Here is a 44653-nt window from a genome sequence, read left to right on the forward strand (position 1 = left end):
GCGCGAGCGCGTTCGTGAACCCGATGACCGCGCTCGGCTTTGCCGAAAACGCCAAAATGGACAAGCAGGACGCCATTCTGCACACGGTGGGGGCCTCCAACCTCGGGCAGATGCTGACGCGCATTTGCAACGAAGACGGCCTCGCGCTCGTGAACATTGTGCGCAAGGATGCGCAGGTCGAGCTGCTGAAAAAACTCGGCTCCAGCCATGTGGTGAACTCATCGGACGATGATTTCATGAACCAGCTCCGCACCGCGATTGACGAGACGGATGCGTTCTACGGCTTTGACCCCATCGGCGGCGGCAAGGTGGTTGATACCGTCTTCAAGGCGATGGAGCAGGTCGCGGTCAAGAAAATGACCGAATATTCGCGTTATGGCTCCAACCAGCCAAAGCGCATGTTCATATACGGGCGGCTGGATGTTGGCGCGACGATATTGTCGCCGAGTTATGGTTTCGGCTGGACCTTGTCCGGCTGGCTTTTGTTCCCGTTCCTGCAATCGGTGGGTATGGAGGTGGTGGCACGCATGCGCCAGCGGGTGCTTGAAAACCTCACCACCACGTTTGCGAGCAGCTACAAGAAACATGTAAACCTTGAAGAAATGCTGACGAAAGACGCGGTGACAGACTACCGCGCGATGCGCACGGGCGAGAAGTATCTGGTGACGCCCTGGTCCTAAGCCGGAGGCTTGCACCCCCGAGGCAGGATCATGAGGCAGGGTCATGAGGCAGGGCCGCGGCCCTGCCCCACGCGCTATGCTTCTAGAATTTCACCGCAAGGCGGGCAACCACGGTGCGGTCCTTGCCAACAAAACAGTCACCGCGCGCGATACACGTCGCCCAATATTGTTTATTGGTCAGGTTGTGGGCGTTGAGGCTGATGTCGAAGCGCTCGGTCTCATAACCGACCATGGCATCGGCCAACGTGTAGGACGGGGTCTTGAGGCCGTCCGCGCCGTCCCAGCTTGCGCCGACATACCGCACGCCAAGCCCGGCCTTGAAACCCACCATCACCTCGCTTGGGCGCCATGTGATCCAGCTTGAGGCCTGATGCGCCGGGATGCTGGGCAGGCGGAAACCATCCGACGTTTCGGTGTCGAGATAGCTGTAGTTGCCTTCAAGGTAAAAGTCCCCGACGTTGCCGACAGCTTCAAACTCAAAGCCTTTGATGCTGACATCGCCTTCCTGCACGGAGAAGCCCGGATGGCTGGGGTCTGCGGTCAGAAGGTTGGTCTGGTCGATATCGAAGTAGCTCACGGTGATGAGCGCCGTGGTGCCTTCGGGCTGGTATTTGATGCCCACTTCATATTGCTTGCCTTTTTGCGGGGCATAGGCGCTGCCGTCAAAGGTGGTGCCCACGACCGGCTCAAACGATTCTGAATAGCTGGCGTAGGGCGAGAAGCCGCCCGGCAGTTGGTACATCACACCCACATTGGTGCTGAGTTCCTTGTCTAGCTGTGTGACATAGCCCGTGTCGCTGTCCACCTTGTCGCCGCGCAGGCCAAGGGTCAGCAGAAGCTGGCCGATGCGCACCTGATCCTGAATGGAAAAACCGATCTGCTTGTTCTTGTTTTCAGGGTTATCGAAATATGGCCCCAGTTCGGCGTCGGTTGGCACATTGCCGTACACAGGGTTGAATATATTGATGCCGTATCCTGCGGGTGCGAAGGCATAATAATAGTCGCTGTTGGTGGTTACGTCCTGATAGTCGACGCCGACAAGCAGGTTATGCTCAAGGCTGCCGGTGGAGAACTCGCCACGCGCCCGCACATCAACGGCAAACTGTTTGCTGTCTGCCTCGTTTTTATAGAAGGTGCGGGCCACATTACCCTCATCGTCAAGATAGCGGTTGCCGCCAATAAACGCGGGCCACGCCTGATTATATTTGGCTTCACCCTTGGTGTAACGCGCCGTGGCTTCCATGCCCCAGCTTGCGTTAAAGTCATGGTCCGCCAGCACGGTGACAGATTTGGTTTTGGTGTCGTAACGGTCGAACTCAGGCTCGCCCAGAAAGACATTCGGGTCAAAATACTCGCCGTTTGGTGCTGGCAGGAACGAGCCCTGGATCGGCACAAACTGCGCCGCCGCCTGACCGTTATAATCCTGATAGTTGCCAAGGATGGTGACATTAGTGCGCTCATTCGGCCGCCATGTGACCGATGGCGCGATTACCACTGCGTCATCCTCGACATAATCAATCTGGGTATCGGCATCGCGGTACACCGCGATCATGCGGTAGAGAAACTTGCCGTCCGCGTCCAGCGGGCCGGTCAGGTCTGCGGCGATCTGCTTGCGGTCAAAGTTACCATATTCGGCAACAATTTCGTTCGACGCTTCCTGCTGCGGCCTCTTGGAGACAACGTTGACCAGACCGCCCGGAGAGCCCTGACCATAGAGCACAGACGATGGGCCTTTGAGAATTTCCACCTGCTCAAGTGTATACACGTGGCTGCGCGTGTTGTTGTAGTTGCCAAACAGCGCCTGCAAGCTATCGCGGTATTCCGGGGCATCAAGGCCTCGCACCTTGAGCCAGTCACCGCGGGTGGCGAAGCCGTAGGTTTGCCCATTCACACCCGGCGCGTAGACATAAGCATCCGCCAGCTCAAGCACACCCTTGTCCAGCATCTGCCGCTGGTCCTCGATCGAGACAGACCGCGCCGTCTCAAAGATGGGCGTGTCCATCTTGGTGGCCGAATAGCGACTTAGCCGCCCTTCAACGATAATTTCTTCAATATTTTCATCATCCGCAGCGCTGGACGCATCCTGTGCATTTGCGCTGGTGGCCATAGCGATAGCCGCAACACCGAAGGAAAGTTGATGGGAAAGGCGACGCGCACGTGCGAAGGGGGGAAGTGCAAACATGATACCCTGAATCCTGTGTTTATTCTTGAATGGCGCGGACGTTATTAATAATGACTCTCAAAGTCAATATTAATTGAGGCGAAACAAGACACCCGCATTGCAGGAAAAAATTGCCCAAACTTTTTTGCAGGAACCCTCATTTTTGCGATTGATTATTAATATCAAACATGACATACAATGGTTATCGGGTTGATTTTGGATGCCTCAACCTGACGCGCCGGTCCTGACAGCGGCGCACTTCTCTGGCGGGTGGTCCCATATTGGCCCGGGGCTGCCCGCCCCTATTTTCTACTTTCCTGACTTTCCTAAGAAAAAGGCCGTCGCTCCCTAACAGCGACGGCCTTTTATCCATCATATTTGTCTACCTGATATATCTGCCGGATTTACCGGCCAGACAGAACCACAAGCCCCGGTGCGTCATAGTCCGGGTACAGGGTCTCCAGCACCTTTTCGGTAAACTCGGCCGCGACGGGACCAACGCGGGTATCAACCGCAGGGCCAGTGTAGGCATAACCCGGACCGGTATAATTATTGGATGCGCTGTATTCCGGCACAATAGCCGCCCAGATGTCATGCTCGGCCGTCACATTACCCGCAGCGTCCAGCACCTTGACGGTGCCCGACATCTGCGTGGTAGAGGCCGATATCACGGCAAGGGAAAAATTCTTGATGCGCAACTTGTCGATCGTGACCTCAATGGTGCCAGCGAAGTTTGCATCGGCTTCGCGCAGGCCGCGTTCCAGCATGCCTTTGATCAGGCCCGGCACGCTATAGTCATCAATATTGGGGATAACGCGTTCGTTGCCCCATTCTGTGCCGGCAAAATAACTGACATTCAGCGCGTCGCGCGGCTTCACCTGCGTGCGGGAGCCTTCGGTGCGGAACTGACGAAAAACTTCTTCACGGTTTTTATCGATACCGGTGATACGGTCCATACGGTCCGCGACGTAGCCGTCAAACTTTACGGTGACATCAGCCTGCGCAGCCGTGGCTGCCATCATGAGGCCACTTGCGGCCAGCAAGGCGCGCCCCATTGTCCTGAGCCTGTGTTGTCCAGTGGTCATCTCGCCCTCCGTCTATGCTGTTGGCATCAGTATGGCACCATAAACCGTTCTGTCTGAACGCAAACTGAACAGTTTGTGAGCCCATACCAAAACACCCCGGAGCAGGCTCCGGGGTGTTTATCGTCATTGGAATGCAAAGGCTTCTAGTGGAAGCTTTTGACGATCTCTTCGACCATTTTTTTAGCGTCCGAGAACAGCATCATGGTGTTGTCGCGGAAGAACAGCTCGTTCTCCACGCCCGCATAACCACTGCCCATGGAGCGTTTGATGAAGAGAACGGTTTTGGCCTTCTCAACATCCAGCACCGGCATGCCGAAAATCGGGCTTTGCGGGTCAGTCTTGGCAGACGGGTTGGTGACATCATTCGCGCCGATCACGAAAGCCACATCGGCCTGCGAGAACTCGCTGTTGATATCCTCAAGCTCGAACACCTCATCATAAGGCACGTTGGCTTCCGCCAGCAGCACGTTCATGTGCCCCGGCATGCGGCCCGCCACCGGGTGAATCGCGTATTTGACCTCGACACCCTCTTTTTTGAGCATGTCGGCCATTTCCTTGAGCGCGTGCTGTGCCTGCGCCACCGCCATACCGTAGCCGGGCACAATGATCACCTTCGACGCGTTTTTCATAATGAAAGCCGCATCCTCGGCAGACCCCTGTTTTACCGGGCGTGTCTCTGTCGCGCCACCAGCCGCAGCGGCACTGTCGCCGCCAAAGCCGCCAAGGATCACGCTGATGAAACTGCGGTTCATGCCCTTACACATGATATAGCTGAGGATCGCGCCCGATGAGCCCACGAGCGCACCGGTCACGATCAACGCCGTATTGGCAAGCGTAAAGCCGATGCCCGCAGCCGCCCAGCCGGAATAGCTGTTCAGCATGGAGACAACCACCGGCATATCGGCCCCGCCAATAGGGATGATGAGCAGGAAGCCGACGATGAAACTCAGCGCTGTCACGACCCAGAAGATATGCACACCGGCGATGGCCGCGTCATTATCGACCACAAACCAGCCGATACCGCCAAAAATGCCCGCCGCCAGCAGGATGTTGATCAGGTGCCGTGCAGGCAGCATGATCGGCGTGCCGGACATGTTGCCATTCAGCTTGGCAAAGGCGATGAGCGAGCCCGAAAAAGTGATGGCACCAATGGCGATGCCAAGGCTCATTTCGATTTTGGAAGCGGTGTGGATATGGCCCATGGCATCCGCAATGCCGAACGATGCCGGGTTGAGAAACGCCGAAGCCGCCACAAACACAGCCGCGAGGCCCACGAGGCTGTGGAACGCCGCCACAAGCTGCGGCATGGCCGTCATCGCGATCTTGCGGGCGGTGATAAAGCCGATGGCGCCGCCAATGACGATGGCCCCGATGATCCACTCGTAGGAGACAATCTCCGGGTTCATGATGGTCGTCAGTACTGCGATGGTCATGCCGACCATGCCAAAGATATTACCCTTGCGGCTGGTCTCAGGGCTGGAAAGCCCCCTGAGCGACAGGATGAAAAGGACAGCGGCCACCAGATAGGCGATCGCCGTGAGGTCCACGTGCATTTGTGTCATGGTCGCGTCCCCCTATTTCTTTTTCTTGTACATGGCAAGCATGCGTGAGGTGACGGCAAAACCACCGAAGATATTCACCGCAGCAAGCCCGATGGCAATCGCGCCCAGCACTTTTGACAGGCTCATGCCGTCCGGCCCGGCGGCGATGAGCGCGCCCACGATGATCACGGATGAGATGGCGTTGGTCACGCTCATCAGCGGCGTGTGCAGTGCCGGCGTCACCGACCACACGACATAATAGCCGATGAAGATAGCCAGCAGGAAAACCGAGAATTGCTGGATGAACGGATTAACGATGATCTGTTCCATATTATTTCTCCCCCACTAGGCGTTCATTGACGATAGCGCCGTCTTTGGTGATGAGCGATTCCTTGATGATCTGATCTTCAAAATCAAAGGCCAGTGCGCCTTCCTTGACCATGGGCGTGATAAAATGCACCAGATTGCGGGCGAAAAGAGCGGAGGCATCCGCCGCCAGCCGTGACGGCACATTTTTATGCCCCACGATCTTGACGCCGTGGGCTTCTACCACTTTGCCGGGCTCCGAAAGCGCGCAGTTGCCGCCAGCCTCAACCGCAAGGTCAACAATCACGCTACCTGGCTTCATGGATTTGATCATGTCTTCCGTGATCAGCTTCGGCGCGGGGCGGCCCGGAATAAGCGCCGTTGTGATGGCGATATCCTGCTTGGCCAACGTTTCGGCGATCAGTGCAGCCTGCTTGGTTTTATAGTCGTCCGACATTTCCTTGGCATAACCGCCCGAGGTTTCGGCCGCCGCCGTTTCCTCGTCCTCGACCATGACAAATTTGCCGCCGAGGCTTTCCACCTGCTCCTTCGCCGCCGCGCGCACATCCGTGGCGCTGACGATGGCACCAAGGCGCTTGGCGGTCGCAATAGCCTGAAGGCCAGCCACGCCCGCGCCCATCACCATAACACGCGCCGGTGCAATGGTGCCCGCAGCTGTCATCATCATTGGCAGTGCACGGCCATATTCGGCGGTCGCATCAAGCACAGCCTTATACCCCGCGAGGTTGGACTGGCTTGAGAGCACATCCATCGACTGCGCGCGGGTGATGCGCGGTACAAATTCCATGGCAAAAGCCATCAGCCCCGCATCTGCGTAAGCCTGCAGGCGCTCGCCCTCTGTGAAGGGGTTGAGCACAGAAAGCTGGGCCGCGCCCTTTTTCGCGAGTTTGGCATCAGCGCCTTCAAGCCCCTGAACCGAGAAAATGACATCGGCGTCCTTGAGGGTAGCCTTGAGGTCTTTTCCGGTGGTAGCCCCGGCGTCGGTGTAAAGGCTGTCGGGCACAGACGCTGCGTCCCCTGCCCCTTTTTCCACACTGACGGCAAAACCAAGTGCAATGAGTTTTTTAACTGTTTCGGGGGTAGCTGCAACACGCTTCTCCGCGTCTCGCCTCTCCCGAAGTACGGCTAGTTTCATGAGTAATCTCCCTGAAACGATTAAAGGCAATTAAGAAAAGGCTGCAGGCACCAAACTCTGTAGTGTTTTGATTTATTGCCCCCGTGCGCCGCACGCCTGAGGGGGAAAGGTAGCGTAAAACTGCTTTCAAGCAACATTCTTTCTCTTAATTACTGAAATGGAAAATATTATCATTTGTTTTTTGTTGTTACCTGTCCTGAAATGATACAGGTATAAGGTGTTGATTCGGGGGGATGGGGCATGGTGCACGAACGCGTTCTTATTGTTGAAGATGAACTGACACAGATTACCCTTCTTGAGGGGATTGTTTCACGCGCGGGTTTTGCCGTTGAAAAAGCCATGTCCGGCGCGGAGGCCGTCAGGCGCCTGCTGGACCAGACCGGGTCGAAAATCGACGTTGTGCTGCTTGACCTCATGATGCCCGGCATGGACGGTATTGAGGTTCTGGAAGCCATCCGGCCCAGACACCCCAACTTGCCTGTGGTGATGTTGACCGCTCACTCCTCAATTAACACCGTGGTTGACGCCATGCGTGCCGGTGCCAACGACTTTATTGTCAAACCCGCCAGCGCGGAACGCATTCGCTCCGCCATAGAGGCATCGCTCAAGACCAACGCGTTCGTCGGCGAGATCGCGCCTGTCAGTGGCCAAATGACCAGCGGGATGGGCGGCCAGGGTCTCAGCAGCCTTGTGGGCACCAGCCCGGCGATGCAGAAGGCCGTCAAACTGGCACGCAAAGCGGCGGGGGCGAATATCCCTGTCCTGATTGAAGGCGAAAGCGGCGTCGGTAAAGAGGTCTTCGCCCATGCGATCCATGCGGCCAGCGAACGCGGCAGCACAACGTTTGTGGCCGTCAACTGCGGTGCCATCCCGGAGAACCTTGTCGAAAGCATTCTGTTCGGTCACGAAAAAGGCGCCTTCACCGGCGCTACCGAACGCCGGGTGGGCAAGTTTCAAGAAGCCGACGGCGGCACGCTGTTTCTGGATGAAGTCAGCGAATTGCCGCTTGACGTGCAGGTCAAACTTTTGCGTGCCATCCAGGAAAAGGAAATCGATCCCGTCGGCGGCAAACAAAGCGTCCGTGTGGACATCAGGATCATTTCGGCAACGAACCGAAATTTATCAGCACGTGTGGCAGAAGGCGCTTTCCGGGAAGACCTGTATTACCGATTAAATGTATTTCCCGTCCTGCTGCCCCCCCTGCGGGAGCGGCGCAGCGACATCCCGGCCCTGACCGAACATTTCCTGACACAAATTTCCGAGATGGAAGGTGTACCCCGCCGCAGGATATCTGCCGATGTGCTATCCCTGCTCGAAAGCTATGATTGGCCGGGCAATATCCGGCAACTGCAGAATGCGCTGTTCCGCGCCGTGATCCTGTCCGAGGGTGAAACGCTGACCCAGGCGGACTTTCCGCACCTTATGGGCCAGCCCCTCCCGATGCCCGCGCGCCCGACAGAGAACCACTACAGCGCCATGAACACCAGCGTCGAAGTTATGCCACAAGGCGGCGCTATTCTCATCCTGCATGGGCCCGACGGCCATGTGAAGTCGCTATCGGAACTGGAGGCAGAGATCATTCGCCTGACGCTGCTGAAGTATGATGGCCGCATGGCGGAAGTCGCCCGGCGCCTTGGTATCGGCCGGTCAACGCTGTACCGCAAAGTGGCGGAATACGGGCTGGACCAACCGTCGCCTTAGAAGGAACCCAATACATTGATCGGCGTTTTTGACTCAGGCTCTGGTGGCCTTACCATTCTGGACGCACTGCACCGACACATGCCCGAGCAGGATTTTCTGTATCTTGGCGATCACGCCAACGCGCCTTACGGTCATCGGTCCAACGAGCAGATCGTGGAGATGACCCGCACCAACATCCGCACCTTGTTTGAAGCAGGATGCAGCCTTGTAGTTCTGGCCTGCAACACCGCCGCGGCAGTAGCGCTCAGGACATTGCAACAGCAGTGGCTACCCGAAGCATACCCCGACCGACGCATCCTTGGTGTACTGGTACCCATGGTGGAAGCCATAACCGGCGTGCCGTGGTCACAGCAACATCCGGGCGAAGTGATCTCTCAAACGCCCCGAAAAACCATTCTTCTGTTTGCTACCCAGAAAACCGTCAGCAGCGGCGCCTATCTGGAGGAAGTTGCCAAGCGCGCGCCAAATATCCGTCTGGTGCAGAAAGCCTGCCCCGGCTTGGTTGATGCCATTGAGGGGGCTTCAGGCCCTCGTCCGCTGGCAGGGTTAATCGAAGGATATGTCGCGGAAGCGCTCGAAGATGCGGGCACACGGCCCGATGCTGCTCTTCTTGGCTGCACCCACTTCCCCTTGGTGCGCTCCTATTTCGAACAGGCGTTACCCCAAGGCATGGAACTGCTATCCCAGCCATATGTCGTCGCAAACTCACTGGCGGATTATCTGCGCCGACATCCGGAACTGCGCGCCCACGCCGATAGGGAGGACGTCCGGAAAGGCATCGGCAAAGTTCGCTTGCTGACCAGTGGCAGGCCCGGAGACGTCAACCTGAGCGGCCGTTATCTGCCCCCTCACCTGTGTGAATTTGAGGGCATAGAAGCCTGACCAAGCTAGGCCGCAAGCCACGCATAACGCCAGCACCGGCAATCCAGCACCTGTAAGATTACAACGCAATGTGAGTAGGGCGCTGTTCCCCGTAATGCCATATCAGCCCCTGGATGCACTTGCCCCGCGTCCGGGGCGCCGATAGAATGCCGTGAGGTCATGTCTGAAAACCATTGAAATGTGCAAACGCATCAATCGCCTGGATGCCAGCCGGAGGCTAATCTCTATATGACATCCCTTGCTGTCTTTCGGAAAAGCCCGAAAAATGCCGACCGCTTGTGCCATTTCCTGAAACCGCGCGCCGCACACTATCAGCAGTGTGACGTGCCGGGCTTCCCCGAACTGACACTTGTCGTCTGGGCCGCAGAGCGCACCAGCACCGCGCTATTCCTCAAACTTGCCGGTGATGATTTTATCGCTGTCACCGGCACGCTGTTCTTTGGCGATAAAACCGGGCCAGATGCCGCTCGTGCCCTATACGACAGCTTTGACATAAAGCGGTTTGACTGGACGGACTGCTCTGGCCAGTTTGTTGTGCTGATCGGGAAAGCAGGCCAATTGCATATGGCGAATGACGGCCTTGGCGGATGGAAGTTCTATAGTGATACCGAGGGTTCCTTTGCTTCTTCCGGTTTTCTTGAAGCGTTACTGCTGAAAGACAGGCTGAGCTTTAATTCCCAAGGTGTATATGAATATGTGTTCACTGGTTTCGTACTCGGGGAAGCAACGTTCCTGAATGAGATCACTGCGGTGATGCCGCACCACCTGCTAACTTGGCAGGACGGCGCCTTCAGGCCAGTTGAAAAGCCAACGCCCCTTAAAGCCACCGAGCGAAATAGCGCGACCTTTGACGACATGCTAGAGCTGCAACTTTCCGCTCTCCGCAACCGCTTTTCCAAATTTGCACGGCTACAACCAGACGCAGTGACGTCTTCAGTCTCCGGTGGTTTCGACTCACGTCTGATGATCGCTCTGTTCAAGGAAACGCGGCTCAGGCCGAACCTTTTTGTCTATGGTCCGGATGATGACGAAGACGTCCCCCCTTCAAAGGCACTGGCGGCCTACTTTGGCTTGGCCCTCAATCATATTGACCGTCGCACTTTTACCACCCCGGAAACCCTGCCAACCGTCGCCGATGCGCTATACTATTTTGACGGCTGGAAGGACGACGGGCTCAATGGTTTTGAGCATGATATCAGCGACCGTCAGAACCGTGTCAAGGGCGCAACCTATATGGCTAACGGCAAGTGCGGCGAGATTTACCGGCACTATTATTACCAGCATGTGGGCAGCCGCGGCATTAACCTGGATGCCTTTGTTCGCAGCACATTCGGCAGGCACATACCCCAGATGGTAACATCACGTTTCGACCGACATGTTTTCGATGAGGGGGTGACAGCTGCATTCAGGGCACTGACAGGTTTTGCTGGCAAGCGTCTGAGCCAGAGCGATCTTGACTTCCTGTATCCTAAAGTGCGCATCTGCCACGATGCGGGCCGCGACGTTGCCGTCAATCATCGCTTCTCGCACGCATTATACCCCTTCGTGGAGCCTGAACTAAGCGGGCCAGCCCTCGCACTCAATTATGATGAACGCCTATATGGCAAGCTGGAGGCGCATATTATTGCGGCAATTGATCCCGGTCTCGTCAATGTTCCCAGCGCTTATGGATACGACCTGCTGAAAGGTCCCGGCCTCGCCTACAGGCTCAAGATGGCGGCCTCCTACCATCGGCCTTCGTGGCTCCGCACCGCTGTACCCGCCCTCAAGACCATGGTCGGGCGGGCGAGTGCGATTGATATGGACACCCTGCCGGAAGCTCAATTGATTGAGGATAAAACCCTGCCGGTGATGCGGCACTATTTCAACATGGACAGCATCTGTGACAGGCAGACAGCCTCCCGACTTTATGCTCTTGAGATGCTGGCACAATATTTTGGTGTCATGAAAGACTAGAGGGCTGGAATAAGCCGACAAGATGCCCGTTTCTGGGCTGCGGGAATGTGCCCATGTTCTGCTGGTCATCCGCAATTTGGGCTGCATGCAGGCATGTTGGCGGCCCGGCACCCTTCACTGCGCATAATAGAAGCTGGCCTTTCCGAACCTCGGGTCAATGCGACCGGACACGGTAATCAGGAAATCGGCGCTGAGGAGAAAGCCGCCCTGCTTGAGCAGGACCGACTGCTTGAGCAGATAGAACCCCGGCTTGGCTTAAAGCCTTACCCAGCGAGGAAAATCACGATAACATTTTCCAAACCCAACGACGATATCGGCTTTCTGATCAAGGACAGAGGCAAGGGTTTTGGCTCGCAGCATTATTTTAGCAGCGAACCTGCCACGCGCAACCAACCGTTGGGGCGGCGCATTCTGCTTGCGCGAAAAATCTCCTTTGATCACCTTATGTATACCTTCATGCCTCAAGCAAGCATCTCACGCCTGACTTCATCCAGGAAGATCGTCGTGACGCTGCGCATGCGCTCGTTGGAATCCTGAATGGTTCGCGACGCGCCTGCCATTTGGCTCGACGCGGCGCGCGTCTGGCGCGCGCCTTCAGCCGCACCGGCCACGTGACGACTGACGTCCTGGGTGCCGGTTGCTGCCTCCTGCACGTTACGGGCGATCTCATCCGTAGCCGCGCGTTGTTCCTCCACCGCGGAGGCAACCCCCGACGCCATTTCAGCAATGGTTTTGATCCCGCGCCTGATGGATTGCATTGCCTCGCTGGCGCGGCCCGTCTGAGACTGCACTGTCCCGATCTGGGCACTGATCTGCTCTGTCGCCTTGCTGGTCTGGGTTGCCAGACTTTTAACCTCGCTGGCGACGACAGCAAAGCCCTTGCCTGCCTCACCAGCACGCGCAGCTTCAATAGTTGCATTCAGCGCCAGCAAATTGGTCTGTTCGGCAATGTCGTTGATCAGCTTGATGATTTCCCCAATGGCACTTGAGGAATTGGTCAACTCGCTCATGATTTCCTCGGACTGGCCCGCCGCAGCAGCCGTATCCTGCGACTGCCGTGAGGACATATCCATTTGTCGCGCAATCTCGGATACCGATTGCCCAAGCTCTTCTGTAGCGGCTGCCACTGTCTGCACGTTCGAGCTGGATTCCTCCGCCGACGCGGCTGCCGCTGCCGACTGGTCGCCGGTCTGGTCCGCCGTCACGACCAACTGATCTGAGATTGTCATCAAGTTTTCAAGCTCCGCCGCGACATCTGTCATGCTTTGCTGAATTTTGCTGTCAAAATCAGTGATCAGCGCCGTGATGGCCTCTGCCTTCCGTTCACGAGCTTCCATTTCTTCCCGCTGGCGCGTCATCTCATTTTCCTGAGCAACGCGTTCCGCTTCCTGACGTTCCAGCTTCGCCTGTTCCTCACGCTGCTTGGCCTGTTCGCTTTCCTGCCTCAGCCGTTCGCGCTCGATGGCGTTTTCCTTGAAGGTATTCACCGCCCCCGCCATATCGCCGATTTCGTCTTTAAAGTGTAGACAGGGAATCTCGATCGAACTATCGCCATCGGCCAGTGTCAGCATGGTCTTGGTCATTCGCCGGATCGGCACAGCTATCTGCCGCACAAAAAACAAAGCCGCAATGATAGCAAGCAGGATCATCAGCAAACCGGACGCGGCGGTTGCGGTATCGACAAGTGAAATAGCTTGATCGGCGGCTTGGCGCGCCTCATCACTCATCGCTTTTTCATAAGCATTGACCCTGGTTTCCAGTTGCCGAATTTCATCAAATAATATGCCGGGGCCGCCCGTAGCTTCGATGGCACGCGCCTGATTGACCGTAAGATATTGTGACGTCAGCGCGATCTGCTCATCAGCATACTCTTTTTGCCACCGCCGAGCCTTTTCTATAATGTCAGCGATCGGGCCTTCCAGTTCGGTGTGTTGGTTCGCGAATTCGACGACCGAGCCAGCCATGGCTTCGAACTGGCGCCCCCCTTCCTCATATTGCTCAAGGACAGATCTATCACTGGCCACAAGAAGATAAAGCATTGCCTGTCGTTGCTGGCCTAGCCCGCCTATCATCGTGCTGTAGGTTGTCCGAAAATCCTGCACCCTGGATGCATTCCCCAACGCCTTGTCAAGCTGGGACATATTGGTGAAGGTGATCACCGCTGCCATAAGCATGATCGCGATCAGGACAGTAAAGGCGCCGATAACCTTGGTCGGGATTGAGAGCTTTCTGATAAAGTTCAACATCAGTTTGCTCCTTTATTTTGTGATTGGCGCCGCGCCATTTCTGTCAGGTTCACTTCAACTGTCGCCGCACCAATGGGGCTGCCGCTGCTGCTTTGCAGCGTCAAGTTAACTTGAGTGCGCCATGTCTGGGTTGGCTCATGCAGTTCGGGCTCGTCAATAAAAACAGCGCCTGCACCAATATCGAAGGTCTTCTGGAACTTGGCCTCATCTCCCTGCCAGAAGTCAGATGTAATGGCGCTTTGTCCGGCATTGAGCCCTCTGGCCCCGGTGACAAAAATCTCGGTGAATAAGCCGGCGGATGCCGCCTGCACCTGTGTCAGATATGTAGAGAGAGGGTTATTCAGCGTGGAGGCGATAAGCGGCTGCTCATTGGCCTCACGCTCAGCGCGCCAGCGCTTGTCCAGCGTATCAATATCACCGGCTTTTAGATCCCGGTAGCGTATATTTTGTGCCTCCAACGTGATAAAAACCACAGGCACAAGCAACCATTCACGGATCTCTGTCAGGGTGCCTTCGTTGATCAATTCGGCCTTCGGTTGTTGCGCATTCACCGTAAATCCACCGATAATCATAGTCAGTAGGGCGCCAATAGTTCCTGCCTTGCGAACCATTTCATTTCCTTCTTCCCCAGCCCGGTCGAGGGCTGAAAATATCTGCATTACCGGGAGCCACGTTCAAGGGCATGGCGCCTTTCAGCCAGCCAGTGATACAACCGTACCAGCGCTCGATTGTGTAAATCACATCCCATGCAGGCGACCTCAATGCTTCCGCGACCCCCGACGCAGATCCAAGAATGCCGCACTAGTCTTAAATTCCGGTTAAGCCTCAACAGGCTGGGGCCTGCAAAGCCACCTCACGCGTGCAGTGGTTGTGCAGATTGCAGACTTTCCCAAGCCCATGGAGTAAACGCAGAGTTGCGGAAAGAGCTGTGCCCCGCCGTTGAGGCGCGGTACTGGTTCCGACTTTTTTTGGCTCACGCACCTACCTGGAGACAGGCGCAATCTGGACAATACGAAAAACCGATATGATCGCCACGTCGGATTAATCTCTGGCCAAGCGTGCGTTTTAGAAGGTTCAGGTAAGACCTGTGTCTTTGAAACGGAAAAAAAGAGGGGCGAGCACCAGTGCTCCCCCCAACAAACCCCAAGTTGGGCCCTAAATCTTATTTCAGAAGTGAGCCCATGACGCCATAAGCGGAGCCCCTACTCGTTCTCGGCCAACACTTCCTCAGTCGGGCGAATGCGCTCACCACCCTCAATTGCATGAAGGTAAACATCCAGAAGGCTTTCCTGTTCCTGCCGCTCAGCCTGATCCATCTTGCGCACAGCAATTACCTTGCGCATGATCTTGGTATCGAAACCTACCGCCTTGGCACCGGCATAAACTTCCTTGATATCTTCGGCGATACCCTTCTTTTCTTCCTCGAGACGCTCGATGCGCTCAATGAAGGAACGGAGCTGCTCACCCGCTACACCACCGGCCTGTACTTGTACCATGCTATACTCCCTGTCTTGTCGGCACCCATGCAGGGCCAAAAATCTTGCTTGCCCGCGCGGCAATTCCGTTACGAGTCTTCGGGCGCGCACTCTAACGGTGGCATCCACGCCATTCAATCCCGTTTTAATGGCAGAGGTGTTTTAACTCTACTCAGCGTCAGACATCGGACTTGGCGATTTTGTTTTTTGCCACACTGATCTCCATGCGGCGCACTTGTTCATCTGTCGCGGGCAGTTGGTGTTTTTCCTTATATTCATCATAGGGCATGCCATAGATACGCTCGCGTGCCTCATCTTTGCTGAGGCTAAGCCCTTGTTCTTCAGCGGCTTCCCGGTACCAGTCCGACAGGCAGTTGCGGCAAAATCCGCCATAGCCCATGAGGTCGATGTTCTGGATATCCGCGCGCACAGCCAGATGCTTCAGCAGACGCCGCAAAACCGCAGCTTCGATTGTTTCTTCTGGTTTATCCCCGGGTGTCGACATGGTCTTCTCCTTTACTCAGTAATAGCGAATCGCCGCTATGTCAGCGCGATTCATGCATTCGTCCAAAATGTCGGCCAAGAGCGCAGCCCATTCGGTTGTCATGGCCGCGGTCGCCAGAAGGTCCTGCCGCACCTCAATGGTGGTTTGCGGCAAGCCATGGTCCGCACCATGGCGCTGCATTGTATAGTAAAGATCGCGGCCCGAATATGGCAGGTTGTCCCCCACCACCAGGTCGGTCTCGCGCTCCAGCATACCAATCATTGCTTGCGCCAGGCGCGGGTCCTTGTTCCACAGGAAACCGGCGTGCCAAGGCCTTGGCTCGTCGCCCATCTTCGGCGTGAAACTGTGCATGCCGACAATAAGTGGTACCTTGCCAGCCTTCAGGTGCGCCTCCCCCAATCGCGCACAGGCGTCATGGAACGGCGTATAATAAGCGGCCTTGCGCGCCGCCACGGCCCTTGGCCCCACTTCCCTGTTGGCCGGAATGTCGACGCCGTCGCTTGAGGGCGGGATCAGGGTCTTGTGATCAGGCTCGCGGTTGCAGTCGATGAGCAGGCGCGACACCGGCGCCAGCACCCCGGCGACACCCATCATGTCGCATATCTTGCGCGTCACATCCGCCGCGCCGATGTCCCACGCGATATGTTTTTCAAACTCAGACTTGTCAAGGCCCAGATCGGCATAGGCGGCGGGCACATGGTTACTGGCATGGTCGCACAGCACAATTACTCCGCCAAGCGCGTCAGCATTGAGGATCCCAGGTTTCAGGATTTGGCTCTGGACAGCAGAATCATTCATAGAGTACACCGATAACGCACGTGAAGCTTTGGTTTCAAAGCGAAAAATGCTGGACCTGAGGCGAGCGATCAAGCAGCATGTGCCCTGAATACGAACGGCCCGACCCTAATGGTCTCCCCCGTCAAGTCAACATTTCATCCACCCCGCTCCATATTGTTCAGGAGGCATCCATGACGACCGAGATCGTTTCACCCGGACGGCGCCGCAAAACCCGCATCGTCGCAACCCTTGGTCCAGCCAGCTCAAGCTATGAGCGCATCAAGGAACTATTCAACGCCGGGGTTGATGTCTTTCGCCTGAATATGAGCCACGGTGAACATAAGGACAAAGAGGCCCTGGTGCACACCATTCGCGCCATTGAACGCGAGTGTGGCCGTCCGATCGCCATCCTCGCCGACCTGCAAGGCCCGAAACTACGGATCGGGCTTTTCGAAGATGGCAAAGTAGTCCTGAAGGAAGGCCAGCCCTTCAAGCTGGACCTGCTGGACCAACCGGGCAACGACGAACGGGTCCACCTGCCACACAAGGAAATTTTCGACGCACTCGATGTGGGTACCAACATCCTGCTGGATGACGGTAAAATCCGTCTTGAAGTCGAGCATGTGGAGCCCTCCAAGGCACGCTGTCGGGTTATCGTGGGCGGTATCCTGTCGGACCGCAAGGGCGTAAACGTTCCCAACGCCGTGTTGCCACTGGCTGCGCTCACACCAAAAGATCGCAAGGACCTGACATTCGCACTGCAATGCGGCTGTGACTGGATCGCCCTTTCGTTTGTGCAGCGCGCGGCAGATGTAGCCGAAGCCAAAAAACTGGTCGGAAAAAAGGCCGCCGTGATGGCCAAGATTGAAAAACCGGCTGCTGTCGTCGCCCTTGATGAGATCATTGAACTGGCGGACGGCGTTATGGTGGCGCGTGGTGATTTGGGTGTCGAAGAACCCGTTGAGAATGTGCCCGGCATCCAGAAACAGATCGTCCGTGCCGCCCGTCAGGCCGGTAAACCCGTGGTCGTCGCCACACAGATGCTTGAGTCCATGATCAAGTCACCCGTTCCGACACGCGCGGAGGTTTCAGACGTTGCCACCGCGGTGATGGACGGTGCCGACGCCGTGATGCTATCTGCCGAGTCCGCCGTGGGCGACTACCCGATTGAAGCTGTGCAGGTGATGGACCGCGTGGCGTACAGGGTGGAGAATGAACCCGGGTATCACATGGCAGGCAGTGACGACCGCGCCAACGCCAATTCCACCACCGAAGACGCCATTACCGCCGCCGCGCGGCAGGTGGCGCGCACAGTGGGCGCCAAGGCGATTGTTACCTTTACAACCTCAGGTGCCACGGCGCTCAGGGCTGCCCGTGAGCGGCCTGAGGCCGAAATCCTGACCCTTACCCCAAGGCTTGCTGTTGCGCGCCGCCTCGCCATTGTGTGGGGCATGCGCACCGTCAAGACAAAGGACGTGACCAGCTTCGAGGAAATGGTGGGCAAATCCAAGCGTATGGCCTTGCGCGCCGGGCTGGTGAAAGCCGGCGACCGCCTTGTGGTCACCGCAGGCGTACCATTTGGCACCCCAGGCGCCACAAATGTGCTTCATATCGCCTGGATCAGCGGGAACGAACTGGCGTGAGGTGCGGGCATACCACCTAATACAAAAAACCTTTTGCGCGCAACTCATGGGCCAGCTTGTCAGCCCCGGTGAAGTGATGGCCAATCATGCCGAGTTGCCGGGCGGCATGCACATTGTCCAAGCGGTCATCGATATAGACGGTGCGCTCCGGGTCAAGATTGAAGCGTTCAATGGCCACTTGGTAAATGCGGGGGTCAGGTTTAACGAGTTTCTCTTCACCCGAGACCACCACGCCATCAAAAAGGTCTGTGAAGGCATGCTGACGGCAAAAGGTTGGCCACTTTTCGGCTGAAAAGTTAGTCAGCCCATAGGCGCGGGTACCCTGCTCCGACAACTGCTCAAGAATGGAAACAGTTTCTGTAAACACCGGGCCGATTGTCTCGTTCCAGCGTTCGTCAAAGGCGCGGATCAAGTCCTCATATTCAGGGAAGCGATCCGCGAGCAGGCGCACACCTTCTGCGAAGGAACGGCCCCGATCATGCTCTGTGTGCCACTCAAGCGTGACCACGTCGGTCAGGAAAACTTCCAGTTCCCGCGCATCGTCAATCAACTTGCTATACAGATTACGTGGGTCCCATTCGACGAACACGTTACCGATATCAAACAAAACCGCTTCTGTTTGGTCAACCATATATCCCCCACATGATTTAGCCGCGCCACTCTACAAGAGTGCGCGGCTAAAACAACATCCATCAAACCGGTTAAGCGAGTAGCTTAACCCTGGCGCGCTTTAAAGCGACGCTGAGTTTTGTTGATAACGTAGATGCGGCCTTTGCGGCGAATCACGCGACAATCGCGGTGACGGTTTTTCAAAGACTTCAAGCTGTTACGAATTTTCATGGCTCGTCTCACTACAAACCGGCTCAAAACTTTACCCCTGCCACGCCAGCCGGCGACTTGGCACACAGGGTGAGAACGACGAATCCGTCATTCCTCGAATCCATTGGCGGCGGAACATACTGGTGAGGGGGGTATGTGTCAAGGGCAAGAGACGGTTTTCACTGCCTTTTTGCGCGCTTTGGTGCCACCAGAAAAATGGAGGCGTCCCCCATGCCCGGTGGGACGCCCCAAATTTCCCCCGTTAGATAGCGGGGGTGGTCCGCTCACGCCTACGCGTCAGTGCAGGCATGATACCAAAACGAGACTATCTTGTCATGGGAATAAAGCGTCAAAAAGGCTGACCTATTGATATTTTTCGTTTGCCAACATCAACGATCGGCATTGACCACCGCCCCCGCCACAGGCTAGGCAGTCACTCAGCAAATATACCGCGACACGAGGGAGTACCAAGGTCATGCTTATTTCCAGCCAATTTGATAGCGGCAACATTGAGGTTGTCAAGGCAGACAACCCACGCGACATCCGCCTCAATATCCGCAAGGACAGCAATTCCGATTTTTATCAGTGGTTCCACTTTCGCCTCTCGGGCGTAGAGGATATTCCCTGCAAACTGACAATCGAGAACGCGGGTGGATCGGCCTACGTCCCGGGGTGGGAAAACTACAAGGTTTGTGTCTCCTATGACCGTGAAACGTGGTTCCGCGTTGATACGACCTTTGATGGCCAGATGGTTAGCTGGGAAATCCAACCTGAGCAGGACAGCCTGTATTTTGCCTATTTTGCGCCCTACTCGATGGACCGCCACGCGGACCTCATCGCTGAAGTTGCCGGTTCGCCGCTGGTACGCACCAGCGTGCTGGGCCACACTCTGGACGGTCAGGATATGGACCTTGTAGAGGTTGGCCTGGGACCGGAAGGCCGCAAGAAAATCTGGATGTGTGCCCGCCAACACCCCGGCGAGACCATGGCCGAATGGTGGATGGAAGGCGCGCTTGACTGCCTACTGGATGAAGATAACCCGGTTGCCCGCGCACTGCTGGAAAAAGCACACTTCTATATCGTGCCTAACATGAATCCCGATGGCTCGCGCCGGGGCAATCTGCGCACCAACGCAGCTGGTGCGAACCTGAACCGCGAATGGAACTGCGCCACCATGGAACGTAGTCCTGAGGTCTATCTGGTGCGCGAGAAGATGCACGAAACGGGCGTAGACTTCCACCTTGATGTGCATGGTGACGAGAACCTGCCCTACAATTTCATCGCCGGCTTTGAAGGTATACCGTCGCTCACGGAAAAGCAGAGCGCAAACTACACCCTGTTTCAGGATTTGCTGTGCGTTATCTCGCCTGATTTCCAGAAAGAACACGGTTATGAAACCGACAAGCCGGGGGAAGCCAACCTTGCCATGTGCACAAATTACATGGCCGAAACATTCGGCTGCGTCGCCATGACCCTTGAAATGCCGTTCAAGGATAATGACGACCTGCCGGACTCGCTTTACGGTTGGTCGCCTGAGCGCTGTCGCCACCTTGGCCGCGCCTGTATCGACACACTCGCGCAGATCATCGACGAGCTATAGGCAAGCCTTCAAGGCCATGGCAATAGTAAAAAGGGCTCCCTGCGGGAGCCCTTTTCAATTTCAGTCTTTAAAAGTACAAAGGCTGACCACACGCTCACAACGCGCCTGCAGGCGGCCTGGCCCGCCCAATTGGGGCAACTCTACGATAAAGCCGCACCCCACCACGTCGCCACCTTGTCGTTCAAGCAGCGCGAGAGCTGCCTCGGCAGTGCCGCCAGTGGCGATCAGGTCATCGATAAGGAGGATGCGATCGCCCGCACCAAAAGCATCCATGTGCATTTCCAGCACTGCCTCTCCATACTCCGAGGCGTAGCTCTCCTCAATTGTCTGGTGCGGTAGCTTGCCCACCTTGCGTATGGGCACAAAGCCCGCTCCAAGCCGGTGGGCGACTGCCCCGCCAAGAATAAAGCCGCGCGCTTCGATACCAGCCACTTTCTGGATGCGGTCGTTCTTGAAGGCGGTAACGAGTGCATCAACGGTGTGCTTGAACGATGCCGGGTTAGCGAATAGCGTCGTGACATCGCGGAACATGATCCCGTCCTTCGGAAAATCCGGGATCGTGCGAATATAGGACTTCAAGTCCTTCATGTGGAAGACCTCTCCCAAAGGTTAATCAGGCCTGCACTGTATGCCGGTCTGCGGCTTTGGACAACAAAAGAGCGAGAGAAGCCGATAAGTTTCAACGCCTCGAAAACGGCGGTAAAAAACCTGCTCTGCCCGCAACCATCGACAGCAACTGTTTCAGGTAAAGCGCTGCCTTGTACGGTTCGCAAATGCCACGAGAGACAACATGACAGGAACCTCGACCAAAACCCCGACCACTGTTGCAAGCGCTGCACCGGAATTCAGCCCAAAAAGGCTGATCGCCACCGCCACAGCCAACTCAAAGAAGTTAGAGGTACCGATGAGAGCGGCAGGCGCTGCGGTGCTAAACGGCACACGCCACAAATAGGCCCACGCGTAAGCCACAAAAAAGATGCCATAACTTTGCACCAGCAAGGGCACGGCGATCAGCGCGATCACCAGTGGTCGGTCGAGAATCGTCTCCGCTTGAAAACCGAACAAAAGCACCACAGTGGCCAAAAGACCGATGATGGAATAGGGCTTCAGACTTAACGTGAAACGCTCGATCTCCGCATGGTCACGACTGCGGTCAAGCCGCTTGCGGGTCACATAACCGGCAAGGAGCGGGATGACTACATAAAGAGCCACTGACAGCAGCAGCGTTTCCCAGGGTACCACAATGTCTGTCACCCCAAGCAGAAGCGCGGCAAGGGGCGCAAAGGCGAACACCATGATAAGATCATTGATTGAAACCTGCACCAGGGTGTAGTTGGCATCACCCTTGACCAACTGGCTCCAGACAAAGACCATTGCTGTACAGGGCGCGACACCCAGCAAAATCATGCCGGCAATATATTCTTTCGCTGACGCCGCATCGACGAGGTCGGCAAACAGATATTCAAAGAAAAGCACCCCGAGCGCCGCCATGGTAAACGGCTTCACCAGCCAGTTCACAACCAGCGTGATACAAAGCCCCTTGGGTTTTTTGCCAACGTCGCGAATCGAGGCAAAATCGACATTCACCATCATGGGGTAAATCATAACCCAGATGAAGACAGCTACCGCAATGTTTACATTGGCATATTCCATGCCGGCAATCGCCTGAAAAACATCAGGCATCACGGCCCCCAGCGTGACACCGGCAAGAATGCATAGCCCCACCCACAAGGAGAGATACCTCTCGAAAAGGCCCATGGCGTTATCGCTTTGTTCACTCATAATAGCTCACCCTCTATACGTGCTTTCAATAGCGCGAACGCCTCATCAAATGCGGCTTCAATCTCTTCATTTGTTCCGGTTGCCTTAGCCGGGTCCGGTGTGCTCCAGTGCAGTTTCTTCGGCGCACCGGGGAAAATTGGGCAGGTCTCGCCGGCAGCCTGATCGCAAACAGTAATGACGTAGTCAAAAGATGTATCTGCAAATTCGTCCCATGATTTGCTGCGCGGTGCATCCACAGGAACACCGTGCCGCTCGAGCGTATCAAGGGATTTGGGATGAACATACCCCGCAGGATCACTGCCGGCGCTGACAGCCTGAATGCGTCCCTGTGTCAAATGGTTAATCAATGCCTCCGCCATGATGGACCGGCATGAATTTCCTGTGCATAAGACCAGAGCGTTACATGATTTACCACGGCTCACTTTAAATTCCTTATTTCCAGATTTATCGATATATTGACGTGTAGTAGTAATCTTAAACACCATCAGATGACAAGGGCTTTGCGTGAGGGTACTCTCCCCTCACACAAAGGAGCCCTGAATGCTTGATTTCTCCCCGCAGGATTGGCTGGCTTGGCTCCAGTCGCTGACGGACGACCCATTAATTTTGCTGGCGCTTATTGCCGGACTTTCGTTTTTCGCTGATAGCATTGCGATTATTGTGGCTGGGCTGTTAGTCGGATACGGTAGTCTGCCTTTTGCAGCTACCCTGCTTGTCATGCCTCTCAGCCTGCTAGCTGGCGACGGGCTGATCTACATTGTCGGCCGACTGGCGAGGGGAAATAAACTGGTTGCGCGCTTCATACCCGAAGACAAGGTAGTCCTGTTCAGCGATTGGCTTAACCCACGGGCGATCATTGTATTGGCGCTGTCGCGCGCTATTCCGGGCAGCCGCAGCCTGATATACCTCAGCTTCGGGTACCTTCATTTTTCACCCCTGACTTTCGCACTGGTAACCGGGATTACCGGTTTTGTCTGGTCGGGCTTATTGCTGATAATCGTCTCTACCGCGACTCAACTATTCTCGCATTATGGCACGAGCCTCAGTCTGCTCGCAGGCATCATCAGCGCGGTGATCGTTATTATACCTGCATGGTTGGGCACACGGCTCAGCGAGAAAACAACGCTACCCAAGCCTTGAACCCAATTCGAGCCTGACAGTCGACCGACCGTCGTGGCCAGTTAGGCTGACACCCCGCGCTTAACGGAAATTTCATTGATTTTAAGAGCACGGCAAATGCGCTGAGCGGCTGATTTTCCGTATCCCGCCTCATGAATAAGCTGGAGGATTTCACGCAGTTCCCCTCTTTCCAGCACAGCGCGTACCTTGCCGAGCGTTGCCTCCGACTCCAGAGCCAAAGCACTGCCGAGGAACTGAAAACTGCCACGCTCGACCATCTCAAGGGTCAACGTCTCGTTCAGCCGCCCCTGCCGCTTGAGATCAACTACATAGCCGTGCACCTGTGCCGGGCCAGCTTTCGCTATCTGCTTCCATAAGGTTTCATACTGGGTTTTGAAAACAAGTTCTGCCACCAACTTTTTCGGCAAGCTATAGTTCGCCATAAGGACGCGCTTGTAATTCTCTGAAACCCGCCTGATGATTCGCTCGACCGCGCTTAGGGACAGGTCCTGACGAACGCTTAGAGGTTCAATCACCCGTTCATTGTCCGAGAAGCGCTCAAGAGCCTTGTCGCACAGGCGATCACTCATCACGATATCTGTATTGGCCACCACGATCGCGGCCGTCTTGTCTGAACCGTTGGCGAGCAGAGCAAATGCTGTCTGCTCCCCTATACCGCGACGACGGGCGATGCGCATGTGCGCGTGTTCTTCAAGCTGCGGCACAAGGCCTGCCCACTGGCCGTCATCCAGTGTCAGAGAATCGGCGATAAACGGTCCGGAAACGCTTTCAATGTCGCCGATAATGCGCGCCGCCAGATCATAGGGGATATTGCGGCACAGCCTTAATTCGAAAGACAGTGTTTCCCGCACCTGAATGCTGAGATCCTGCGCCAACGCCCGCGCAATATTGCTCGCAGCTTCCATTTCTTCTTCGCCGTGGTCGGCGGTTGCCAGAAAACGTGAAACGCGCTTGGCCAGAACCACTTTTTCTAAGCGGTCAGCGTTTACAAGCGTACCAAGGGCCAAATCCATCACTTCGTGACTCCACAATAAAAAACGTGCCTCAGAAAGGCGACCCTCACCTTCGCACTTAAATGTTATTATTTACCCAAGGATCAGATAAAATTTGTCCTAATTTGTCTCACACTTCACCCATTGCCCTGGCGATAATCGCCATTAAAAAGGCCGCACCCATAGAAGAATGCAGCCTTCATTAACGCGTTCGGACTCCCGGTCAGGCGACTGCGGGCTCCGGCGCGGGAGCCACTTGCGTAGCCTTGCCATAGAATCGTTTAGCCAATTGCAGAAAACGGGGTGCCATCGTTTTGCTGACATTTGCCATTTGCATCAGACGCACAAAAGCGGCGGGATCTTTCAGCGATAGAATTTCACGAATACGTCCAAGCGGCAGTCCTGCCTCAAGCGCCAGCGCACTCTCCATGAACTGATAACAACCGCGCCCTGCTATTTCTATTACCAGCAAATAGTTCAAACGGCGATCATTCCTCAGGTCTGTAGCAAACGCATGCACCTGCGTAGGCCCAGCTGTTTTTATCTGTGCCCACAGAACCTCAATTTTACTATCTTCAGTCACCCGGGACGCAACCCCGCCATCAACCGAATAATGCTCAATCAACATCTCACGGCAATGATCTGAGACATAGCTGATCATGTGCTCAACTATTCTGAGTGGCAAGTCACCACGCCCCCCGAGGTGATCCATCAGCCGAAGATTACCCGAATATCGGTCCACAATCTTATCGCAAGCGCTTTCGGCAAGCTCAATGCTGTCGTTGCGCACCAGCGATGTGACGGTCGGCTCCTGCCCGACTGTGGCCAGTTTGAGCTGCAAGGCGTCCGACAAGTCAGTGCGGCGTGCTACCGTTACAAGGCTCGTTTCCTTCAGCCCCGGCACCAATCGCAGCCAGTCTTTTTCGGAGAACACTTTTGTCTCGCTCAAAAAGGCGCCCGACACAGTTTCAATATCGCGGGCGATCTGCTCCGCCAGATCAGGTGCCAACGTTCTGCATTTGCGCAATTCATACGCCAATACCTCTCGCACCTGTGCGCTTACGTCCTGAGCCAGAACTCGGGCCACATTCTCGACAGTAGCACGTTCTTCCCTGACCTGGTCGGCCACAAGGAATTGGCCCACACGCTTCGCGAGGGCCATTTTTTCCAGCTTGACTGTATCGACCAGCATCATTGTTTTCATACCGCTCATCAAATTGGGCTTCTGTCTTGCCTGAAGGCCAACAAAGGGTACATGCCTATTCCAACGCTTATTTCAAGCAAACCAAGGTATTTCGTCAAGGGATGCCTAAAATCTTAATTAATTTTCCGCACCAAAACACCAATCCCGGAGAAGGGAAATCGGCAAAAAAAGGGGGCCTGAGCCCCCTTAAGTTCATGCCCGGGGGTTTCCCCCCGACGCGAGAGATTTGATGGCAGCCGCTATTCGTACCTGAGCGCGTGAATGGGGTTCGTCTGCGCGACCTTTAGGGCACGGGATGCTACCGTGAGCCAAGCGACCAGCAAAGCCACCCCCCCTGCGGCGAGCGTCATGATCAAGACGACTTCACCACCCAACCGATACTGGAACCCTTCCAACCACCCTGACATCAGGTACCATGCTGCGGGCCAGGCGATAATATTGGCGATGAGTACCGGTCGGGAGAATTGCCAAACCAGTAGGCTTACGATATCGCGCACGCGTGCACCCAAAACCTTGCGAATGCCGATTTCCTTGGTCCGCTGCTCCGCCGTGAAGGACGCCAGCCCATATAGCCCCAGACAGGCCACCACCACCGCCAGCACAGAAAAAGCGGCGAACATTCTCGCTTGCGCGTCTTCTGCCTGGTACTGGGCGTCAATCATATCATTGAGGAATTCGCGGCGCAGCGGGACAAGCGGCGCATGCCTGTTCCATACCTCGTTCACATTCGACAAAAGACCGGGAATATTGGTCGTATTAAACGCCACAGTGGCCACACTAAAACGGTGAGGTTGATTGAGATAAACCGTCGCCCGTACACCAAATTTGAGCGAGCGATAGTATACGTCGGGTACGACGCCCACGATGGTCAGGTCATACTGCCCTGTACGGAACAGGTTGGAGCGCAGGACACGACCCACCGCATCAGCCGGTGACGCCAGCCCTAAAGCCCGCATTGCACTTTCGTTGATGATCGCGGTTGCAACACCCGTCCGATCCTCACCTTCCGGAATGACAGTTATTTCATCGGTGCCATAGGCCTTGTCGAATGTTCGACCGGCAAGTGGCGCTATATCGTAGGCTTCAAAAAAGCCATACCCCATTGAATGATAGTTGAGGACAACACTGTCACCAGTTGTGCCTGCATCTGCGCCCGCCAGAAGGGTAAAACCATTGTTGTTTTCGTTATCCTGACTCGGCGCTTCACTCGATAGAACGACATGCTGCACACCCGGTAGTTTAGCCAGGCCCTGAACGAGCTCATCATGCTTCGAACTGACACCGTCACGGCGCAAACCGAGAAGCGCAAGCTTGCTATCGTAGCTGTACCCTACATCCATATTACGGGCATATTGGGTTTGGCTATAGATCACTGCAGTGCAGACGATCAGCCCGATGGATATTGCGAACTGAAACACAACCAGCACAGTCCGGAATTTGCTGGCACCGCCTGCGTCAGAGGACTTGTTCGATTTCAGTATCTTCGACGGACGGAACCCCGACAGATAGGCCGCCGGATATAAGCCTGACAACAGGCCAACCGCGACAGCTGTAGCAAGAAGCCCAACAAGAAGCGGCAAATCGTCAATCAGACGAAATTCAAGGCTACGGTCAATCGCGTCATTATAGAGCGGCAGAAACGCCTCAACGCCCACAAGCGCCAGAAGAAGCGCGGCAAATGCGACCGCGACTGCTTCGCCAAGGAACTGGCTTGCGACTTGCCACCGCGACGCACCCATCACCTTGCGGATGGCAACCTCCCGGGCGCGGCGCACGCCACGTGCAGTGGAAAGGTTCATGAAGTTGATCGACGCAATTACAAGGATGAGCAAAGCGACAACAGCAAAGGCATATACCGACTGCACATCCCCCATCGCATTTAAATCACCCAGGTTACCAGCATCCCCGCGGGCACGCAGATGCAAATCATGCAGCGGCATAACGTTCATTTTGATAAAATCGGTGGGCTTGCCCTCATTTCCGTTATTGCGGACGTTCTCCAGGAAGGGGCTTTCATTGTCGACCCAATACCAGATACGGTCTTTCAGCTCTTGAGCCGTCACGCCGGGGCGCAGCTTGAAGTATGTGTATGTATTTACGCTGTACCATGTGTCGAGGATATTTGGCGCAGCAGCAAACATGGAAGGATGCATGTAAAGAAGCATATCCAGCGTCATGTGGCTGTTTTCCGGTAGATTCCTGAAAACGCCTGTTACCTGCACTTCAAGTTGCTGTCCTTCCATGCAACACGCCGTCAGCGTTTCACCCACGACATCGGTACGGCCAAAATATTTGATTGCAAGGTCCTCGCTGATGACAAGGTCCATGGGTTTGGTAAAGACACTGCCCCGGCTGCCCGCAGCCAGCGGCAGGTCGAATACATCAAAAAAGCTGCCATCCGCAAAGGTTACTTCCTCATCGAAGGCGCGGCCCTCATGCAGAATCGACGTTCCTTGGCGGACCAGCCTGACCCCTGCCTCAACTTCAGACGACGCGTATGACATCACGGCGTCCTTCATGCGCCCCGCTGAACGAACAGTCAGGAACGGAGGCCTGCCATCGGGATAAAATGCGCTGTGTAGCCTTACCACCCGATCGCCTTCCGGCACCCAGGTGTCATAGGTCAACTCATCACGCACAAACAGCAAGATAAGGATGCAACTCATCAGCCCGATAGCAAGACCCAGGATGTTGATTAAGGAAAATAACCTGTTCTTGATGATATGCCGCCAGGCAGTCATGACATAATTTCTAAACATGGGGATGTCCTCGCTTTCCTGTAGGTATTGTTATTCGTGCCGAAGTGCGGTGATGGGGTTGGACCGCGCCACAAGCCACGCATGTCCAATGACTGTCAGCCAGCCGACCGCCAGTGCCAGCGCGCCGATAAGGAAGAACGGCAGCACTGCCAGATCTATGCGGTAGGCAAAGCTGTTGAGCCAGTCATTGAGAAAATAGAACGCTGCCGGCCACGCCAGAAGGTTGGCAAACAAAATCGGCTTGGAGAACTGCCACAACAGCAGACGAATGATATCGCTGAAGCCCGCCCCAAGAACTTTGCGGATGCCGATTTCCTTTGTGCGGCGCTCGGCCGTAAATGACGCAAGCCCATATAGCCCCATACAGGAAATGGCCACCGCCAGCGTGGTAAAGACTGTCAGAATATTCCCGAGCCGGTTGTCAGTCTGATATTGCTGCGCAACCATATCAGTCATCACCCGATAGTTGAGCAAACTATCGGGGAATGTTTCGCGCCACGCGGTTTCTATATGCGCGATCGCCGCCTCACGATTTGCACCGTCTATACGCACGCTCATGTCAGATTGCCGCAGTTGATCCACATAGTAGATACCCGGACGGATAACATCCCGGGCGCTGTCGAAGTGAAAGTCATCCACGACACCCACAATGGTAGCGCCGATGCGCAAGTTGCTGGACAGGTCTGTCGGCATAACCTGCCCGATTGCTTCATCGGGCGTCTGAAAGCCCAGCATTTTGGCCCCCGCCGCGTTTATCACGATGTTGGCGCTCTCCTTGTAGGTCGGATTTGCTTCTCGCTTGCGCAAAATATCCGCTGCACTATCGGACAGGTAACGGCCTGCCAGCAGCTTAATCTGGTAAGCCTTGAAGAAGTCCGGCCCAATGGGCAGGCCATCAAGCATCACCGGCTCCCCGCCGGTCAGCGGACGTATGTTGAGCCGGTCTTCGCTGCCTTCCGTGGGCACATCAGATGAACGGCCCACGGATGTCACATAAGGGCTGGCAAGAAGGCGCTGCTTGAATGTCTCGGACTGGTCACCATTGGCGCCAGATACGACGATTAGATCATCAGCCTCGAAGCCGAGGTCAAGCTGGCGGGCATAATCGGTTTGCTGATTGACAAAAAAAGCGATGATCATAAGCGCAACCGAAATAGAGAACTGCGCCACCACAAGCCCTGCACGAAGGCCCGCTGTTCCGGCGTCGGGCGAGGTATTGCTGTAGAGCACATCGCGCGGTGCCAGCATGGCAAAATAGCCCGCGTGCAAACTGCCTGCGCTGAGGCCCACGCCTATGCCAAGCGCCAGAAGCGCCGCCAGAAGCGCCGGGTCGCCCATCAGATCCATCTGAACGAGAGAAGATAGAAATTCATTATAATAAGGTAGCGCCAGTTCCACCAGCGCGAGGGCAATCACCAAAGAGATCAGCGAGAGCAGCACCGATTCACACAGGAATTGCTGAAGTATCTGACTGCGACTTGCACCCAATACCTTGCGCATGGAAACCTCGCGCGCCCGGTGGGCCGTACGCGCCATGGAAAGATTGAGGAAGTTAACAACTGCGATTACGAGAATTAGCAATGCCACAGCGAGAAAGCCGTACAGCACGTCAGGATCACCATTCGAACCATTGCCATAAAGATGCACATCTTCAATACCCACGAGCGACAGCACCATAGACCACGTACGGCCAGTTTCCATGCCGTCCTGGCCTTTTGGCAAGTGGCGTTCGACAAGGCCCGGCAACTCCGCGCGAATCATCGCCATATTTGTGCCGGCGGCAAAGCGCACAAAAGTCTGGCGCAGCGCAAATCGCCAATCTTCGGTAAACCAGCGCGCGCCGACAAAATACTCGCGATTGAACGGCACGATAAAGTCATGCACGACCACTGAGTTATCACGCGGGTTCTCTACCACACCGGAGACATAAAAATCACGGAATTCGCCCCCGACCCGGAAGGATATCGGCTTACCGAGCGCTGCCTGGTCGGCAAAGTATTTTTGTGCAGTACGTTCACTGATCACGACATTCGACAATTGCGAAAGCGCGGCTTCCGGACTGCCTTCGATGAAGTTAAAACCGAAAAAGGCGAACAGGTTGTCATCAGCAAATAGCGCTCGTTGGGAGAAGAGCTCGCCCTCTTTCCGGATAGTGACCTCCGCATCCATGTAGCGGGTGATGTCCTCCACCTCGCGGAATGTTTCGAGGAAAATGTCCTTCAGGGGATCAACCGCATTGGGTGAAGGCCGGTCCGGCTGCTCAGGACGCGTGTAGGTGTTTTCCAGGTGGTAAATGTCACCGGCACCGTCCCAGTGGCTATCCCATGAAAATTCGTCGCGCACAAAAAGCGTGATGAGAATAAAAGCCGCCAGACCAATCGCCAGACCCGCGATGTTAATGAGGGAAAACAGTTTGTTACGCAGCAGGTTGCGCAGTGCCGTTTTCAGATAATTTGCGAACATTTTATGCTCCTGCCTTTTCTCGTGTGGTCTGTTTGTGGGTCGGCACTGTAACGTCTTTGACTTTATTCATATCTCAGCGCCTTGATCGGGTTCGAGCGGGCGACCTTGAGTGTGTGGCCAATGATAGTGACCCATGCGACCAACAGCACACCCAACCCTGCCGCCAGAAACGGCAACGGTGTCAGACTGACACGGTCGACAAAGCTTTCGAGCCACTGGTTCAAGCTCCACCACGCGATGGGCCATGCGATCACGTTGGCGATAATTACCGGCAGGGAGAATTGCCACAGAAGAAGCTGCACAATGTTGCCGGTGCGCGCACCCAGCACCTTGCGAATGCCAATTTCTTTCGACCGACGCTCGGTCGCCAGAGCCGCGAGGCCATAAAGCCCCATAACCGCGATAAACACCATCACACCGGCGCTGAACAGCAGCAACCAGCCCTGACGACGCTCAGCGTCGTAATATTCGGCAAAGGCATCGTCAGCAAACTGGCGCCTTATCGGAAGTTCGGGGAAAAACTCGCGCCACGTGCGATCAATTGCCGCCAGTGTCTGTGGCATATTGACCGGGCTGACGCGCATCACGATATGGCGATATTCGCGCGGTCCAATCCAGAAATAGGTCGCGCTGGGTTTCGAGTGTGCAGACCGTGTGCGAAGGTTTTCCACGACACCGATAATGGTTGAGCGATACTCTCCCCATGTGTAGGCATCATGACCAACGGCATCTTCGGGACTTTTAAAGCCAAGCTCGCGCGCAGCAATATCATTGAGAACAATGGCACGGGACGCACCCTTTTTGGGCTCGGTTTCGGCGTCGGACGGAAAGTCCTTTGAGAACAGGCGCCCCGCGATAGGCTTAACACCGAGAAGAGGCAACAGCTCAGTCGACACGGCAAAACGACGTGTTACCACTTCATTCCCCGTATCGACCCGGAGGTTATTATTGTTGTTGTAGTTATGCCCCGGCATGCCGTGGGATGCCGCCACAGCCTCAACACCGTCAATACGTGAGAAGGCATCCCGCAGTGCCTCCTGACGCTCCAACACCAGAGGGCGCTCAATACCGTCGACACTGATGACTTGCGCACTATCAAAACCCTTACTCTGGCTACGGGCATACTCCGCCTGCATGAACACCACCACGCAGGTGGCCAGTAGGCCAATTGTCGCTGCAAATTGCAAAACAATCAGCGTGTTCCGGAAACGCACCCCAAGTGACGGCTTGATACCAGAGAGATAATCAACCGGGCGGAACTTCACCGCCACCATTGCCGGATAAAGGCCACAGATAACCCCCACCAGCAAAGTGCCACCCAAAAGCCCGAGCATCATTTCAGGGCCGTATATGAGGCTGGTGGAAAGCTCCCGGTTCATCAGTTGACTAAATGTCGGTAGCAACATCTCGGCAAGCGCGATCCCGATCAGCATGGAAATAAATGTCAGCGACACAGACTCCACGAGCACCTGCACCATCAGGTGACGCGCCTCTGCCCCCAGTGCTTTCCGTATGGCAATTTCGCGCACACGCTTCATCGCGAGCATGGTGCCCAAATTGGTCACATTGATAATAGCAATGCACAAGATCAACAACGCTATCACGCCAGCGGACCAGAGATTGGCCAAACTGCCCCGACTGTCGCTGCCGCCCACTTCGCTCATTAAATGTGCATCCATTGCACGGGTCATATGGAATTCATATTCCGGCGGCATGCCTTGGTCGATCCGGTCCTGAAAGCGGTCAGACGGGCCAACACGGCGCACATATTCGTTAAACCGCCGAGACAGGTCCTGAACGTCTGTCCCCTGCTTCAGACGCACATAGGTTGGCCCCCAAAACGACCCCCATTCCTCCCGGACCCATGGGCGATAATCCAAAAGGTCGGACGATATGGGGATAATAGCGCTGACCTCAAGATCGGACGCCGCAGGCCAGTCGGGCATCACACCTGTGACACTTTTCAGGTATTGTCCATCCAGTTTTACTGTCTTGCCGACAACCGGGCCCTCACCAAATATGCGGCGTGCATCGGTTTCGCTGAGAACAATGGAATCCGGTTTGTCGAGCGCTGTGGCCGCATCGCCCTCAAGCAGCCTGATCCCCATAAGCTCAAAGACGCCAGGGTCACTGAGGGTGATTTCCTGTTCAAAGGCCTTGCCATCAATGGCCAGCGCCACCCGCTCGGTCAGGAAGCGGGCATACAGCTCAATTTCATCAAATTCATCAGCCAGGACAGAGGCAACCACCGGCGGGATTGTCTCACCGCGATAATGGATCTCACCACTTTCGGCATAGTGATTGGTTTCGATCCGCATAACCCGGTCGTTCTCGGGAATCCAGCGGTCGTAGGACAGCTCAAAATTCACATAAAGCAGGATGAGGAGACACGCCGCCAAGCCCACAGCCAGCCCCATGGTATTGATGAACGTATATTGCTTATAGCGCATCAGGTTGCGTATCGCTGTCATCATATAATTTCTAAACATGGCTATCCTCGTGTGTCCTCGCTACGCCACTTTTCTGGCTGATTATTGCGGGTACGGTTGCAGGTATGATTGCAAGTGCGGGCCCGCCCTGGAGCCGGCCCGTTCGTCGTTCTTATTCGTATCGGAGCGCATCAATCGGATTTGAGCGCGCCACCCGCGCCGCATTTCCGCCCACTGTTGCCCAGGCAATGGCAAGGGCTACCCCGCCCGCGAAGAGGCACAAGGGGAACAAAACCCATGCGTCAATCCGGTAGGGGAACCCCTCCAGCCATTTCATCATGCCCCATGCTGCAATCGGCCATGCGATAAGATTCGCGAGCAATACAGGCTTTGAGAATTGCCACAACAGCAGGCGCACAATATCAAAGACGGATGCCCCCATGACCTTGCGGATACCGATTTCCTTGGTGCGGCGCTCTGCCGTGAAAGAAGCAAGGCCATATAACCCAAGGCAGGCGATCATCACCGCAAGCCCTGCAAAGATCGCCAGAAGAAACGACTGATTTTCTTCAGACTGGAATTCCCTGGACATGACCTGATCTACATAGTCATAGCTGAAAGGAACTGTTGGGATCATCGACTTCCAGACAGCCTCAATTTTGCTCGCAATATCCGCCGGATTGCCATCAAACCGAACATTGAAGTTCGAAAAACCGAAGGGCGCCAGCTGATACATTTCCGGGCGCATCACTTCCCTGAGTGATTGGAACTTGATGCCCCCGATAACCCCGATAATGGTAAATTCTGCCGTGCGGTCATTACCCACGCCGGTTTTAACCGTCTTGCCAATAGCGTCTTGTGGTGAGCCAAAGCCAAACCGACGCAGCGCGCCTTCATTGATAATGATGTTGCCCTGCAACAGGTCTCCCTCTTCTGCTGTGAAGCCGTTGGGCATCATATCAAGAGCATGGTCGCGGCTGTAGGCACGGCCTGCGATAACCGGGATCTCATAAGTGTCGAAAAACTCATAATCGACCCGGTAAACGCCAATGAGGGCAGACTGTTCACCCTCTTCGGTCGCAAAGCGCACCGTCGAATTGCTTTCGTTGCCACTTGACGGTGTATCGCTTGAGAACGCGGCATTTGTCACCCCAGGAATGCGCTTCACCTGCTCCTTGAAGGCTTCTCTCTTGTCCACAGCACCCGTACGCGCCGTATTGCCGACAATCATCAGGTTGTTCTTGTTGAAGCCAGGGTCCATGTTCGTCGCGTAAAGCTTCTGACCATAGACAACACCAGTAGACACAATAAGCGCAATGGAGATAGCAAACTGCATTACCACAAGGACACTACGCAACCGCGCCGAACCACTTGATTCCGCTGACTTGTTAGCCTTCAGCACTGACGCCGGACGGAACCCGGAAAGGATAAGCGCCGGGTATACCCCACCCAGCATGCCAACGACCACAACCAGCCCGAACAGGATCGCCAATGTCATGCCATCGAGATAGTTAAAGACAAGGTCTTTGTTCACAAAGCCATTAAAAAATGGCAGAATAACCTCAACGAGCACGATGCCAAAAATCAGCCCAATCACAGCGATCAGAACAGACTCGCCCAAAAACTGCATAACAAGTTGTAGGCGTTTGGCACCCAATACCTTGCGAAGTGCGACTTCTCGCGCACGCTGCGTTGACTTGGCCGTCGCCAGATTCATGAAATTGATGCAAGCGATGAGCAAAATAAGACCTGCGATGGCCGAGAATGCCAGAACCGTCGCCATGTTTCCGGTTGGCTTCATCTCCCCGTCCCGCACACCTGCCGGATCAAGCTGAATAGCCGTGATCGGTTGCGTCGTATAATGTACGAAATCGGACGCATTCCCATCGAGGTTGCTTTGCGGTATTTCGATATATTGATTGGCAAAATCGTCGAGACGACTATTAACCGTATCAATCGCTTCGCCATCTTTGAGGGTGAAATAGACGTAGTTGTTCACACTGAACCATTCAGCGAATTCCCAGCCCTGATCGACAAAGTCTTTTTCGTCGATCATCGCCATGCCCTGGAAATCCAGCACCGTGTTATGGGGAAGGTCCTTGTAAACGGCACCGATGCGATAGTCACGCGCCACGCCCCCAACGCTCAGGGCAAGGGTTTCGCCAATAGGATCAGCATCTCCAAAATATTTTCGGGAAAATGTCTCATTGATGGCAAGACTGGCGTTATCGTTGAGGCTTTGGCGCAAGTCGCCTGCGACAACATCAAAATCAAAGATATCAACCGTTTCCGGGTCGGTCCACATAAGGGATTCGCTGAACACATCATCCTGTTTTTGCATGATGACCCGCATGCTGTTGAAACGGGTCACCGCTTCAATCTCTTCAGGAAAATAGTTCTTGAGTGCCACCTTGGTGGGACCCTGTGCCATCACCGACACAAAGGGTTCACGACCCGGAGGGCTGAAGGTGGTATGCAGGCGGTAAATACGGTCAGCATTTGACCAATGCTTATCGTATGAAAATTCGTCACGTACAAAAAGCATAATCATGATGCAGGCCGCGAGGCCCACCGCAAGACCGATGATATTGATCGCGCTATATAGCTTGTTTTTTATCAGGTTTCTGAGCGCTACAGTTATATAGTTCTGGAACATTGTTCCCTCCCGCTGTCGTCTTTTTTTTTGTTTTTAGACTGCTGCGCGCAGATTCTCGGTCACCACATGGCCGTCAAAGAGGTTGATGGTACGGCGGGCATAGTCCGCATGCGCCGGGCTGTGTGTCACCATAACAATGGTCGTGCCCTCTTCATTCAAGGCCTGCAGCATTTCCATGACCTCCTGGCCATGCGCGCTATCGAGGTTACCAGTGGGTTCATCCGCAAGGATCATCGCCTGATCTCCCACAACCGCCCTTGCCACCGCCACACGCTGCTGCTGGCCGCCCGAAAGCTGGCTCGGCATGTGTTTGGCACGGTGTGCGATGCCGACCTTGTCCATCACGCGCTCAACCCGTGCCCGGCGTTCGCTGGCGGGAATATTGTGGTAGAGAAGGGCAAGCTCGATATTTTCCTCAACCGACAGTTCGTCGATCAGGTTGAAGCTTTGAAAGATGAAACCGATGTTCTGTTTGCGAATGTTCGACAGTTTGGCTTCCCCGTATCGCGCGACATTTTCATCCATGAAGATATAATCGCCGCTTGAGGGTGTATCGAGCATACCGATGATGTTGAGAAGCGTTGACTTGCCGCACCCGGACGGGCCCATGATGGCAACAAATTCACCACTTTCAATTTCAATATTCACGCTGTTGAGCGCTGCGGTTTCGACCTCGTCGGTGCGGTAAACCTTGGAGAGATTATGCAGTTTCAGCATTCCGTGTTCCTTTTCCTCGTTGCCCCTGAAAGACTTGAGTGGGGCTTTTTATGGTGTATGGGCCCGGCGCCCTTTTTTTCTTCAAACAACTACCGGGCCGTGCCTCGCGTCGTGTCTCGGACCGTATTTTATTCTGCACCCAGCTTCAGACGGTCCATTTCCAAAAAGCTGGTATAGGGTGAAGTGACAACCCGCTCGCCGACCTCAAGACCTTCAAGCACCTCAATAAAGCGGGAGTTGCGGCGACCAAGGCGCACCGTGCGCTTGACAGCTTCCGAGCCATCCTCTGTCACGACAAAAACCCAGTTGCCGCCGGTATCCTGATAGAAGGCGCCGTTCGGGATCAGCGTTGCTTTGGTCGCGTCACCCAAGGTGAGTTTGGCCTGAAGCGTCTGGCCGCGACGAATGCCTTCCGGCTGCCCACCTTCAAAGACAAAGTCCACTTCGAACTGTCCATTGGCGACCTGCGGGTAAATCTTGGCAATATTCATGCGGTAATCGTCGCCGCCGCGCTCAAAAAGGGCTTCCTGGCCGAGGTCGACACGGCCAAGGTAAAATTCGTCAATCATCGCTGTAAGCTTATAATTTTCCGGGTCGTCAATCTGGCCAAGACGCCCGCCGCGCGTAATGCTTTGGCCAACTTCCACGTTAAACCCGGAGAGCTTGCCCGCGACCGGTGCACGTACATTCAGCGCCGCCAGGTTTTTGTGGGCAAATTCAAGGCTGGCCTCAAGCTGTGAGCCTGACTTTTGCAGGAACGCAAGCTGAGTTTCCTGCATCCGGGCATCTGTTGCCTGACTTTCAAGCGTCACAGCGCGGCGCGCACGATAGTAGGCGAGTTCATCTTCCGTCTGGTCCAACTGGGACTGCGACACTGCGTTTGTTCTGATCAGTTCGCGTTCGCGGTTCACCTGGCGCTCAAGCCGCTTGATCTGGTAATCAAGTTCTACAAGGTTGCGCTTATGCTCAAGCCGGTTCTGCTCAAGGCTCAGTTCGATGCTCCGCATATTGTTGAGTTGTTCGGTAACCAGTGCCTCGTTGCGGGTCACCTCAAGCTGGAGCGTGGTGTTCGACAGCTCTACAATCAGGGCGCCCTTTTCCAGCATGGTGCCGTCCTCAACCAGCACGCGCTCAACCCTGCCGCCTTCGATGGCATCAAGAAACACTGTCTTGAGTGGCGTGACACGACCGCGCACCGGGATAAAATCTTCAAATGTGCCCTCACCCACCTCTGAGATCACCACACGGCTCTCATTAACCTTGAAACTACGCCCGCCCGATGCGTCCATAACCATAGAGACGATCAACGCAATAAGGGCAATGATACCACCGGCAATACCGGCCTTTTTCCATGGTGTTTTTTTCTTCTCGACCCTGCGGTCCATGCCCGAACCCGAAACCGCCCCGCCCGGCGCTCGCGCCTGCCCGCCTTGCATTGAAATGGTCTGATCTGTTTTTTTCTTTTGTTCCATATCGGTCACTGTACCCATTTGCTGTCATCCGTTACCGGCGTTTTCCCTGTACACCATATTCAGCAAGGACCATGCCACAAGTTAACCGTATGATTTTAAACGAATTTGTCACCATGTGTACGATTATGAACACAAAAAACTGTACGAAATCGAACACACTGTGTACGGTACCGCACAGCAACACAAAGACTTTTGGCAAGGACATATCCCAATGGCAGGCAAGGACGGCCATATCCTGATCGTCGATGATGACGAAGACATTCTGGTCGCGGGAAAACTGCTGCTGAAACGTCACTACGGTACAGTGGTAACCTGCAACAAGCCTGAACATATTGAAGAGTTGATGTCAGGCCAGAGCTTTGATGCCATCCTGCTTGATATGAACTTTGGCCCCGGCGAAAGCTCAGGCGCTCAGGGCTTTTTCTGGCTTGCCCGCATTCTGGAGATTGACCCCCAAGCGGTGGTGGTGATGATCACAGCGCACGGCGGTGTGGGCGTTGCGGTGGATGCCATGAAGAAGGGCGCGACCGACTTTATCGCCAAACCCTGGCAGAATGAAAAACTGGTCGCCACCCTGTCTGCCAGTGTAAAGCTCAGGCGTAGCCGGTCGGAAGCAGAAGAGCTTAAAAAAACCAACCGCACACTGGCACGAGCCGCCAGTCCCTCAAATCAACCGATACTGGGAGAAAGTGCCGCCATGCAGGACGTAATGTCCATGGTGGAACGCTCCGCCCCTACGGATGCCAATGTGCTGATTCTGGGGGAAAATGGCACCGGCAAGGAGTTGATTGCGCGCGAACTGCACCGTAAGTCCTTGCGTGCTGACAAGGTGTTCATGTCCGTTGATCTTGGCGCCGTGACCGAAAGCCTGTTTGAAAGCGAGTTATTCGGTCACAAAAAAGGTGCTTTCACCGATGCCCGTGACGATCGGATTGGTCGTTTGCAAGCAGCACATGGCGGCACCTTGTTCCTCGACGAAGTTGGTAACCTGCCACTCCACTTGCAGGCCAAACTCCTGACAGTACTGGAACAGCGCAGGGTGATGCCCGTTGGATCAGACAAGTCTATCCCGATCGACGTGCGGGTGATTTCAGCAACGAATGTGCCGCTCGCCAAGCTGCGTGACGAGGAAACCTTCCGTCAGGATCTGCTTTTCCGACTTAATACGGTGGAGATTACCCTGCCGCCCCTGCGCGTGCGCGCTGACGATGTGCCGGAACTGGCAGATTATTATATCGGACTTTACGCCCGAAAATACGGCAAGCCTTCCAAAAGCCTGTCATCCGATGCGCTTACAGCACTCAAATCATATGGCTGGCCCGGCAATGTAAGGGCTTTGCGGCATGCGGTGGAACGAGCTGTCATCCTGTCGGAGGGGGATATGTTTGAAGCCGCAGACTTCCAGTTAGATGCTCAGCCAAACCAGGCAGGCGATGTTGCCACGGTTAAAACTGAAACATTCGACCCCGGCACTACCAGCGTCGCTGACCTAAACCTTGAACGCATCGAGCGTGCAACCATTGAGCAGGCGCTGAAAAAACATCGCTATAATATCAGCCACGCCGCCAAGGACCTGGGGCTGACACGTGCCGCACTATATAGAAGGATGGAAAAGCATGGGCTTTAAAAAATTCAGCCTCATGCTGGCGGGTCGGCTGACGCTGATCATGGTGTCCTTGCTAGCGCTGACATATCTTGTAGCTGTTCCTGGCTACCACGCAGCAACCCTGCTGGTGTTTTTTGTTGTTGGCGCGCAAACATGGGAAGTGTTCAACTTCGTCTCCAAAACCAATGCCGAGATCACCCGTTTCCTTGACGCCGCGCGCTATGCGGATTTCAGCCAGCGTTTCAACTTGCATCGCCTTGGCGCGGGCTTCGGCGAACTGGGTGAAACCTTCACCGACATCCTGAACCGGTTTCAGGCGGCGCGTTCCCATCAGGAGGAAGAGCTTCGTCACCTTAAGGCGCTGGTGGAACACGTGCCTGTGCCGCTTATATCATTGCATGCCGACAGCAAGATCACACTTTGGAATAATGCAGCCCGCCGTCTATTTGGCAGCGCCCACGTAACACGAGCCCGCGATCTTGACCAGTTTGGCGGGGAGTTCGGCAAACAGCTTCGAGACCTGCAGGCAGGGGAAAGGCGCCTCGCGAATTTTGCCAGTGATGATATGAACCAGCAACTTGCGCTCGCCGCCACCCAGATTATTATCGGTGGCCACAGCGAAAAACTCATCAGCCTGCAGAACATCCAAAGTGAACTGGACGGGGCACAACTACAAGCATGGCAGGATCTGGTGCGTGTGCTGACCCATGAGATCATGAATTCGATCACACCCGTGGCGAGCCTTGCCAAGACAGCAGTTGATCTCGTCGAAGACGTGTCTGAAAAATTGCACGGCAACGAAGAACTGGTTGAGGAACTCGGCGATGTGAAAGATGCTGTCGAGACGGTTGCTCGCCGATCAGACAGCTTGATGCAATTTGTTTCAAGCTATCGTCGTCTCACCCGCCTGCCCCCACCGGAGAAAAGACTTGTACGGCTTGATGAGCTCTTCAGCAGCGTCGCCAAAGTTGCGGCGATAGGCTGGGGCAAGAAGAATATCACGCTCACCACCATTATCGAACCGGCCGAGCTGGATATATCCGCCGACAGGGACATGATCGAACAGGTGTTGATAAACATGCTCAAAAATGCCGAACAGGCCATGGCTGATCGCACGGCATCTACAGTGCAGCTTTGTGCAAGGTTGAACCGCCGCGGCCATGTTATCATTGAAGTGACTGACGACGGCCCCGGCATCCCTCCTGATATCGCGAAAAAAATCTTTGTCCCTTTCTTTACTACCAAACGTGACGGCAGTGGCGTGGGCCTTGCCCTCACCCGGCAGGTGATGATCGCCCATGGCGGCAATGTCAACGTTGGCGCGAGAGAGGGCGGCGGCGCCAAGTTCACCCTGACGTTCTGACCCTTGCTCGCAAAATTGCCATGATTTGCGCGAAAACTGCTATTCTCGCCAACATCCAGTTATGGAGTTGCCCAGTGATTAGCCCCAAATTTCCGCAGCCACAGTCGCGTGCCAAAGTACGCACTGCTGCCTCGCCGGTGGCGGGACATGAACGGATAACAAGAACGGGGCTGCTTCTGCTCATCGTGGCGCTGGGGCTGGCGTTTGCTGCATCGCGGGCAAAGGCCGACGATCTTTCCAAGGGTGACTACGCACAATGCGCCGTGTATCAGGACGATGAATTTGTCGGGCACGACAGCGTGTGTCTCGCACAGAAACGTGCCGCGCTAAGGTTTTTAGAACGGCGCGGACGTCATGATGCGTATGACAGAATAAGGGCGCAACCATACCGCTGCCCGCACTGGGCCAATGGCGGACGCGGATATAACGCAACCTTCTTTTCAGACGGTACACCGCCAATTTACGCGGGCACGTTCGACGCAACACTGAACGGCAGGCCATGCCTGTCCAACCCGTCCTATTATCGCCACAGCTATTATTGAGCGGCACCTCATTGTCCGCTCAGCTTTCCTTTTTAGCCGACAGAACCAGCGAGGTGTTGGTCTTGATCACACCGTTGATGGCAAGGATGAAATCGAGCGTCTGATCGATCTCTTCCATGGTTGGTGCCTTGACGATGGCGATCAGGTCAAATTCCCCGCTCACCACATAAAGCGTCTTGATCGGTGCATGGGTTTTCATCAGGCCAATCGCCTGCTGCGCGTATTTCTGGTCAATGGACAGAAGCACGTGGGCGGAAATAAGCTTGCCCTCATATTCCTCATGTTGCTTGACAGTAAAACCGGCGATGACCTTGCGGTCAATCAACCTGTTTATCCGGTCCTGAACCGTTGAGCGGGATAGCCCCAGCTTGCGGGCAAGCGCTGATGTCGCTTCCCTGCTGTTAGCTGTCAAAAGCTTCAATAACTTTTGGTCGGTGGTATCCAAACCCCAGCCTCCTTTGTCTCGAAAATGCCGCATGCAAAGCATTGTCACTTTACCGGCATAAAACAACAAAAACCGTCAAATCAACGAAACAAATATAACAAATTGCTATTTAGAACCGGCATATACACGCCTAGAGTCAACAAAGGGACGGAATAATGTAAGTGAGTGGTGGGATGTCGAAACTGACACTTTGGCTTCGTGATGAAGCCCGAAAAACTGAGCGGCGGACACCCTTGTTGCCCGATGGCACAAAAGAGCTGATCGCAGCTGGAATCAATGTCGTTGTTGAAAAATCGGACAAGCGTATTGTTGACAACGCACGTTACGCGGACGCAGGCTGTACAATGGCAGAAGCTGGCGCGTGGGAGAAGGCCCCCGACGACGCTGTGATCCTCGGCCTCAAGGAGTTGCCAGAGGCACCACACTCGCTCAAGCATACCCACATCTATTTCGCCCACGCCTTCAAGAAACAGAGCGGCTGGCAAAGCCTGCTTGGACGCTTCATACGCGGTGGCGGGTCCCTGCTGGATATCGAATATATGACCCGGGAAGACGGCCGGCGGGTTGCTGCCTTTGGGTTCTGGGCGGGTTATATGGGTGCCGCGCTTGCACTGATGCAGTGGTACGACCAGAAAGCAGGTCGTCCGTCCTCAATCAACGAAGGGCTCACACCGTTTGAAAGCGCCAAGGCGCTTGATGAACTGATCGCCAGCAAAGCTATCTCTGGTACGGCGCCAACGGCACTTGTCATCGGCGCAAGGGGGCGCAGCGGCACGGGTGCCGTCAAAATCCTGGAACACCACGGCGTCAAAGTGACAGGATGGGGGCGCGAGGAAACCAGCCAGCTCGACCGCGACGCAATCCTCGGTCATGACATCTTGATCAACTGCGCTTTTGTCGCAGACAATATCCCCCATTTCCTGACACCGGAACACATCACCAAAGAGTGCCGATTGAAGGTTATCTCAGATGTTTCCTGTGACCCGTTCAGCGACTATAACCCGCTACCGCTTTATGATGCGCCGACGTGCTGGAAAACGCCGGCCATTGCCGCGCGTACCCGCTCGGGCAGCGTGGATCTGATCGCTGTCGACAACCTGCCCTCTTTATTGCCGACCGAGGCAAGTATAGAGTTCGCAGGCATGATGCTGCCGTATCTAAAATCATTGAAAGACCGCAAGAACGACCCTGTCTGGGTTGCGTGCGACTCCGCTTTCCGGCGCACCTGCGCTGCCATTACCGAACGTAAGGCTTCTTAACTTTATGTCTGATACAAAACACATTCACTGGATCGGCGCGGGCCTCGCTTCAGGCCCCGGGCTTGTCGCACTGGCAACGGAGCTGGGTAACGTCACAGTCTGGGATATGAGCGACGAACGTGCAGTCATGCTGCAAAGCCAGATGCCTGCAGGCAAGACACTGGGTTTTGGCAAGCTTGATCTGGGCGACACCGCATCAGTCGCCGCCTTTAAAAGCCAACTGCACCCTGGGGACATTGTGGTTTCCATGCTGCCGGCTGCGCTGCATGTCACAGTGGCCAATATCGCGCTTGAGGCAGGCACCCATATGGTGACATCCAGCTATGTGGACGATGCCATGGCGTCGCTCGACGCGGCGGCAAAAGCCAAAGACGTTGCCTTTGTCAATGAAGTTGGGCTGGACCCGGGCATCGACCACCTGTTCGCGCATATCCTCGTGGATGCGGCGCGCGACGCCGGTGTACTGGGTAAAGGCTACAAGATAGACTTTGTCTCTCACTGTGGTGGTATCCCCGCAGAAAAAGGCGGCTTTTCCTACAAATTTTCCTGGACGCCATTTGGCGTTCTGAAGGCGCTGACCAACCCGGCGCGTTGTATTGAGAATGGCGAAGAGAAGCTCACCGAAAAGGTCTGGCATGACGTATCGGAACTGGAAGTGGCGGGTGAAACCTTTGAGGTTTACCCCAACCGCAACAGCATGCCCTATATCAGGGAATACGGCCTTGATGGTGAAGACAGGCTCGAAACCTTCGTGCGCGGCACGCTACGCCTTGGCGGCTGGAAAGACGCATGGAGCGATATTTTCACGCAGGTGGAAAACGGCGATGCCGCGAGCCTTAAGGCGCTCTCCGAAAAACTGTGGCAGGAACACCGCTATGGCGATGACGAAAAAGACCGTGTGGTGCTCTATGTAGCTCTTAAGGCGCGTGACGAGAACGACGAGACCGTATGGTCGGCCTCACTAGCGCTTGACGAAGTTGGCAGCGGCTGGCAGACCGCGATGGCACGGACAGTGTCGCTGACCGTGGCACAAGCGATCAAGGCCGTCCGGCGCGAGGTATTCAAGCCAGGCGTGCATGCGGCGCTCACAGATGCCGCAGAAGCAAAAAAATGGTTGCGTGGTTTGAAAGATGCCGGGGTTATGATCCGAGCAGAAAACATAAAGCTATAGGATGAGAGCTTTGTCAGAAACACAAATCACCGGTGGTCAGGCGCTGATTGACGCGCTGCTGGCGAATGGAAGTGATATAGCGTTTGGTGTGCCGGGAGAAAGTTACCTCGCCGCGCTTGA

General features: G+C 55.2%; 36 protein-coding genes and 1 pseudogene. 13 read left to right on the forward strand and 24 right to left on the reverse strand.

Annotated elements, in window-relative coordinates; genetic code table 11:
• Positions 1-680 (forward strand): annotated as a pseudogene (locus ACN0VM_RS14650) (NADH oxidase); the annotation flags it as partial.
• Between the two features lie 82 nt (positions 681-762).
• Here ACN0VM_RS14650 and ACN0VM_RS14655 read toward each other — a convergent pair.
• The 5 genes from ACN0VM_RS14655 to ACN0VM_RS14675 form a co-directional block, all read right to left on the reverse strand.
• Positions 763-2862 (reverse strand): TonB-dependent siderophore receptor, encoded by a 2100-nt coding sequence (locus tag ACN0VM_RS14655; RefSeq protein WP_417451642.1) that lies wholly within the window; start codon positions 2860-2862, stop codon positions 763-765.
• Between the two features lie 383 nt (positions 2863-3245).
• Positions 3246-3926, reverse strand: a complete 681-nt coding sequence (locus tag ACN0VM_RS14660) for a hypothetical protein (protein ID WP_417451643.1) — start codon at positions 3924-3926, stop codon at positions 3246-3248.
• A gap of 143 nt (positions 3927-4069) precedes the next feature.
• Positions 4070-5488, reverse strand: a complete 1419-nt coding sequence (locus ACN0VM_RS14665; protein ID WP_417451644.1) for an NAD(P)(+) transhydrogenase (Re/Si-specific) subunit beta — start codon at positions 5486-5488, stop codon at positions 4070-4072.
• A gap of 12 nt (positions 5489-5500) precedes the next feature.
• A complete protein-coding gene (locus tag ACN0VM_RS14670) occupies positions 5501-5797 on the reverse strand; it encodes a proton-translocating transhydrogenase family protein (RefSeq protein ID WP_417451645.1) in 297 nt (98 codons plus the stop codon).
• 1 nt (position 5798) lies between these two features.
• On the reverse strand, positions 5799-6929 hold the full coding sequence (locus tag ACN0VM_RS14675) for a Re/Si-specific NAD(P)(+) transhydrogenase subunit alpha (RefSeq protein WP_417451646.1): 1131 nt from the start codon (positions 6927-6929) through the stop codon (positions 5799-5801).
• A gap of 240 nt (positions 6930-7169) precedes the next feature.
• Here ACN0VM_RS14675 and ACN0VM_RS14680 point away from each other — a divergent pair, with 240 nt between their 5' ends.
• The 4 genes from ACN0VM_RS14680 to ACN0VM_RS14695 all read left to right on the forward strand — a co-directional run bounded on the left by ACN0VM_RS14680 (position 7170) and on the right by ACN0VM_RS14695 (position 12005).
• Positions 7170-8630, forward strand: coding sequence for a sigma-54-dependent transcriptional regulator (locus tag ACN0VM_RS14680; RefSeq protein WP_417451647.1), 1461 nt, complete (start codon positions 7170-7172; stop codon positions 8628-8630).
• Positions 8631-8645: 15 nt separating this feature from the next.
• The gene (locus tag ACN0VM_RS14685; RefSeq protein ID WP_417451648.1) at positions 8646-9512 is read left to right on the forward strand and encodes a glutamate racemase; all 867 of its coding nucleotides are present in this window, start codon (positions 8646-8648) and stop codon (positions 9510-9512) included.
• A gap of 228 nt (positions 9513-9740) precedes the next feature.
• On the forward strand, positions 9741-11468 hold the full coding sequence (locus ACN0VM_RS14690; protein ID WP_417451649.1) for a hypothetical protein: 1728 nt from the start codon (positions 9741-9743) through the stop codon (positions 11466-11468).
• A gap of 93 nt (positions 11469-11561) precedes the next feature.
• Entirely contained in the window at positions 11562-12005 is a 444-nt protein-coding gene (locus ACN0VM_RS14695; RefSeq protein ID WP_417451650.1) for a hypothetical protein, read from the forward strand.
• Here ACN0VM_RS14695 and ACN0VM_RS14700 read toward each other — a convergent pair.
• The 5 genes from ACN0VM_RS14700 to ACN0VM_RS14720 form a co-directional block, all read right to left on the reverse strand.
• Positions 11930-13714, reverse strand: coding sequence for a methyl-accepting chemotaxis protein (locus ACN0VM_RS14700; protein WP_417451651.1), 1785 nt, complete (start codon positions 13712-13714; stop codon positions 11930-11932). The two genes, ACN0VM_RS14695 and ACN0VM_RS14700, sit on opposite strands and share 76 nt — an antisense overlap.
• The gene (locus tag ACN0VM_RS14705) at positions 13714-14325 is read right to left on the reverse strand and encodes a hypothetical protein (RefSeq protein ID WP_417451652.1); all 612 of its coding nucleotides are present in this window, start codon (positions 14323-14325) and stop codon (positions 13714-13716) included. The genes ACN0VM_RS14700 and ACN0VM_RS14705 overlap by 1 nt, the downstream gene beginning before the upstream one ends.
• Before the next feature lie 591 nt (positions 14326-14916).
• Positions 14917-15210 (reverse strand): DUF2312 domain-containing protein, encoded by a 294-nt coding sequence (locus tag ACN0VM_RS14710; protein WP_417451653.1) that lies wholly within the window; start codon positions 15208-15210, stop codon positions 14917-14919.
• Between the two features lie 157 nt (positions 15211-15367).
• Entirely contained in the window at positions 15368-15694 is a 327-nt protein-coding gene (locus ACN0VM_RS14715; RefSeq protein ID WP_417451654.1) for a DUF1244 domain-containing protein, read from the reverse strand.
• A 15-nt stretch (positions 15695-15709) separates the two neighbouring features.
• Positions 15710-16492 (reverse strand): N-formylglutamate amidohydrolase, encoded by a 783-nt coding sequence (locus ACN0VM_RS14720; protein ID WP_417451655.1) that lies wholly within the window; start codon positions 16490-16492, stop codon positions 15710-15712.
• A 170-nt stretch (positions 16493-16662) separates the two neighbouring features.
• Between ACN0VM_RS14720 and pyk the strand changes: the two genes are divergently transcribed.
• Positions 16663-18114, forward strand: coding sequence for a pyruvate kinase (pyk, locus tag ACN0VM_RS14725; protein WP_417451656.1), 1452 nt, complete (start codon positions 16663-16665; stop codon positions 18112-18114).
• A gap of 16 nt (positions 18115-18130) precedes the next feature.
• Here the strand turns inward: pyk and ACN0VM_RS14730 are convergent, their stop codons facing one another.
• Both ACN0VM_RS14730 and ykgO read right to left on the reverse strand, forming a co-directional pair.
• Positions 18131-18745: an HAD family hydrolase gene (locus tag ACN0VM_RS14730; RefSeq protein WP_417451657.1), complete on the reverse strand. Its 615-nt coding sequence runs from the start codon at positions 18743-18745 to the stop codon at positions 18131-18133.
• Between the two features lie 83 nt (positions 18746-18828).
• The gene (ykgO, locus tag ACN0VM_RS14735) at positions 18829-18954 is read right to left on the reverse strand and encodes a type B 50S ribosomal protein L36 (RefSeq protein WP_417451658.1); all 126 of its coding nucleotides are present in this window, start codon (positions 18952-18954) and stop codon (positions 18829-18831) included.
• 454 nt (positions 18955-19408) lie between these two features.
• Between ykgO and ACN0VM_RS14740 the strand changes: the two genes are divergently transcribed.
• A complete protein-coding gene (locus tag ACN0VM_RS14740) occupies positions 19409-20533 on the forward strand; it encodes a M14-type cytosolic carboxypeptidase (protein WP_417451659.1) in 1125 nt (374 codons plus the stop codon).
• 60 nt (positions 20534-20593) lie between these two features.
• Here the strand turns inward: ACN0VM_RS14740 and ACN0VM_RS14745 are convergent, their stop codons facing one another.
• From ACN0VM_RS14745 to ACN0VM_RS14755, 3 genes are all read right to left on the reverse strand, one after another.
• The gene (locus tag ACN0VM_RS14745; protein WP_417451660.1) at positions 20594-21121 is read right to left on the reverse strand and encodes an adenine phosphoribosyltransferase; all 528 of its coding nucleotides are present in this window, start codon (positions 21119-21121) and stop codon (positions 20594-20596) included.
• Positions 21122-21274: 153 nt separating this feature from the next.
• Positions 21275-22291, reverse strand: coding sequence for an ACR3 family arsenite efflux transporter (gene arsB / locus ACN0VM_RS14750; RefSeq protein ID WP_417451676.1), 1017 nt, complete (start codon positions 22289-22291; stop codon positions 21275-21277).
• 20 nt (positions 22292-22311) lie between these two features.
• A complete protein-coding gene (locus ACN0VM_RS14755; RefSeq protein ID WP_417451661.1) occupies positions 22312-22800 on the reverse strand; it encodes an arsenate reductase ArsC in 489 nt (162 codons plus the stop codon).
• Positions 22801-22855: 55 nt separating this feature from the next.
• On the opposite strand from ACN0VM_RS14755, the gene ACN0VM_RS14760 reads away from it, so the two are divergent.
• Complete coding sequence (locus tag ACN0VM_RS14760; RefSeq protein WP_417451662.1) at positions 22856-23455, forward strand: DedA family protein; 600 nt, start codon at positions 22856-22858, stop codon at positions 23453-23455.
• A gap of 41 nt (positions 23456-23496) precedes the next feature.
• Here the strand turns inward: ACN0VM_RS14760 and ACN0VM_RS14765 are convergent, their stop codons facing one another.
• The 8 genes from ACN0VM_RS14765 to ACN0VM_RS14800 form a co-directional block, all read right to left on the reverse strand.
• Positions 23497-24468, reverse strand: a complete 972-nt coding sequence (locus ACN0VM_RS14765; RefSeq protein WP_417451677.1) for a DUF2336 domain-containing protein — start codon at positions 24466-24468, stop codon at positions 23497-23499.
• 202 nt (positions 24469-24670) lie between these two features.
• Positions 24671-25660 (reverse strand): DUF2336 domain-containing protein, encoded by a 990-nt coding sequence (locus ACN0VM_RS14770; protein WP_417451663.1) that lies wholly within the window; start codon positions 25658-25660, stop codon positions 24671-24673.
• A 230-nt stretch (positions 25661-25890) separates the two neighbouring features.
• Positions 25891-28410, reverse strand: coding sequence for an ABC transporter permease (locus tag ACN0VM_RS14775; RefSeq protein ID WP_417451664.1), 2520 nt, complete (start codon positions 28408-28410; stop codon positions 25891-25893).
• A 30-nt stretch (positions 28411-28440) separates the two neighbouring features.
• Positions 28441-30873: an ABC transporter permease gene (locus tag ACN0VM_RS14780; RefSeq protein WP_417451665.1), complete on the reverse strand. Its 2433-nt coding sequence runs from the start codon at positions 30871-30873 to the stop codon at positions 28441-28443.
• 62 nt (positions 30874-30935) lie between these two features.
• Positions 30936-33362 carry an FtsX-like permease family protein gene (locus tag ACN0VM_RS14785; RefSeq protein WP_417451666.1) on the reverse strand — a complete coding sequence of 809 codons (2427 nt, stop codon included), beginning with the start codon at positions 33360-33362 and terminating at the stop codon, positions 30936-30938.
• A gap of 112 nt (positions 33363-33474) precedes the next feature.
• Entirely contained in the window at positions 33475-35958 is a 2484-nt protein-coding gene (locus ACN0VM_RS14790; protein ID WP_417451667.1) for an ABC transporter permease, read from the reverse strand.
• 33 nt (positions 35959-35991) lie between these two features.
• Positions 35992-36675: an ABC transporter ATP-binding protein gene (locus ACN0VM_RS14795; RefSeq protein ID WP_417451668.1), complete on the reverse strand. Its 684-nt coding sequence runs from the start codon at positions 36673-36675 to the stop codon at positions 35992-35994.
• Positions 36676-36803: 128 nt separating this feature from the next.
• Positions 36804-38165: an efflux RND transporter periplasmic adaptor subunit gene (locus tag ACN0VM_RS14800; protein WP_417451669.1), complete on the reverse strand. Its 1362-nt coding sequence runs from the start codon at positions 38163-38165 to the stop codon at positions 36804-36806.
• Positions 38166-38358: 193 nt separating this feature from the next.
• On the opposite strand from ACN0VM_RS14800, the gene ACN0VM_RS14805 reads away from it, so the two are divergent.
• The 3 genes from ACN0VM_RS14805 (at position 38359) to ACN0VM_RS14815 (ending at position 41658) form a co-directional block, all read left to right on the forward strand.
• Positions 38359-39774 carry a sigma-54-dependent transcriptional regulator gene (locus tag ACN0VM_RS14805; RefSeq protein ID WP_417451670.1) on the forward strand — a complete coding sequence of 472 codons (1416 nt, stop codon included), beginning with the start codon at positions 38359-38361 and terminating at the stop codon, positions 39772-39774.
• Positions 39764-41116, forward strand: a complete 1353-nt coding sequence (locus tag ACN0VM_RS14810; RefSeq protein ID WP_417451671.1) for a sensor histidine kinase — start codon at positions 39764-39766, stop codon at positions 41114-41116. Before ACN0VM_RS14805 ends, ACN0VM_RS14810 begins: the two co-directional genes overlap by 11 nt.
• A gap of 74 nt (positions 41117-41190) precedes the next feature.
• A complete protein-coding gene (locus ACN0VM_RS14815) occupies positions 41191-41658 on the forward strand; it encodes a hypothetical protein (protein WP_417451672.1) in 468 nt (155 codons plus the stop codon).
• Between the two features lie 19 nt (positions 41659-41677).
• Here the strand turns inward: ACN0VM_RS14815 and ACN0VM_RS14820 are convergent, their stop codons facing one another.
• A complete protein-coding gene (locus ACN0VM_RS14820) occupies positions 41678-42103 on the reverse strand; it encodes an Lrp/AsnC family transcriptional regulator (protein ID WP_417451673.1) in 426 nt (141 codons plus the stop codon).
• A 173-nt stretch (positions 42104-42276) separates the two neighbouring features.
• Between ACN0VM_RS14820 and ACN0VM_RS14825 the strand changes: the two genes are divergently transcribed.
• Together ACN0VM_RS14825 and ACN0VM_RS14830 are read left to right on the forward strand one after the other, a co-directional pair.
• The gene (locus ACN0VM_RS14825) at positions 42277-43362 is read left to right on the forward strand and encodes a saccharopine dehydrogenase (protein ID WP_417451674.1); all 1086 of its coding nucleotides are present in this window, start codon (positions 42277-42279) and stop codon (positions 43360-43362) included.
• A gap of 4 nt (positions 43363-43366) precedes the next feature.
• Positions 43367-44533: a saccharopine dehydrogenase C-terminal domain-containing protein gene (locus ACN0VM_RS14830; protein WP_417451675.1), complete on the forward strand. Its 1167-nt coding sequence runs from the start codon at positions 43367-43369 to the stop codon at positions 44531-44533.
• Positions 44534-44653 lie beyond the last annotated feature (120 nt).

The sequence above is a fragment of the Kordiimonas sp. genome (genome assembly GCF_048260245.1).
GTDB lineage: Bacteria > Pseudomonadota > Alphaproteobacteria > Sphingomonadales > Kordiimonadaceae > Kordiimonas.

What these genes read in the sequence shown, in the direction of transcription:
- ACN0VM_RS14830 (WP_417451675.1), top strand. Translation starts at nt 43,367, where the DNA reads ATGTCTGATACAAAACACATTCACTGGATCGGCGCGGGCCTCGCTTCA.
- ACN0VM_RS14770 (WP_417451663.1), bottom strand. Translation starts at nt 25,660, where the DNA reads ATGAGCGGTATGAAAACAATGATGCTGGTCGATACAGTCAAGCTGGAA.
- ACN0VM_RS14700 (WP_417451651.1), bottom strand. Translation starts at nt 13,714, where the DNA reads ATGTTGAACTTTATCAGAAAGCTCTCAATCCCGACCAAGGTTATCGGC.
- ACN0VM_RS14800 (WP_417451669.1), bottom strand. Translation starts at nt 38,165, where the DNA reads ATGGGTACAGTGACCGATATGGAACAAAAGAAAAAAACAGATCAGACC.
- ACN0VM_RS14785 (WP_417451666.1), bottom strand. Translation starts at nt 33,362, where the DNA reads ATGTTTAGAAATTATATGATGACAGCGATACGCAACCTGATGCGCTAT.
- pyk (WP_417451656.1), top strand. Translation starts at nt 16,663, where the DNA reads ATGACGACCGAGATCGTTTCACCCGGACGGCGCCGCAAAACCCGCATC.
- ACN0VM_RS14655 (WP_417451642.1), bottom strand. Translation starts at nt 2,862, where the DNA reads ATGTTTGCACTTCCCCCCTTCGCACGTGCGCGTCGCCTTTCCCATCAA.
- ACN0VM_RS14720 (WP_417451655.1), bottom strand. Translation starts at nt 16,492, where the DNA reads ATGAATGATTCTGCTGTCCAGAGCCAAATCCTGAAACCTGGGATCCTC.
- ACN0VM_RS14710 (WP_417451653.1), bottom strand. Translation starts at nt 15,210, where the DNA reads ATGGTACAAGTACAGGCCGGTGGTGTAGCGGGTGAGCAGCTCCGTTCC.
- ACN0VM_RS14695 (WP_417451650.1), top strand. Translation starts at nt 11,562, where the DNA reads ATGTTGGCGGCCCGGCACCCTTCACTGCGCATAATAGAAGCTGGCCTT.
- ACN0VM_RS14740 (WP_417451659.1), top strand. Translation starts at nt 19,409, where the DNA reads ATGCTTATTTCCAGCCAATTTGATAGCGGCAACATTGAGGTTGTCAAG.
- ACN0VM_RS14780 (WP_417451665.1), bottom strand. Translation starts at nt 30,873, where the DNA reads ATGTTCGCAAATTATCTGAAAACGGCACTGCGCAACCTGCTGCGTAAC.
- ACN0VM_RS14690 (WP_417451649.1), top strand. Translation starts at nt 9,741, where the DNA reads ATGACATCCCTTGCTGTCTTTCGGAAAAGCCCGAAAAATGCCGACCGC.
- ACN0VM_RS14790 (WP_417451667.1), bottom strand. Translation starts at nt 35,958, where the DNA reads ATGTTCCAGAACTATATAACTGTAGCGCTCAGAAACCTGATAAAAAAC.
- ACN0VM_RS14705 (WP_417451652.1), bottom strand. Translation starts at nt 14,325, where the DNA reads ATGGTTCGCAAGGCAGGAACTATTGGCGCCCTACTGACTATGATTATC.
- ACN0VM_RS14805 (WP_417451670.1), top strand. Translation starts at nt 38,359, where the DNA reads ATGGCAGGCAAGGACGGCCATATCCTGATCGTCGATGATGACGAAGAC.
- ACN0VM_RS14745 (WP_417451660.1), bottom strand. Translation starts at nt 21,121, where the DNA reads ATGAAGGACTTGAAGTCCTATATTCGCACGATCCCGGATTTTCCGAAG.
- ACN0VM_RS14680 (WP_417451647.1), top strand. Translation starts at nt 7,170, where the DNA reads ATGGTGCACGAACGCGTTCTTATTGTTGAAGATGAACTGACACAGATT.
- ACN0VM_RS14795 (WP_417451668.1), bottom strand. Translation starts at nt 36,675, where the DNA reads ATGCTGAAACTGCATAATCTCTCCAAGGTTTACCGCACCGACGAGGTC.
- ACN0VM_RS14765 (WP_417451677.1), bottom strand. Translation starts at nt 24,468, where the DNA reads ATGGATTTGGCCCTTGGTACGCTTGTAAACGCTGACCGCTTAGAAAAA.
- ACN0VM_RS14775 (WP_417451664.1), bottom strand. Translation starts at nt 28,410, where the DNA reads ATGTTTAGAAATTATGTCATGACTGCCTGGCGGCATATCATCAAGAAC.
- ACN0VM_RS14660 (WP_417451643.1), bottom strand. Translation starts at nt 3,926, where the DNA reads ATGACCACTGGACAACACAGGCTCAGGACAATGGGGCGCGCCTTGCTG.
- arsB (WP_417451676.1), bottom strand. Translation starts at nt 22,291, where the DNA reads ATGGGCCTTTTCGAGAGGTATCTCTCCTTGTGGGTGGGGCTATGCATT.
- ykgO (WP_417451658.1), bottom strand. Translation starts at nt 18,954, where the DNA reads ATGAAAATTCGTAACAGCTTGAAGTCTTTGAAAAACCGTCACCGCGAT.
- ACN0VM_RS14810 (WP_417451671.1), top strand. Translation starts at nt 39,764, where the DNA reads ATGGGCTTTAAAAAATTCAGCCTCATGCTGGCGGGTCGGCTGACGCTG.
- ACN0VM_RS14730 (WP_417451657.1), bottom strand. Translation starts at nt 18,745, where the DNA reads ATGGTTGACCAAACAGAAGCGGTTTTGTTTGATATCGGTAACGTGTTC.
- ACN0VM_RS14825 (WP_417451674.1), top strand. Translation starts at nt 42,277, where the DNA reads ATGTCGAAACTGACACTTTGGCTTCGTGATGAAGCCCGAAAAACTGAG.
- ACN0VM_RS14675 (WP_417451646.1), bottom strand. Translation starts at nt 6,929, where the DNA reads ATGAAACTAGCCGTACTTCGGGAGAGGCGAGACGCGGAGAAGCGTGTT.
- ACN0VM_RS14755 (WP_417451661.1), bottom strand. Translation starts at nt 22,800, where the DNA reads ATGGTGTTTAAGATTACTACTACACGTCAATATATCGATAAATCTGGA.
- ACN0VM_RS14715 (WP_417451654.1), bottom strand. Translation starts at nt 15,694, where the DNA reads ATGTCGACACCCGGGGATAAACCAGAAGAAACAATCGAAGCTGCGGTT.
- ACN0VM_RS14665 (WP_417451644.1), bottom strand. Translation starts at nt 5,488, where the DNA reads ATGACACAAATGCACGTGGACCTCACGGCGATCGCCTATCTGGTGGCC.
- ACN0VM_RS14670 (WP_417451645.1), bottom strand. Translation starts at nt 5,797, where the DNA reads ATGGAACAGATCATCGTTAATCCGTTCATCCAGCAATTCTCGGTTTTC.
- ACN0VM_RS14760 (WP_417451662.1), top strand. Translation starts at nt 22,856, where the DNA reads ATGCTTGATTTCTCCCCGCAGGATTGGCTGGCTTGGCTCCAGTCGCTG.